Here is a 57,671-nt window from a genome sequence, read left to right on the forward strand (position 1 = left end):
TTAGAGGTGATAGAAGATGAAAGAAAAATTGGTAAAGTTTGTAAAAGAAAATGGATTTTTATTATTTCTCTTTATATGTGTGGGTGTAGTGGCTTTTAGTACAATCTATGTAGTTACTCAAGAGGTAGATCCTAAAGGAGGAGAACTACTTACTAAAGAGCAGATGAAGGATTTGCCAGCAGAATTAAATAAAAAAGAGGCTTCGAAAAACATTCCTAAAAAAGAAGTTCCAAAAGTTGAAACTCCAAAAGTTGAAACTCCAAAAAAGGAAGTTCCTAAAGTAGAAGTTCCTAAAGAAAAACCCAAACAAGAAAATAATCTTAACAAAGAGAAAGAAGAGTCCAAGCCTATACAACAAGTAAAAGAGCAAAAGCCACAAAAGATAGTAAAAGAAGAAGAGGTTAGAGAAACTTTTTCAGAAAATACAATATCAAAAGATGATTTACCAAAAGAAAAAGAGGAGCCACAAAGCACGGGTAAATTTATAATGCCTGTAGGTGGTAAGATAATTACTGAATTTACAAAGGATAATTTAATTTACTCTAAGACTTTAGATGAGTGGAGAGCACATCCGGGTATAGATATTGCAGCTAAAATTGGCGAAAAGGTAAAGGCACCTTTAGATGGAAGAGTAAAGGAAATAAATGAAGATCCACTATGGGGGAAAGTAGTAATACTTGATCATGGAAATGGGCTTCTTACTAAGTTTGCTAATTTAGGAGATACAAATATGATAAAGAAAGACCTAAAGGTAAAAAGGGGAGATTATATAGCAGTAGTTGGAAAAACTGCAGATATAGAGATGTTAATGGAATCCCATTTACATTTCGAAGTGATAAAAAATGGTAATATAGTAGATCCTCGTTCTATTCCTTAAAAAAAGGCATATGTATATATATACCCAAATTTAAGAGGGGGTTATTGTATTGAAGGATTATATAGAGGAAAGGACTTTAGAAATAGCGAAGTACATACTAAATGAAGGGGCTACCGTCAGGCAGGCTGCAGGTGTTTTTGGAGTTAGCAAAAGCACTGTTCATAAAGATGTAACTGAGCGTCTACCAAAGATAAACCCTCTTATAGCATCTATGGTGAAGGAAATATTAGATACTAATAAAGCTGAAAGGCATATTAGAGGTGGGGAAGCCACTAAGAGAAAATATATAGCAACAAATGAATAAACCATATTTCTCAACGCTATATTTAAGAACAAAAGATATAAAAAAGACTAGAACCCGGTTCTAGTCTTTTTTATTTTAATATTTAAGCTTTAAAATAAAAAAAGAAACTATTTGATATCAAATAGTTTCTTTTACCGACTTATTATGGTCGGGGTGAGAGGATTTGAACCCCCGGCCCCATGGTCCCAAACCACGTGCGCTACCAAACTGCGCTACACCCCGTTGTTTTGTTAACGTGTTTCTCTTTTGCCAACTATTATAGTATAAGACATATCCAAAAATAATGCAATACCTTTAATTTAGATTTAATAGTCTTATAAAGATATGAAATAGTATTATAAGCAATATAAGCATGATTATCTAATTAATACTACTTATATCTAATTAATTCAACGTATTTCGTAATTTACATTAAAAAGATTAATGTTTTATTTTCTTTTTTTATTGAATAATAGTTTTAAGGAGGCTATAATAGAATATAGGGAGAGGGGAATTGGACTTTATGATAGAAATACTTGAAGAATTAAAAGTTGAAATAATAGTTATGTTTTTTTCTATGCTTCCTTTGATAGAACTTAGGGGTGCTATACCTCTTGGTATATCTTTAGGACTAAATCCCTGGCAAAGTGCAATTATAAGTATATTAGGCAATATTCTTGTGGTATTTATACTGCTTAATATCCTAAACCCTGTTATGATTCATTTTGAAAGGACAAAGTTTTTTTCTGCCACTCTTGGAAAGATAAAAGAAAGATCTATGAAGAAATCGAGTGTTATTAAAAAATATAGTTTACTTGGACTTTTTATATTTGTATCTTTACCTATTCCTACAACAGGAGCTTGGACAGGTGCACTTATTTCATCAATTTTAAAATTAGATGTAAAAAAAGCATTTGTTTCAATGTCACTAGGAATAGTCGTAGCAGGTATAATAACCCTAACTATAAGTCATAGTATATTTACAATACTTTAAAAATAAGTTTGACTATTATTTTTATCCGTGATAAAATCTATTAGTAAAATTAAATAGTTCCTTATCAAGAGCGATGGAGGGTATGGGCCCTATGAAATCCGGCAACCAGTATTTATACAAGGTGCTAAATCCCACAGGACTTTGGTTCTGAAAGATGAGGTATAAGCTTAAAATGCCTAACCTTTTCTTTGTGGAGAGGTTTTTTTATATTTAAATTTAGGAGGAAGAAAAATGAAAAAGACTTTATTTACTTCTGAGTCAGTAACAGAAGGTCATCCTGACAAGGTATGTGATCAAATATCAGATGCGATATTAGATGCAATCCTTGAACAGGATAAAGAAGCAAGAGTAGCATGTGAAACAGTAGCTACAACGGGAATGGTTCTAGTAGTTGGAGAGATAACCACTTCATGCTATGTAGACATACCTAAGATAGTTAGAAACACTGTAGAGGAAATAGGATACACTAGAGCAAAGTATGGTTTTGATGCTGAGACTTGCTCAGTTTTAACTTCTATAAATGAACAATCACCAGATATTGCTATGGGTGTAAATAAAGATGATGAAGACGGTTTAGATAAAACAGGGGCTGGAGATCAAGGGATGATGTTTGGATATGCTTGTAATGAGACAGATGAGCTTATGCCCCTACCTATATCTCTATCACATAAACTAGCTAAGAGGCTTGCAGATGTAAGGAAAAACGACACTCTAAGCTATTTAAGACCAGATGGTAAAACGCAAGTTACAGTAGAATATCATGATGGAAAACCGGTGAGAATTGAAAACATAGTAGTATCAGCTCAACACAGTTCAGATGTAGAGATCTCTACTATAAAAGAAGATATAATACACCATGTAATAGAAAAGATAGTTCCAAGGGAACTTATAGATAAAGAAACAAAGTACTTTATAAATCCTACTGGAAGATTTGTAGTTGGAGGACCTATGGGAGATTCAGGGCTTACAGGTAGAAAGATTATAGTAGATACCTACGGTGGCTTTGGAAGACATGGAGGAGGAGCTTTTTCTGGGAAAGATCCTACAAAAGTAGATAGATCAGCTTCTTATATGGCTAGATATATTGCTAAAAACATTGTAGCTGCTGGGCTTTGTGATAGATGTGAAGTAGGATTAGCTTATGCTATAGGGGTATCTCGTCCACTATCTATATATGTAGATACATTTAGAACTGGTAATGTTTCTAATGAAGAAATAATAAAACTTATAAATGAAAACTTTGATTTAAGACCTGCTGCAATTATAAGGGATTTAGATTTAAAAAGACCTATATATAAGCAAACAGCTAGCTATGGTCACTTTGGAAGAGAAGATTTAGATCTTCCTTGGGAAAGATTAGACAAGGTAGAAGCTTTAAAAAAATAGAAAAAAGATAGATGAAAAGATTTAAACTAGAAATGGTTTAAATCTTTTTTTAATTTAAATAGTAAATTCTTTCTTAAGAGCTATATATTGAACAAGAAGAGAGGGGGTGAAAAAAATGGCTATAAAAAATGTAAAAGAAAAGACAAATTTAAAACTAGAATTAGACGGAGGGATTGTAGATGAAAAGCAAAAGCTTATCTCTAAAACATATAGTAAGATAAAAACTGATGCTTTAGATGAAGAACTCTATGAAACAGCTTTAGCTCTACAAACACTTCAAAGTAAAGACCTTTTAAATGTAAAGAGGGTTGAAGAGATGTCACTTATATCTCAATAGTGAAAGTGAAATATTAAGTTGGAGGTGAGAAAATGATAAATACAATTTTGGAGCTAGACTTTTTAGATGGAATAAATAAAAAATTTAAGCTATCGGTAGCAGAACCTAAAGAAGACTTAGAGGAGCTTCAGATAGCAAGTGCTATGGATACTATATTAGAAAAAAATATATTTATATCCAATAATACAGATTTAGTAAAATCAGTGGCAGCTAGGATTATAAAGACAACAGTAGAGACTATGGAATTCTAAGGAGGGTATAAAAAATGGAAGAGATATATACTCATATAGCTAATTTAGGTTTTCCAATAGTCATTTCCATATATCTCTTGGTAAGGATAGAAGGAAAACTAAATCAGCTAAGTGAAAGTATAAACGAACTTTCAAATACAATAGCAAAAGTACTCTAAAGATGACTGTTTATCAGTCATCTTTTTGTACATATGCAGTAAACCTATGTTATAATTTACTTATGATAGGAGGGGTTTTTTTGCTAACTATAGAAGGTATAGTAGAGGAGATAATATTTAGAAATGATGTAAATGGATATACTGTTGCAAAACTTAAATCCTCTGATGGGATGGTGACTATAGTAGGTAATGCTGCATTTATAAATTTAGATGAAATGGTGGAAGTAGAAGGTGAATGGATCTATCATGATACCTTTGGAGAGCAACTTAAGTTTGAAACTATTAAAACCACAGTACCATCTACTTTAAAAGGAATAGAAAACTATTTATCTTCAGGTCTTCTTCCATATGTAGGACCTAAGACTGCTAAAAACATAGTAGCTGAATTTGGAGAAGATTCACTAGATATAATTCAATATAATCCTGAAAAGTTAAAGCGCATACCTGGAATTGGACAAAAAAAGCTTGAAAAGATATCTGCTGCTTACGAAGAGCAAAGAGAGATAAAAGATATAATGGTATATCTTCAACAGTTTGATATTACAGTAAATAATGGTATAAAAATATATAAAAAGTATGGTAAAGATACTATAAAATTAATAAATGAAAATCCATATAGATTATCAGAAGACATATATGGAATAGGATTTAAAACTTCAGATGCTTTAGCCCGTAATATGGGAATAGATTTAAGTTCTACATATAGAATAGAGGCAGGGCTTAAGTTTGTAATGATGAGAAGTGCAGGAGATGGACACTGTTACCTTCCTAAGGAAGAACTTATAAATAAGACTAGCGTTCTTCTAGAGGTAGAAAACTCTCTTATAGAAGAGTCTATAAAAGATCTTATATTTAAGAAAAACTTTCATATAGTAAATGGTTTAGAAAGTAGCTTAGTCTACTATGCACCTTTTCATGTAGCAGAAAACAATGTCGCTAGAAAGATAGTAGAACTCTCAAAGCAAGAATTTAAAGAGTTGGAAGTAGATATAGAAAAAGAAATTACAAGCATACAAGATGAAGAAGAGATAGAATTTGGAGAAAAACAACTTTTAGCCATAAGAGAATCAATAGAAAATGGAGTGGTTATAATAACAGGAGGACCTGGAACGGGGAAGACTACCACAATAAATGCTATCATAAAGATATTTGAAGATTTAGAGATGAAAGTAGTCCTCACAGCACCTACAGGAAGAGCTGCCAAGAGGATGACAGAGACAACAGGAAGAGAGAGCAAGACAATCCATAGGCTTTTAGAGTTTTCTTATTTAGAAGAAGATATGGCATTTAATAGAGATGAAGACACTCCTATAGAAGGAGATGTCATCATAATAGATGAATCATCTATGATAGATATACTTCTTATGAACAGTCTTTTAAAAGCTATAAACGAAGGAACAAGAGTTATACTAGTAGGAGATATAGATCAGCTTCCAAGCGTTGGAGCTGGAAATGTACTTCGTGATATTATAAATTCTGAATCTATAAAAGTAGTTATGCTAGATAAGATATTTAGACAAGCAGAAGAAAGTATGATAGTGGTAAATGCCCATAAAATAAATAAGGGAGAATTTCCTGTATTAAATGGAAAGGATAAAGATTTTTATTTTTTATCTAAAAATAACCCTATAACGAGTTTAAAAACTATAATAGAGTTAAATAGTAAAAGACTTCCAAGTTTTTATAATTATGATCCTCTTAAAGATATCCAAGTCTTAACACCTATGAAAAAGGGTGATGTTGGTATAAATTCTCTAAATAAAGAACTTCAAGAGGCTCTAAATCCAGAATCTAGTTTAAAAGCTGAGAAAAAATTTGGAGATGAACTCTTTAGAGTTGGAGATAAGGTAATGCAAATAAAAAATAATTATAATTTGGAGTGGAAAAAAATAAAAGGAGGATTGACTTTAGAAAAGGGAGAAGGAGTTTTTAATGGAGACTTTGGATATATAGAATCTATAGACAATGAAGACAATATATTAAAAGTAATATTTGATGAAGAAAAGATAGTAGAATATAGCTTTAATTCTTTAGATGAACTAAAGCTTGCATATGCAATAACTGTTCACAAATCTCAAGGAAGTGAATTTCCAGTAGTTATAATGCCAGTACACTGGGGGCCACCTATGCTTTTAACTAGAAATTTAATATACACAGGAATAACTCGTGCAAGAGAACTTGTGGTATTAGTTGGTGAAGAAAAGTTCCTTCATATGATGATACAAAACAATAGAATAACTAAGAGATATTCGAGTTTAGATAAAAAGATAAGAGAATATATAGATGTATTTTATAGCTAAGGAGAAAAGATATGGAATATATAAAAAGTGTGTTTGATTTAATCTTCCCTACAAAAAATCTATGTTATTTTTGTAATGAAGATGAATTGAAAATAGAAAACTATATATGTAGATCTTGTAGAAACAATATAGAAATAGTAAATAAAGAAGTCTTTTTAGACTCATCATTTATAAGTGAGTGCTATTATACAACTATATATGATAGATTTATGAAAGATATAATTAGAAGATATAAATTTAATGATAAATCCTTTTTATATAAGCCATTAGGGGAAATACTACTTAAAACTATATATGAAAAAAATCTAGATAAAAAGGTAGATCTTATAGCCTTTGTGCCATCTCATAGAAGAAAAGAAGCTATAAGAGGATATAATCAATCAGAACTCTTAGCCATGTTTGTCTCTAAAGAGCTCCATATTCCTCTTTTAAAAACACTTATAAAAAGCAATCATACTTTGGATCAACATTTTTTAGATAAAGAAGATAGAAAACACAATTTAAAAGATGTTTTCAAAGTGAAAAGAAAAGAAGATGTGGAGGAAAAGAGCATACTTTTAATAGATGATATAATTACAAGTGGTTCAACTATGGAAGAATGTGCTATGGAATTAATAAAAAATGAGGCAAAGGCTATCTTTGCATTAGCCCTTACCTCAAGTAGAAAGATTTAAAACTTGTGAATAATACCTACTAACAAACTTTTATCTATATGAAGTTTATATCCGTAGGTTTTAAAAAAATCCAAAGTAGCATTTATTTCTCCGCCAAGTACTATTATTATACTACTTATATAAAGCCAAATAAAAAGAAGAATAACTCCAACCAAGCTGCCATAGGTTATGGCAAATCTTCCAAAGTTATTTACATAGTATGAGAAAAATACGGAGGTAAGCATCCAACCAAGTGTCGCAAATATAGCGCCCGGAAGAGTACTTGTAAACTCTATTTTATGGAGCTTATTTCTACATGGACTATATTTATAAAGAAGTGCAAATATAAATATCATATAGCAAAGAGGAATTACAATCCTCATATAAGACCAAAGTGTCTTAAAAAAGAAACTAAGACCTAAAAATGTAAATAGCTTATTAGCTAGTACTTCTCCAAATATAAGGGTCATAAACACCAGTACAATAAGAAGTAAAAGAGCTATAGTAAAGACAATAGACATAAGTCTAAGTTTTAAATATGACCTGTTTTCTCCAGAATTATAGGCTTTATTTATTGCCTTTATTACAGCTTTCATCCCTGATGAAGCAGACCATATTCCAAGAACAGCAGCGATAGATAAAAGTTCTTGACTGCTAGAGACTGCAATTTCTTTTACAAATCCGTGAAAAAGTTTTTGAGTTTCAAGAGGAAGATAAAATATTATATCATATAAAATACTCTGCTTTATAAAAGGGGTATAGCTCACAATATTTAAAAGCATTATAATAAATGGAAATATAGAAAGTATCAAAAAAAATGTAAGTTGAGTGCCCGTTGCAAATACCTCATCATCCTTTATTCTAAAGAGGAGTTGATCTAAAAAAATAATAAATCTTATTTTTGTAAGTTTTTGCAAGAAATAATTCATAAGAGCACCCTCCTTAATTTATTTTAAATATTTTTCAAACCAATTTTTTATCTCTACTAATCTTCTAATCCTATGTTTAGGTTTACCAGATCTGCTTAATTCATGGTTTTCTCCTCTAAACATACAAAGTCTTGACTCTACACCATGATATTTTAAAGATGTAAACATTTGAATTCCTTCTGGAAGCCAACATCTATAGTCCTCCTCTGAGTGAATAAAAAGAGTAGGTGTAGTTACTTTATCAGCATATTTCATAGGGGAAGAGTTCCATAATTGGTTAAAATCATTCCAAGGTGTAGCTGCTATCTGGTCATCTACAAAATAATAACCAATATCAGTTGTTCCAAACTTAGATATCCAATTTGAAATACTTCTTTCAGATATAGCAGCCTTAAATCTGCCAGTATGACCTATTATCCAATTGGTCATAAATCCACCATAAGAGCCACCCATAACCCCTAGTCTATCTTTATCTATAAAGTGATATTTTTCTAAAACTAGGTCTGTAAATTCCATAATATCTTCATAATCAATAGTTCCATATTTTCCCCTTATATCAGCAAACTTATTTCCTCTACCATCACTACCTCTAGGATTGCAGAAAAACACTACAAAACCTTCATTTGCTAAATACTGCATCTCATGAAAGAAAACTTCTCCAAAGGCTGTTTTAGGGCCACCGTGAATATTTAAAATAGCTGGATAATCTTTTCCAAGTTTAAAATTGGTAGGTTTCAGAACCCAACCCTCTATAAGAGTTGCATCTTCTGTTCTAAATGTAAGTTTTTCAGGAATGGAAAGAGTTTTATCAATCATAACCCATTGATTGAAATTTGTTAATTGTATTTCTCTTTTATCTTTTAAAAGATATATCTCTTGAAGTCTTAAACTCCTAAGACCTATAAATTCTATATTTCTATTTTTAACATCAAATCCATCAATAGAACCCTTCTTATTTGTCAGCTTTTCCATCTTACCATTTATATCTATCCTATTTATAAAAGAGGAATCTCCTTCAGTTGTTACAAAATATAAAAAACTTTCATCTACTAAGGTTGTAGAATCACTGCCGTATCTAGAATCACTTCCTATAGAATTAGTAGTACTAAAGTCAAATCTATCAGATGATATCTTTTTAACTCTAAATCCATCTAAATCACAACTATAAAAGTGAGGATTTTGATTTAATCCAAAATCCTTCATATCAGAGCCTATAAATATAATTTTATCTTCTAAAAAATTAGCATATGAATAGTCAAAACCTTCAAAAGGTGAAATTTTAAGTAAAAAATCTTTTTCTATATTATATATTTGGAGATCTGTAAAAGTATATTTCTTATCTATAAAAGAGTTTGTTATCATAAGTATATTTTCTTTATCTTTATCTAATTCAAAAGAGTATACATCAGTAAAATCATCTGTGATAGGTAAATAAATTTCTTCTGCTATATTATATAGATATAGTTTTGTTCTCTTTTTATTAGTAAAACCCTCCCCATTTGACCAAAATGGTATTTCATCTAATATTTCATAATCTTTTTCTTCTTTTAAGCTATCTAAAAGTTCATCTTTTCCTTCTGCATCAAGATTTGGAAATTCTGAAAAAGCAGGATCAAAACTAGCTAAAAAAATAAAATTTTCATCATCAATAATTTTTATAGAGGATATATTTAAAGGAATTTCAAATAGTTCTTTTGGGTTTTCATCTTCTATTTTCATTTCACAAATACGAGTAAATGGTTCCCCTTTTTCACGTCGTTTTTTATCTTCTTGAAAGTCTTCACAAAAAATAAAAGTCTCATAATCTTTCCAAACAAGATTGCTTTGATGCTTAGAGTTTTTTAGTTTTTTTATAGTGTTATCATTATTATCTAATAGATTGATCTGTGATTTATAGCTATTATCTTCTAAATCTACTTCATTACATATAAAAGCTGTATGAGAAGCAGTTGGTGAAAATTTAAGGCTTGATAAATATTTATATTTAGTAAAATCTTCTAAAAATAGTTTTTCCATGATATCCTCCTACTTAATTTATAAAATCCTTTAAGTTTATTAAATTTGTTTTACTCCCTAAGTCTTTATCTTGAAGAACATAATTAGTAAGTTTTTTGCCAAGAGTTGTAATCTTTATAAAATTTTCTTCATATATACTATAGTCCATTAAACCTAGCAATTTAAAATATCTTCCATAAGAGAAAAAATGATTTTTACCTTCTAAAGAAAAGTACTTATGAGAATATTTCTTTGATGGATTCATTAAGGCCAATTTATTTAAAAAGTCATTTTTTTCTTTCTTTGAAAAATCTTTTTTAAAGTTTAAAACATTTAATACAAAACCTTTAGTAGAAAGATATTCAAATAAGAGGATATATTTTTCACTATCTTCTAATAATAAATAATCCATTGCCTTTTTATTAAAGTAGAGTTTATTATTATCTATAGTTAAAATTTCTAATTCTAGAGCTAAATGGTAAAAAAAGTTAATATTTATAAAATCTCTTTGATTTGGGGCTTTTGAAATAATTTTTGTTCTGCTTTCTAGATGATTATTTATTTGTAAAAGATCATCTCTTTTAATATATGATTTTTTAAGTGTTAAGTCTAGAGTCTTTCCCTCTATATAGATAAGAAATATATCAAAATCTCTAAGCAATTTTAAAGAATCCGAATTTAACATATCCGATATATAGTAAGAGAGATTTATATCTATATTAAAACTTTTCTCATAAGAATTTATCTTTTTTATATATTTAAATGGAGTTTCACTTATCTTTAATATCTTTTCATATTGTGATTTAAAAGAGTTGTCCTTTTTACTTAAAAATTCAAAATATAGTTTTAAAGTTTTAATGTAAGAGATTAGTTCTCTTTTTACCCCTATAAAACCATCTTCTATCGACCATATAAAAAATCTTTTTAAATTTATATGTGGTAAATCTTCTATGGCTTTATCGTTATCTATAAAATAAGATTCAACTATATTTGATAGATTATTTATATGTTCTAATACTTCATTTTCATTTATCTTTAAATTCAAATAGTTTTCAAATTCATCAAATTCATCGTATTCACTTATCCTATAAAATTCTAAATCACCCTCTTTTTCTATTAAGTTAAAGATAGTTTCATCATATATTTTATATAGATTAAGTCCAAATCTTTTTAAGTAATCTTTCATAGTAAGACCTCTATAATCTCTTCTTGTAAGATTGAAATCTCGGAGAACATCTTTTATAAAATCATGTTTACTAGAAAGGGGTAAATAATTTATATCCCCTATAAAATTATAATTATCTAAACTTTTTCCTATTCTTGAAAATACATATTCTCCCTCTTTAATTATATTTGGAAGTTCTGGCTCAAGGAGTGAAAAATCTTTTTGGGTTAAAACATCTTTTACTCTTACATAATCTTTATCATATTTTATTATTTCAAATAAAGACACATAAGAATCTTTTCTTTCCTCTAAAATTTTCTTTTCTTTTTTACTTAAAGAATTAGACTTTTCTTCTAAAAATTTTTCTGTAAAAGTTTTACCATCTTTATGGATATAATCTAAACTAAGCCATATATTAAAGGCTATATTGTTTTCGGTATCATAAAAGTAAGAATACTCTCCATCAAGTTCTTCCATCACTTTATTTAAATTTACATTGTTATATATATATTTAAAGAGCTTTTTTGTAACATCAAGTTCTATCTTTTTTAATCCTTCATAATTTGCCGTGTTCATATTCTCCCCCTAAAAATTAAATCATTTAATCATTATTATACACTATTATTCTTATAAGTTCTAATAACAAAAAAAACCTTTATAATACAGAAAAGATGAGAATTAGGTAAGTATTCTCATCTTTTCTATTCTATTTTTTTCTATTTTTTCTATTATAAACTTAATATTGTCATATTCTACCATTTCTTCTTCTTCAGGAAATCTTCCAAGCAATCCTATTACAAAACCGCCTATAGAATCAAAATCTTCAGATTCTATAGTTGTACCTATTAAATCATTTAAGAGATCTATCTTCATACTTCCATCCACTATATACTCATCTTCTTTTATGACAACTATTTCTTCATTTCCCTCATCATATTCATCGGTTATCTCTCCTACAATTTCTTCTACTAAATCTTCTGTAGTTATCATACCAGCTGTTCCACCATACTCATCCAATATTATAGCTGTAGGATAGTTATTATCTCTCATCTCTTGAAAAAGTTCTTGAGTTGATTTAAATTCATAGGTAAAAAATGCTGGTCTTAAATAGTCTCTTATATTAAAGTTTTCTCTATCTTCTATAGAAAAGATAAGATCCTTTACATGAAGCACTCCTATGATATCGTCTATATCTTCTTCATATATTGGCAGTCTTGAAAATGTTTCTTCTTTAAATAGTTCTACCAAATCTTTATATGAAGAATCTACACTTAAAGCTACCATATTTGTTCGAGGTGTCATAACATCTTTAGCCTGTGAATCACCAAATTCAAAAACATTGTAGATCATCTTTGTTTCCCCTACTTCAAGAACACCCTCTTCATGGCTTACATTTACTATAGTCTTTAATTCATCTTCAGTTATAAGAGGTTGAGTTTTAGAAATGCTTCCCCCCATAAGTTTTATAAATATATTTGTAATAGATGTAATTACATATATAAGGGGTGACAAAATTATTGTTATAAAATATATGGGTTTTGATACTCTAATTGCTGTCTTTTCTGAATTTTGAGCAGCTAAAGACTTTGGGGTAACTTCCCCAAATATAAGTACTACTAGTGTCATAACTACTGTTGCTACACCTATTCCTTTACTACCCCATATATCAATAGCCATAGAAGTCGCAAGAGATGAGGCGGCAATATTGACTATATTGTTCCCGATTAAAATTGCACCTAGTAATCTGTTTGGTTTATCTACAAGCGTGCTTACAATATTGGCATTTTTAACTCCCTCATCAACCATTTGTCTAAGTCTTATCTTGCTTAAAGAAACTAAAGCAGTTTCTGAAGCGGAGAAAAAACTTGATAGGAGTATTAATATAAAAAGAATTATAAGTTCCAGTGTTAAATTTGAAGGCACTAAATCACTTCCCTATTTTAATATATTTGTTTATATTATACCCAAATATCTCCTTTTAGGAAACAAAAATAGAGTAAATAAACTTATTTCTTTTAAATCCACAAAGTTTAATAAGCTTATCCACATGAAAAAAAGGACAAACACATTAATCCACAAAGTTATTAACATTATCCACAAGTTATTAGATTAATTATTAACAAGCTATAAACAATATTATAAAAATACATGTGATATATTTTTATGATATTGGGTAATATATTATTAAATATATAAGTTTTAAGTTTTACTTATATAGAAAGGGGCTGAATACATGAATATACAATTCGTAGGAAAAAATGTAGAAGTGACAGATGCACTAAGAGAGGTAACTGAAAAAAAATTAAATAAGTTAGAAAAATATTTTGAAGGAGTCCTTGTAGGAAATGTAACTTTTAGCACTCAAAAGAATAATAAAACTATAGAAGTTACAATTGATATTCCAGGAACTATTATAAGAGCTGAAGAAACAAGTGATGATATGTATGCTAGTATTGATAGAGCTATTGATGTATTGGAAAGACAAATAAGAAAATATAAAACAAAGCTTCAAAAGAAATATAAGGAAGGACAAACTATAAGATTTGAAAATGTTATGCCGCTTCAAGAAGAAGATGACGATGATGATAAACCAACTATTGTAAAAACAAAGAGATTTACTATAAAACCTATGAACTATGAAGAAGCAGTACTTCAAATGGAATTACTTCGTCACAACTTTTTCGTATTTAGAAATGGTGACACAGATGATATAAGCGTAATATATAAGAGAAAAGATGGAAATTATGGACTTATAGAACCACAAAATTAAATTTAAAATTACATAAAAAAGTTGTAGCCCTAAGGTTACAACTTTTTTATGTATAATAATTCCATAAAAGTTGAAACTCTTTAGTATAAGTGGTAAAATAAATGATGCGCTTATATTGAAAGGTGGTAAAAATATGGGATTTTTACAAAAACTCTTTGGAGATTATAGTACAAAAGAGCTTAAAAAGATAGAACCAATGGTATTAGAGATACTTAATTTGGAAAGCAAAATGGAAAAACTTACAGATAGTCAATTAAAGGAAAAGACAAAAGAGTTTAGAAATAGATTAGAAAATGGAGAAACTATAGATGATTTAATGGTTGAATCATTTGCAGTTGTAAGAGAAGCTTCATGGCGAGTACTTGGCATGAAGCATTTTAAGGTGCAAATTCAAGGTGGGATTATACTTCATCAAGGAAGAATTGCAGAGATGAAAACTGGTGAAGGTAAAACTCTAGTAGCAACACTTGCAGCTTATTTAAATGGTCTTGCTGGAAAAGGAGTTCATATAGTTACAGTAAACGACTATCTTGCAAATAGAGATAGACAGTGGATGGGTAAACTCTATGAGTTTTTAGGTTTAACTGTGGGATGTATTATCCATGGGATTACAAATGAAGAGAGAAAAGCAGCTTATAGGGCAGATATTACTTATGGTACAAACAATGAATTTGGATTTGACTATCTAAGAGATAATATGGTTATCTATAAAGAAGAAATGACCCAAAGACCACTATCATTTGCAATAGTAGATGAGGTAGATAGTATACTTATAGATGAAGCTAGAACTCCTCTTATAATTTCTGGAGCGGGAGATAAGTCAACCGAACTATATAATTTAGCCGATAGTTTTGCTAGAACTTTAAGTAGTAGGGTGATAACTCAAGATGAAAAGAAGAATGACTTTTTTGATAGAGAAATAAAAGAAGAAACCGTAGACTTCTTAATAGATGAAAAGTCTAAAGCATGTAGTCTTACCGAAAATGGGACTGCAAAGGCAGAAAAATATTTTGGAATAGAAAACTTATCAGATGTTAGCAATATGGAAATAGCCCACCATATAAATCAAGCTTTAAAGGCTAGAAGTATAATGAAAAAAGATATAGATTATGTGGTAAATGATGGAGAAGTTTTAATAGTAGACGAGTTTACAGGTAGACTTATGCAAGGGAGAAGATATAGCAATGGACTTCACCAGGCAATAGAGGCTAAAGAGGGTTTAAATGTTCGTTCAGAGTCAAAGACTCTTGCAACTATTACATTTCAAAACTACTTTAGAATGTACAAAAAACTATCAGGAATGACTGGTACTGCTAAGACAGAAGAAGATGAATTTAGAGAAATATACAATATAGATGTTGTAGAAATTCCTACAAATAAAGATATTCAAAGAGAAGACTTTCCCGATAGTGTATATAAAAATGAAGCGGGTAAGTTTCGAGCAGTTGTAGAAGAAATAAAAGAAAAGCATTCTAAAGGGCAACCTATTTTAGTTGGTACTATAACAATAGAAAAATCGGAACTAATTAGTAAAATGCTTAAAAATGAAAAGATAAAACATGAAGTTTTAAATGCTAAATACCATGAAAGAGAAGCTGAAATAATAGCAGATGCAGGTACTTATGGTTCTGTAACTATAGCTACGAATATGGCTGGTAGGGGAACTGATATAGTTCTTGGAGGAAACCCTGAAAACAAGGCCAAACTTGATCTTAAGAAAAAAGGATATGAAGAGGAAGTTATAAACCTTGTAGATGGATTTTTTGAAACTGATGATGAAAGAGTACTTGAAGCTAGAGAAATATATGAGAGTTTATATAAAAAACATAAAGAAGAGGCAGATATAGAGGCTAGAAAGGTAATGGAAGTTGGTGGACTTCATATAATAGGAACTGAAAGACATGAATCTAGAAGAATTGACAATCAGCTTAGAGGCCGTTCTGGTAGACAGGGAGATGCAGGTAGTTCAAGATTCTTTATTTCTCTTGAAGATGATCTTATGAGACTCTTTGGTGGAGATAGACTTACAAAGCTAGTAGAAACTATGAATATGCCAGATGATGAGCCATTAGAACATGGCCTATTAACTAGAACTATAGAAGGAGCACAAAAGAAAGTTGAAGGCAATAACTTTGCTATAAGAAAACACGTACTTCAATATGATGATGTAATGAATAAGCAAAGAGAAATAATCTATGGCGAAAGAAGAAAGGTTCTAGAAGGTGAGAGTATTAAAGATGATATAGCTAATATGGCTAAAAATCTTATAGAAACCAATATAGAACTATATACAAATGGATCTCAGTACCCTGAAGAATGGGATTTAGAAGGCTTAGAAAACTATCTTATAAAACTATTTGACCTTGAAAAAGGATTCTTAAATAAGAATAATATACAATCCCTTACAAAAAAAGAACTAGTAGAAGATATACTAGAGAAAGCAAAAGCAAAATATTCTCAAAAAGAAGAAGCATTTGGAGAAGAAAAGTTTAGAGAAATAGAAAGAATAATACTTCTTCAAGTAGTAGATAGCAAATGGATGGATCATATAGATGCAATGGATCAGTTAAGACAAGGCATAGGGCTTCGTGCATATGGTCAAGAAGATCCTGTGCGTTCATATCAAATGGAAGGCTTTGATATGTTTGAAGAGATGACTGCTTCCATATGGGAAGAGACAGTAGGGCTTTTATATCATGTTGAAAACCCAGAAAAAATAGAAAGAAAAAGAGTAGCAAAACCTACCTCATCTAATAGAGAGGAAGTAAATAAAACTATAGTAAAGAATAAAAAAATAGGAAGAAATGACCCTTGTCCTTGTGGTAGTGGTAAAAAATACAAAAAATGTTGTGGGAAGTAGGGAAAAAAATGCAAGATATCTATGGAGAAAGATCAAAATTAAATACAATAAAAGATATGATAAAAGAACTAGCGGTGTCTCTTTGACCTAGAATCTCTTAGAGAAAAAATAAAGATAAATGAGGAACTTTCTTTTGAAGTAGATTTTTGGAGTGATGTAGAAAAAGCTCAAGAGATTATGAAAGAGACAAAACAAATGAGTGGTGAAATAAAAACTTACGATGATCTTTTAGCTAAAATAGAAGATTTAGAAGTTTTGATAGAGCTAGTTTTAGAGGAAGAAGACTATAAAAATGATAGTGAAATCTCAAAAGAAATGGAAGAGATAGTAAAAGAGTCAGAAGATTTCAAATTAAAAGCTCTTTTAAGAGGTGAGTTTGATAAAAACAATGCTATTCTTTCTATCCATTCTGGAGCTGGAGGATTAGAAGCTCAAGACTGGGCCGAGATGCTTCTTAGGATGTATAGGAGATGGGCAGATAATAAGGAGTATAATGTAGAAACACTAGATCTTATATCAGATACTGAAGGTGGTATAAAAGCTGTAACACTTCTTATAAAGGGTCACAATGCATATGGGTATCTAAAATGTGAAAAGGGCGTTCATAGGCTAGTTCGTATATCGCCATTTGATAGTGCTGGTAAAAGACATACTTCTTTTGCAAGTGTAGATATATTTCCAGAACTTACTGGAGAAACTGATATAGAGATAAGTGAAAAAGATATAAAAGTAGATACATTTAGAGCATCAGGTGCTGGTGGACAACATGTAAACACTACTGACTCTGCCATAAGAATAACTCACTTGCCAACTGGTATAGTAGTTCAATGTCAATCAGAAAGAAGTCAACATACCAATAGAGAAACGGCTATGAATATGTTAAAATCAAAGCTTATATCTCTTAAGGAAGAAGAAAACAAAGAAAAGATTGAAGATCTACAAGGAAACTATTCTCAAATAGGTTGGGGTTCTCAAATTAGGTCCTATGTTTTTCATCCATATAGTATGGTAAAAGATCATAGAACAAATGCTGAGATAGGTGATGTAGATAAAGTAATGGATGGATCTATCGATTATTTTATAAATGAATGTTTAAAAGACAAAGTCACTACTTAAAGTGGCTTTGTCTTTTCTTGTTAAATTTTTGAATTAAAAATGATTTCGTACTTTAATGTAGTATAATATACGTAAAAGTACATAAAAGGAGAGGTTTATTTGGATATATTAGAAATACTTGTAAAAGAGTTTAAAATAAAACAGAAATTTGTAGAAAACGTTATCGCTTTGTTGGATGAAGGAAATACTGTTCCATTTATTGCAAGATATAGAAAAGAACAGACAGGTGAAATGAAAGATGAAACTATTCGTGATTTAGCCGATAGACTAAATTATCTAAGGAATTTAGAATCTAGAAAAGAAGAAGTTAAAAGACTTATAGGAGAACAAGAAAAGCTTACAAAAGAATTGGAACTTGAAATAGAAAAAGCCCAAACTCTTCAAAGACTAGATGATCTCTATAGGCCATTTAGACAAAAGAGAAGAACTAGGGGGTCTATGGCAAAGGAAAAAGGATTAGAGAGTTTAGCTCATATAATACTTGAGCAGAAAATAGAAGAAGAAAATCTCCAAAACGTTCTAAATACATATATAAATGAAGAAAAAGGTATATCCTCTGCACAAGAGGCAATAGCAGGGGCTGAAGATATAATAGCAGAGATGGTTTCAGATGATCCAGATTATAGAAAAGACACTAAAAAGATCATAGAGCAAAGTGGAATTATAAATTCTAAAGGGGTAGATGAAGAGACTTCTGTCTATAGCATGTACTATGACTATAAAGAACCAATAAAGTCTATTGCAAATCATAGAATCCTTGCTTTAAACAGGGGAGAAAAAGATAAGAAATTAAAGGTAAATATAAATGTAGATGAAAATAGGATATTAGAATTAATAAATATTAAAATTTTAAAAAGAGATTCTACTACGAAAGAGATTATTAAAAGGGCAGTAGAAGATGGATGGAAGAGACTACTTTTTCCATCACTTGAGAGAGAAATTAGAAATGATCTTAAAGAAAGAGCAGAAGAAGATGCTATAAAGGTATTTTCTGAAAATCTAAAACCATTACTCATGCAGCCACCTATAAAGGATAAAAATATATTAGCTCTTGACCCAGGTTTTAGGACAGGGTGTAAGGTAGCAGTAATTGATGGAACAGGTAAATTTTTAGATAATGCAGTAGTTTATCCAACACATTCTGAAAAAATCATAGAAAAAGCTAAAGAAACTCTAAAATCATTTATAGAAAAGTACGATATAGATATAGTGGCAATTGGAAATGGAACAGCTTCTAGAGAAACGGAAAGCTTAGTTGCAGAAATTTTACAGGAATTAAACAAAGAGGTATCCTATATAATAGTAAGTGAGGCGGGAGCATCTATATATTCAGCTTCTAAAATTGGTATAAAAGAATTTCCAGACCTAGATGTAACTATAAGAGGGGCTATCTCTATAGGCAGAAGACTTCAAGACCCATTAGCTGAGCTTGTAAAAATAGAACCAAAACATATCGGGGTAGGACAATATCAGCATGATTTAAATCAAAAAAAGCTAGATGAAAGTTTAAAAGGAGTAGTAGAAGAATGTGTAAATAAAGTAGGAGTAGATTTAAATACTGCTAGTCCTTCACTCCTTAGCTACGTAGCTGGTCTCTCTAATAAAGTAGCCGAAACATTAGTATCAACCAGAGAAGAAAAAGGAAAGTTTAAATCAAGAAAAGAACTTCTAAAAGTAAAAGGGCTTGGTCCTAAAACATTTCAACAATGTGCAGGATTTTTAAGAATTGAGAATCCTAAAAATCCCTTAGATAATACTGGAGTTCATCCAGAAAGTTATGATATAGCCTTAAAGCTTTTAGAAATTGAATATAAAGATAAAGATATAGAAGCTCTTTCTAAAGACCTAAATGTTGGAAAACCTACATTGATAGATATAATAGAAGAATTAGAAAAACCAGGTAGAGATCCAAGAGATGAGATGATAAAGCCTCTTTTAAGACAAGATGTTTTAAACTTAGATGACTTAAAGATAGATATGATTTTAAAAGGAACTGTAAGAAATGTAGTTGACTTTGGTGCTTTTGTAGATATAGGTGTTAAGGAAGATGGTCTAGTTCATATATCACAACTTTCAAATAAGTTTATAAAACATCCAAAAGATATAGTAACAGTTGGTGATATTGTAGAGGTAAAGATAATAGATATAGATAAAGGGAAAGGAAGAATATCTCTAACTATGAAAGAGGTCTAAGGAGTGTGAAAGTAGTGGGGAATCGGCAAATAAAAGATACCAGGGATATGATGCCAGAAGAATACTTAAAGATTCTAGTAAATTTATCTGAAGGTATATTTCATGATTTCAAAAATACTTTAGCTATTATATCAGGATTATCTCAACTCTCAGCATCAAAGGTTGATTCTAAAGAAGTAAAGGATAATTTAAAGATCATAAATGAATCCACATTTGAATGTAGGGATGCTATTGACAGATTTTATGGATTTATAAATGGTTATAGTGTAAAAGATAAAAAGGCAAATTCGCTAAGGCATATTTTATTTACTATATTAGATATGGTAAAATATGAACTAAACTCAGTTAATACTAAGGGACATTATATAGAAACAAATCTTACTGTAAGTACAGTTGGACAAATATATGGAAATGAATATGAATTAAAACAAGGAATTTTAAATATCGTATTAAATGCTATACAATCCATGGAGAATACTGGAGGAACTCTAGATATAAGGTTATATGAAAAAGAAGATCATATTATTTTAGAAATTGAAGATACGGGTACTGGGATCGCAGAAGAAAATATTGGAAAAATATTTGAACCAAAGTTTACTACTAAGGGTGATAAGGGAACAGGGCTTGGACTTATAATATCTAAAAATATAATGGAGGAAAATGATGGCGAGATTTCGTTTAAAAGCGAACTAGGTAAGGGAACTAAATTTACTATAAAGTTTCCTATTGTTGAATAATTTTAAATAAGCTGATAGAGGTAAAAGTATTATTCACAGTAAACTTTCAGGGGTCGTGTCACCAATGTTTGACTTCTCTATAATGGAAAATTTGTAATTTATATTTTTTGATTAAAGTTTAACTAAAAATGTACGATAATGATAGATAATAGAATAAATTATAGAAAAGGGTGACAAAAATTATGAATATCAATACTAGGGACTGTGCAAAAATTGATTTTTTAACAAAATTATATAGCAGATCATATTCTTTAGAATGTATAAAGATGCTTATTGAAGATAATAAAGAGTTTTCTATTTTTTATATTGATTTAAATAAATTTAAGACAGTAAATGATGTATATGGACATGACATAGGAGATATAGTGCTTAGAGAAGTAGGGAAGAGATTTAAATCCCTAGAAAAGGAGGACTTCTTATTTGCCCGCTTCGGTGGAGATGAATTTATTGGAGTGTATCAAAGTGTAGATGAGGATAAAATAAATCAGCTAGGGCAAAGTATAGATAAAGTATTGAAAAACCATATAGTAGTAAGCGAAAGTGAATTTACTATATCAGCAAGTATAGGAGTTGCTAGATATCCTTTAGATTGTGATAATGTAGATGACTTATTAAAGCTTTCAGATATGGCTATGTATAACGCTAAAAAGTATGGCTCTAATAAATACTTAATTCGTGATGAACTAAGTAAGAAATTAGCATTTAGAAGAAAGATAGAAAAGCTTTTTAAAACAATCGATTTTGAAAAAGATTTATTTTTAGAATACCAACCTATTTTTAACTTGGAAACAGGAAATCTAACTTCTATAGAAGCTTTAGTTAGATGGAATCACAAAACAGAAGGTATAATTTATCCCAATGATTTTATCTATATTGCAGAAGAAATAGATAAAATAAAAGATATAACTAAATGGGTTTTTATAAATAGTTTAAAGCAGATAGGAGAATGGAATAAAAAATATGGTACAAACTATAAAATATCCCTAAATGTAGCAGATGCTTGTATACACAATAAGATATTTTTTAATAATGTTAAATATATGTTAGAAAAATTTAAAGTGAAAGCAGAATGGGTAACTATAGAGTTGACAGAGCTTAGTCTATCCGTATCACCTGAATATATGAAGAAACTTTTATGCTCTATAAATGAAATTGGAATTGATATACACATTGATAATTTTGGGACATACCCTATAATTATTTCTGATTTAAAAGAATTTAAGATAAATGGAGTTAAGATAGCTAAGAAATTTATAGATAAATTAGATAATGAAGATGGCGTTTCTATAGTAAATGCTATGATACTACTATCTAAAGGACTAGGAATAGAAACAATAGCCAAGGGAGTAGAAAAGAATGAAGAATATAAAGTTTTGAAGGATTTATCTTGTGATAAAATTCAAGGCTTCTATCTAGAAAAACCTATGTCAAAAGAAGCTTTGGAAGAGAAATATATGATAAATGCAATCAAATAAACAAATAATTAAATGCTGATAAAATATAAGATGAAAAGAAATAAAGGATAATTTACAACTAATTTAATAGTTATTGAATAATTTAAAATAATCACTCTTGACAGGGCAAAGAAAAAAATATATAATTAAATTAAATAAATATATATCTTCAGGGCGAGGCGTAAATCCTCACCGGCGGTAAAGCCCGCGAGCCTATTTATAGGTTGACTTGGTTAAATTCCAAGGCCGACAGTTATAGTCTGGATAAGAGAAGATGTATTAGACGCGTGTTTAACATGTCTAATTTAGCCCCGAAGTATCATCTTCGGGGCTTTTTTTCAATCCCGAAGAAAAACTAAATTGGAGGGATTTATTATGTATACTTTAACAAGAGACACTTTTAACACAAAGAATATGGTCAAGATTTCAGTACTTGGTGTAATATCTATGGTACTAATGTTTTTTGATCTATCAGTATGGTTTGCACCACCTTTTTTAAAATTAGATATATCTGATTTACCTTCTTTAATTGGCGCATTTGCCATGGGACCTATGGCAGGAGTTATAACTCAACTTTTAAAAAATATACTTCATCTTTTAGTGCAGGGTTCAAGTACAGGAGGAGTAGGAGAAATTTCAAACTTTTTCGTAGGAAGCGTACTTGCCTATACTGCAGGAGTTATATACTATAAACAAAAGACTTTTAAAAGGGCTGTAGTAGGTTTAGCTATAGGAGTTATATTGATGAGTATATTTGCAAGTCTTAGCAATTACTTTGTGATATTTCCTCTATATTCAAAGATACTACCATTAGATCAAATAATAGCTATGGCAAGTAAATTAAATAAATATGTAGTAGACTATAAAACTTTAATACTTTTTGCAATAGTTCCATTTAATCTTTTAAAAGGAACAGTAGTTTCAATAATTACACTTCTTATATATAAGAGAGTATCACCAGTTCTTCATAGATAAAAATAGAAGATTTTAGTAAAGATAATTCTAAACAAGATAGCAAAAAATAAAATACGGAAAGAACAATATATCGTAGAAAGATGGAAAATATATGAAAAAAATGATTTTAGGTATATCTATGTTTGTAACTGGCTTTATTGGGTTTGCAATTCTTTGTGGTGCAACTATGGCAAGTAACTATACTCTTAACGGCTCAACTTACTATATGGAAATGTGGCGATTATTTGGCATTACGCCTATTGTCATAGGGTTTCTAATATTAGGGGTTGTTGGTATTATCATTACGATTATTGGGTTATTTCAAAAGTCAGAATAAAAAAGTGGTGTCTATCAGAGGATAGACACCACTTTTTATCTGTTTATCGGGTCTTAATTTGTAGGCCAAAGTATCCGTTGCGTGGGGCTCTTTGAGCATAGCAATAATCGTATTCATATTTATAAAAGATTCTATTACTGCTGACTAAAACTTATATTGTTATAATTAAATTTAATTTTAAATTTGACATTTCTTCATGTAATTATTTTGCTAGTGGAAAAATCAACCTATTCCTCTTGACAATGATGCTATTAATAATTATAATAATAGCACAGATGTCAAAAATGAGGTGAGATGATGACAGGAGTAAATAGGTTAAAGAAAATTATAAAAAAGCATGGTGGAATCATAACTACAAGTTTAGTTGAAGAAAATAATATTCACCGTGAATATTTAAACATTCTAGTTAAAGAAGGTGAATTAGAGCGAGTTAGCCATGGTATTTATATAACTCCTGATATCTGGGAAGACCGACTTTTAATCAATCAATTGAAAAGAACTAGAATGATTTACTCCCATGGAACAGCACTATATCTCCATGATTTAACAGATAGAGATCCTTTACAATATGTTGTTACAGTACCCCAAGGTTATAATCCCTCTAGGCTTAAAGAGGAAGGTTTAATTGTTCATACCATAAAAAAAGAATGGTTTGAACTAGGCGTATGTACTAAAAAAACTGCCTTTGGAAATGAAGTAAAGACTTATAATATGGAGAGAACTATTTGCGATATTTTACGAGATAGAAATAATCAAGATTCTGCTATCGTAAATGATTCTCTTAAAAGATATTTTTGTAGGAAAGAAAAGGATTTAAATAAATTGATGAAATACGCTAAAGAATTGAGAATTGAATCTATTCTTCGTACTTACTTGGAGGTGTTACTGTGAAAACATCAACACAATTAAAAGCTTTAATTAGAAATTTATCTAGAGATAAAAGAATTAATGCTGAAATTCTTCTAAGAAACTTTATGCTTGAAAGGTTACTAGAAAGAATATCGTTATCTGAATATAGGGATCAGTTCATATTAAAAGGTGGTATGCTTATTGCTGCAATTGTTGGTATTGATGCTAGATCAACTATGGATATGGATGCTACTATAAGAGGTTTTGAATTAACGGAAGATAAACTTAAAGATATTTTTAATGAAATTCTATCTATACCTATTGATGATGGTGTACTTATGAAATTATCTAAAGTTGAAAGTATTAGAGATGAAGCTGAATATCCGGGAATTAGAATATCAATTGAATCTATTTTAGATAAAACTAGGCAAACTATGAAAGTAGATATTACAACAGGTGATAAAATAACTCCAAGGGCTATTGAATATAAATTTCAATTATTATTAGAAGATAGAACCATATCTGTTCTTGCTTATAATCTAGAGACTATATTTGCTGAAAAACTTGAAACTATTCTATCAAGAGGAACTACAACTACAAGAATGCGTGATTATTATGATATTTATATATTAATGGAATTACATGAATTTAATCTCAATGATGAGTTGTTGAAGGAAGCATTTATAAAAACTTCTATAAATAGAGGCACATTTGAAAATATCAAAAATCATAGTTCCGAGTATATTCAGATGATAGAGTCATCAGAAATCCTATTGAACTTATGGGAAAGATATAGGGCTAATAATGAATACGCATCAGATATAATATGGAAGGATGCACTTAATAGTATGGAAAGAGCGTTCAGCAAAATCAATTTGTCTTGACAATCATGCAATAATTAAATATAAATATAGCATCAAAGTCAAATATGTCAAAATTATTTCACATGGCTTAGTAGAGGGAAGCAATTCTATGTTTATAATTATCATAACATTTAGAATTTGAACTAATTTTTGACTTAGAATAATAGCTAATATATGATTAAAATGAATCAAATAGGCAACAACGTGTGACTATTAAGCGTAGAAGTGGGATGTTGTTCCAAGTCACAGTGTTCTATGGACCTTCCGAGGGGTTATATGTAGTAGACTATAAAACTTTAATCTTTTAAAAGGAACAGTAGTTTCAATAATTACACTTCTTATATAAGAGAGTATCTCCAGTACTTCATAGATAAAAATAGAAGATTTTAGTAAAGATAATTCTGAACAAAATTGCAAAAAATAAAACAGGGATGGTTCTTTTTACACTTATTCTAAGGTTTTTATAGATTAAAGCTAGATTTATGATATAATTAAATATTGATTACTTTAGTGATGAATGATTTCAAAAGTTGCAAACTTTAATTTTATTAAAATTTCAAATAGATATGATGGATAAATATGGATACTAATAATATTAGTACTATTGAAATAAAAACTGAAAAGAGGTACAAAACATGAAAATTAATTTTACAAAAAAACAGTTTAGAATATTATTAGACTTATTGTTTGCAGGAGAATACGTTATAAATGGTCACAGGGTACCTGATGAAATCATAAAAGAATATGAAGATATCAAACAATATGTTTATTCCTTTGCAAAACAGTTTGGATATGAGGATTTAATTGAATTTGATAAAGAATTTAATATGTTTTTTGAAACCCGTAAACATGATGAGAGTAAAATTAATGAATTAATATCAGAATATGATAATGAGGTTTTCTGGGATGAATTATCATCAAATTTGGCAAAAAGAGATATTTCTAAAGAATATATTGGAGAAAAAAAGGATATAAATCACGAAGAGCTAATGAGAAAGATATGGAGTAGAGAAGAAGAATATAATGAAGAATTTTATGAAAATGGACTTGATAATGTAACAGTAGACTTATAAATTAAGATAATTAGAATAGTTTATTTAAATATAGGGGAGTTAAAAAGTGGAAAAACTTATCATGAAATCAAAAGATTTAATAAAAGAAAATATAAAAAGCATAGGAAAACTTTTTCCCAATGTTATCACAGAAACGAAAGATGTAAGTGGAAACATAAAATATGCTATAGATTTTGAATTATTAAAACAAGAATTAAGTGATGAAATAATAGAGGGAAATAAAGAAAGATATACCATAAATTGGCCTGGTAAGAAAGAAGCTATATTGCAAAGTAATACTCCTATAGATAAAACTTTAAGACCAGTAAAAGAAGAAAGTTCAAACTGGGAAAATACGAAAAATATATATATTGAAGGAGATAATCTAGAAGTATTAAAGCTACTACAAGAATCTTATCTAAACAAAGTAAAGTGTATATACATAGACCCTCCCTACAATACAGGAAAAGATTTTGTTTATAGAGATAATTTTACTCAAGATAAAGATGAATATGGAGAAGAATCAGGACAAGTGGATGAAGAAGGTAATAAATTATTTCAAAATACAGAATACCACGGGAGATATCATAGTAATTGGTTAACTATGATGTATTCAAGACTAAAATTATCTAAAAATTTACTTAGTGAAGATGGAATAATATTTATATCTATAGATGATAATGAGGTACATAATTTGAGGAAGATATGTGATGAGCTATTTGGAGAAAGAAATTTTGTTGGAGGAATTACTTGGCAAACAGCAACTGATAACAATCCTTCCCAGATATCCATAGAACATGAGTATATAGTTTGTTATGCTAAAAACATGATTTATCAAGAACCTTGGTTAATTAAATCTGAAAAAGCAAAGTACATCACTAAGAAATATGATGAATTAAGAGAAGAACATGGCAATAATTTAGGAATAGTACAGAAAGAATTAAAAAGATGGATTAAAGATACAATTAGATTAAATAAAATAGACTTAGCAGGTATTTCTCATTATTCATATGTAGATAATAAAGGGGTTTACTATCCAGGAAATTCTGCAAATACAAGACCTGGAGGGTATGATTTTAATATTATACACCCCATTACTGGAAAGATATGTAAAAAACCTTCAAATGGATATAGATGGCCCAAAAATACATTCGACATCGCTGATAGTATGGGAGATATAGAGTGGGGCGAAGATGAAACGACAATTCCTAAAATAAAAAAAAGAATCGAAACGGCCACTGAGTTACTTAAAAGCTATTATTATGAAGATAATAGAAAATCGAGTAGCTATTTTAATAATCTTATGGGAGGTAAAATTTTTGATAATCCTAAATCTTTAGAATTAATGAAAAGATTATTAAAATTTACATCACTTAAAGATTCCGTAATCCTAGACTTCTTTTCAGGTTCTGGCACTACAGCCCATGCAGTAATGCAACTTAATGCTGAAGATGGCGGAAATAGAAGATATATTATGGTACAACTCCCAGAGAAAACAGATGAGAAATCAGAAGCATTTAAAGCAGGATATAAAAATATAGCTGAAATAGGTAAAGAGAGAATTCGTAGAGCGGCTAAAAAGATTAAAGAAGAGACAAATGCACATATAGATTATGGGTTTAGAGTATATAAAGTAGATTCCAGCAATATGAAGGATGTTTATTATTTACCGGATGAATTAGAACAAAAGTTTTTAGATGACTTAGAATCTAATATAAAAGAAGATAGAACCGGATTAGACTTACTAACTCAAGTGATATTGGAATCAGGTCTAGAACTATCTCTTTCTACTTATACTAAAATCATAAAAGAAAAAGAAGTATACTTTGTAGATGAGAATTCTCTTATAGCTTGTTTTGAAGAAAAAATTGATGAAGAATTAATCAAAGAGATAGCTAAAAGACGTCCATCAACTGCTATATTTAGAGATAATAGCTTTAAAAATAGTGCTAATAGAATAAATCTAGAAGAAATATTTAAAAGTTTGTCACCTAATACAAAAATTAAGGTATTATAGGGGTGAGTACATATGAAGATTAAATTTAAAGAACAACAATTTCAGATAGATGCGGTAAATTCTGTAATAGAATGTTTTAAGGGTCAAATAAATGATATGTCTAATTTTACTATTGATATGGGTAAAAGAAAGAATAATTTAAGTGGTCAAAAAGAATTTATAGAAGAAAAGGGATTTAAAAATAATGACATAAGATTAACAGAAGAAATAATATTAAAAAACATTAAAAAAATTCAACTAAAAAATAGTATTCCTTTATCAGATAAGCTAGAAGGAAAATATAATTTAACAATTGAAATGGAAACAGGGGAACGTGTCATAATAGTGACAGGGTGCATAAATGCTTTAGTATCAAGGGTTTCAGGAACTTTTATTAAAAATAATTCATGCATTGCTTAGAGTAATTAGGTATAATTGTTGTAAGCAGTGCATGAGAAGGAAGGATTTAGTGGAGTGGTTATATTGGATACTAAAAAATTAGAAAAGGAGAGGCTTTTCAATGGATGATGCAAATATTGATAGAATAAAAATTGATGATGAAGTTTATTTGAACATTTACAATGACAAAATTTCAATTAATATAAAAGGAACTAGCAAATTAGCATTTGTAAATTATACAGATGAATTGTTGGCAATAATAAAGAATGCTAGGTTTCGTGTCCCAAAAACTGAAAAGGCGATTAAAGAGTACGAATATCCATATTCAAATGAGTATAAAAAAACACTTCATCAAATTGTGATTGATTACTATTTTGGAGAAGATTTTAGAAGGAAACTTTATGAATTCGATTATATAATAGAGCACTTAGATAATGATGGATTTAATTGTGAGATTTCAAATTTATACTTTTTAAAGAAAATAAAAAATACTTATAAAGGATGGCATTTTGATAAAGAAGTAGTGAAATCTATACCAATTATGGCTTTGAAAATGTATCATATTATAGAAAATGAAACATTTCAAATAACTATTGTTTTTAATCAATCTTTTGTTAATAAAACTTCAGGAAAAGTATTAGATACTATAAAATTACTATATGAATATAATTATGATATTGTATTACAAGATGCAGAACAAATTTTAGAAACTGTTGTTAATTCAAACTATATAAACCTTAGTGAGTGGAAAAAACTATATAGGTATAATGATATTGAAATTAACTATGCTCCAGAAATTCAACTTACAGAAGAAGAAAAACAACAAGGTTACGGAACAATAATCTATAGAGAAGGGAAAGCCCATATTTTACTGGGGCAGGATGAAAACTCTGTAGGGTTAATGAATTCAGTTCCATATAAATCGAACTGGGAATTAAAATAAAAAAATCATAGAATAAAAATCTTAGCGGTTCAGACGTAAAAATCTGGGCCGCTTTTTTTATTTCCCCTAGAAAGGAGGTTGCCTAGATGGTAAATGATGATGTAAATAACAAGGCTATAAACATTGAAATTAAGGTTGCACAGTATTCTGCAAAAGCTATCTTAAAAGCAATGAAAAAGATTATGGAAGATGCTGCTGAAAAAAGCCAGCCACTTGCAGACTATCTTAGTGAAAAAAGAAAAACTAATTCAAGAAAGCTTAAGGATATGGTAAAGAAGGGCCAACTAGAAAATATTGATTTACAGAAAGGTGAAGTCAAGGAACTAAAGAGGCAGCTTAATAGGTATGGTGTCAATTTTTCTGTTATGAAGAATAAGGAGTCAGGACTATACTCTGTATTTTTCCAAGCCAAGGATACTAAGGCTATGGACTTAGCCTTTAAAAAAGCTATAGAAAGATCAGAAAAGAAAGAAAATAAAAGAGATTCTACAAAAGAAATACTAAATAAATTTAAGGAGAGGGTGAAAAATGTGGCAGTTAAAGACAAAGTTAAAGAAAAACGTCATGAACAAGAGAGATAAAAGGACCAGGCATTTAAGATAAATCTTAGGTGTCTTTTTTATTGTGAAGAGGTGATGCAATGGATTTTGATTATTTTTATGGAAGAGATTCTGAAAGTTTTAGATTTATCCGTTTACCTGTAGTTCTTATAGAAGATGAGATATATAAGGACTTATCAATAGAGGCCAAAGTGCTCTACTCCATGTATTTATCAAGAAGCACTTTATCTTATAAGAACAACTGGATAGATGAAAGTAGAAGAGTATATATATATTTTACCGTAGAAGAAACAGCTAGACAATTGGGGTGTGGGGTTAAAAAGGCAGTAAAACTTATAAAAGATCTTGAAGAGATCGGTCTTATAAAAAAGAAAAGAACAGGACAGGGTAACCCCACTAAAATCTATGTTAAAGATTTTATGAGTATTTTTAGAAATGAAAATCCTAGACCTGTCAAAAAGGAAAATCAAGACTTGTCAAAAGGACAATTCAAGAATGGTGATTTTGACAATTCAAGAATGGTGAAAAAGAAAAGTCTAGACTTATCAAAAAGACAACCTAACTATATAGAGAATAATAAGATTGATAAGAGTTATATTGATTTTAGTAAAGAAGACAGAAAAGGAACCTTCCTAAATGTAACTTTATCTGATGAAGAAGAAAGGCTATTAGAAGAAAAGATACCTAACTTAAATGATTATATAGAAAGATTATCAGCCTATATGCAAAGTACAGGAAAGATATATAAAGACCATGCTTCAACTATTATGAGCTGGTACTTAAAAGATAAAAAAGAAGGAAAGCTTAAGGGTGAAAAAGCTTATACAGGAGATCCTTCAGATTATGAAAGCGAGTGGAACTTAAATAATTAAGAGAGGTAGAGAAAATGGAAGATAAAATAAAAACTATAGAAATTGATGGAGTAGAGTTTCCTTTTAATCTAGATAAGGCATTTGAGAAAGATGGTCATGTTTACTGTAGAGAATGTGAAGAGAGGATAGACTCAGATCCACTTAATTACTTAGGAAATAAAAAGATACTATTTCGTAGGCAATGTAAATGCGATAGGGAAGAGGAAAGCTTAAGGAAGGTAAAAGAAGAAGCGGACCATATTAGAAGATTTAAAGAAGAGTGCTTTCTAACAAGTAGAAATCTTAATAGTTGCACTTTTGATAAGCTTATAGCTCCTGATAGACAGGAAGTAATTATAGCAAGGAATTTTGTTAAGAACTTTAAAGAGCTATCCAAGGAAAATAATGGACTTATATTTCATGGAAATGTAGGAACAGGAAAGACCTACCTAGCAGCTTGTATAGCAAACAAAATTATAGAGGACTACCAAATAAGAGTTAAGATGAGAAATATTCCACAGATAATAAATGATATTGAGAAGGGTGGATTTGATATTGACAAGAATGATTATTACAGAAAATTATCAAGCGTATCCCTTCTTATTCTCGATGATTTTGGGATTGAAAGAAATACAGAATATGTAAATGAAATGGTCTACCAGATAATAAATACTAGGTATGAATCAAAGAAACCAACTATTATCTCAACTAATATTCCCCTTGATGTGATTATGAATGGAAGTAATGACATTGATAAAGAGAGGATTTATTCAAGGATTAGAGAGATGTGTATTCCAGTTAAAATTGTAGGAAAAGACATTAGAACAGAACTAGGAAGAAAAAAATTAAGAAAAACTAGAGACCTACTTTTAGGAGATAGATGAGGTGAAATAAATGTATAAAATAAAGGTGTTTGAAAATAGAGAGTTTGGACAAATAAGGATAATGTTAATTGACGATGAGCCTTGGTTTGTTGGTAAAGATATAGCAGAAGCTCTAGGGTATAAAAGACCGAGTGATGCTATAGCAAGCCATGTTTATGAAGGGGATAAGCTGAAACGGTGTTTTACAGTATCAGGTCAGGGAAGAAATATGCTAGTAATAAATGAATCTGGAATGTATGCACTTATCTTTGGAAGTAAACTGGAAAGTGCCATAAGATTTAAGAACTGGGTAACAAGTGAGGTCCTTCCTTCAATTAGGAAATATGGAGGTTATTTTACTGGCCAAGAAGAGATGAATGATCAAGAACTTTTAGCAAGAGGATATCTTGTAGCCCTAAGACAAATAGAAGCAAGGACAGGAGAATTAGAAGGTCTTATACCTAAAGGAGAATTCTTTGATAAGTTTATAGATCTAGGTGACTGTATATGCCTTAGGGATACTGCAAAAGAATTAGGAGTTTCTCAAAATAGGTTTATAAATATACTTATAGACAGGGGTTATCTCTATAGGAATCAAAAAGGGAAATTAAGATTTTACTCAACTGCAGCTGATTACTTTAAATTAAAAGATTATATCAATAAATATAATGGTGAGCCTGGAGTTTATACAGTAGTAAGACCTGAAGGAAGAGCATATTTTTTCTCCCTACTTAAAGAAATGGGAGAAATTTAAAGGAATAGGAGATGGTTTTGATGTTAATGTTAAATGAAAAAAGTTCTATTGACTGTGATGAGCTTGAATTTGAGAAACATAGTGAAGAAATAGAAGAGCTAATGGAAAAGCTAATAAAACTAGAAGATTATAATTGTGTAGTCCTTCATAAGTATATAGATTTGGCTCATAAGGATAAAGAAATGAAGGTTATAGACTCAAATTTATGGGACATTTACGAGTTAGTTGAATATGCAGATTTTAAAAATGGTGTAGACATTCTTATTGATGATGAAGGATTCTTAAATCTATCAGTTCATGGTCAGACCTATAGAATGGATGGAAATGATTATTTTATCAATTCTATTTTTAAGATTATTCCACGAGATAAAGACTGGAACTTTCTTGATATATCTGATTTTTTACTGGAAGGAAATGAAGTGAAACTTTCAGAAAAGCAGTTAGATAGAAAAAAGAAATCAACCATTGAATTTCTGAATGAATATAAGGGAAAGTTAGATAAAATTAATCCTATAAAAAAGGAAAAAGAGAAAAGAGGTATGGGTGAGGAAAGATAAGAAACTCCAAGCTAAGGAGGTGGTACTTTGAGTGTAATAGAAAAAATAAAAAAAGATATAAAAGAATTATTTCAAGTGCAAGATAAGAAGATTTTTCTTAAGAAGAATATACCTTATCTTGCATTTTTCTATGTAGGAGATATTTTTTCCCACCATGTAAGTTCATATGTAGGAGGTGATGCAATAGACCGTATATTTCAAGCGGTCCTGGAAATAGAAATAATGAGCTATCTTCCTAGCTTTGATCCAAGAGATTTACTTATAGGATTTATTTTAGCAGCAATAGTGAAACTTATTCTTTATAGTAAGGGTAAAAACGCTAAAAAATTTAGAAAAGGTGAGGAATATGGTTCAGCAAGATGGGGAAATTCAAAGGATATTGCTCCATACATGGATGATGATTTTAGGAATAATCTTCTCCTTACTCAAACTGAAAGAATTACTATGAATAGTCGACCTAAAAATCCCAAGTATGCAAGGAATAAAAATGTTCTTGTAATTGGTGGTTCTGGTTCAGGGAAGACAAGATTCTTTGTAAAACCTAATCTTATGCAACTTCATTCAAGCTATGTAGTAACTGATCCTAAAGGAAGTTTGCTTCATGAGTGTGGCAAGATGTTAGAAATGAATGGATATGAGATAAAAACTCTAAATACAATTAACTTTAAAAAAAGCATGAAATATAATCCCTTTGCCTACCTTAGAAGTGAAAAAGATATTCTAAAATTGGTTCAGACTATTATAGCTAACACTAAAGGAGAGGGAGAAAAGGCAGGAGAAGATTTTTGGGTAAAGGCTGAAAGGCTTTATTATACAGCCCTTATAGGATACATCTTTTATGAAACACCAAAAGAGGAACAAAATTTTACTACTCTACTAGCAATGATAGATGCTAGTGAAGTTAGAGAGGAAGATGAAAACTTTAAAAACGCAGTAGATTATATGTTTGATGCCTTAGAAGAAAAGGATCCAGACCATTTTGCTCTTAAGCAATATCGCAAATATAAGTTGGCAGCTGGAAAAACTGCAAAATCTATTTTAATATCCTGTGGTGCAAGGTTAGCCCCTTTTGACATTAAAGAACTTAGGGATTTAATGAGTGAAGATGAAATGGAACTAGATACCCTAGGAGATAGAAAGACTGCCCTATTCGTTATAATTTCAGATACAGATGATACCTTTAACTTTGTTGTATCACTCATGTATTCCCAGATGTTTAACTTGCTCTGCGATAAGGCTGATGATGTATATGGGGGAAGGTTACCAATTCATGTTAGATGTCTTCTAGATGAGTTTGCAAATATAGGCTTGATTCCTAAATTTGAAAAACTTATAGCTACAATACGTTCAAGAGAAATAAGTGCCTGTATTGTATTACAGGCACAATCACAACTAAAGACAATTTACAAGGATAATGCAGATACCATAATAGGAAACTGTGATACAACCTTATTCTTAGGAGGAAAGGAGAATGGTACTTTAAAAGAGATTTCAGAAACATTAGGCAAGGAAACTATAGACCTATTTAACACATCAGAAACAAGGAGTAATCAGAAGTCCTTTGGGCTTAACTATCAGAAGACTGGTAAGGAGCTTATGACCAAGGATGAGCTTTTTGTAATGGATGGAAGCAAGTGCATTATGCAACTAAGAGGTGTAAGACCTTTCCTATCAGAAAAATTTGATATTACAAAACATAAAAATTATAAGTTCCTAGAAGATTATGATGATAGGAACTTCTTTGATGTTGAAGAATATATGAAAAGGCAGGGTAAGGCAAAGCTCAATAAGGAGTCAATAATAACAAGATTGTAGGTGAGAATATGGAAGTTAAGGTGAGAAGTCCTTCAATAAAAGAAGGCAATCAAGTTAATAAATTTAATTTATAGCGATTGGATAAGAAACAAGTCCAGTCGCTTTTTTTATTTCAAAAAAGAAAAGAGGAGGCTAGAATTAGAATATGGCAAATTTTAAAGAAAGAGATATGAAAAATGTAACAGCTAATCTAGTAGGAGAGGTAAAATCAGCTTCTTTTGACTGGGATGGTGAAACTATCAATGTAACAAATTTCTCCCTTGTAGAAAAGAAGAATGGGAAAAGGCACTATACAAACTGTGCAGCTTATGGTGAATGGTCAGAAGTAGCAAAGGAACTAAAGGCTGGAGATCTTGTCCATGTCTTTGGTTATATTAGGGAAAGAAGAAATAATGACAAGCTATATAAGAATTTTATAGTAAAACATATGAATAAAATTGAAAAAGAAAATAAGGAGGAAAAATAATATGGCATTTTTTACAGAAGGAATAGCAGTTTTAAAAACTTTAGTTACTGCAATTGGTGCAGGTTTAGGGGCATGGGGAGTAATTAACCTTATGGAGGGATATGGAAATGACAATCCTGGAGCAAAGTCACAAGGAATCAAGCAGCTAATGGCAGGCGGAGGTATTGTTCTTATTGGAATGAAACTTATACCTTTACTTGCAAATACACTTAATTAAGAAAGAGGTAGATAAAATATGTTTGGACTTTTCGACAAAATAACTGAGTTTTTCCAGGAGATTTTCATCGGAATTATCCAAGCAAACCTTGAAGCAATGTTCTTAGATATAAATGAAAATGTAAGTCTTGTAGCTACGGAAGTCGGGAAAACACCAAGTAGCTGGAATGCAGAAGTGTTCAGCTTTGTAAAGAATATTAACGATACTGTAGTTATCCCTATAGCGGGAATTATCATAACCGCCGTCTTGTGCATAGAACTCATAAACATGGTCATGGAGAAAAATAATATGCACTCTGATACAGATACATTTGATTTCTTTAAATACATTATCAAGATGTGGATAGCAGTATGGTTTGTAAGTAATGCTTTCACTTTCTCGATGGCAGTATTTGATGTATCACAGACACTAGTAACTAAGGCGGCGGGCGTGATAAATACAAATGCATCCCTTGATGCTATGGATGTGGCCGCAATGATAGATCATCTAAAAGATGAAAGCTTATGGAATCTGATACTGATAGCAATGGATACTTCACTGGTGAAGCTTTCAATCCAGGTTGTATCAATCATAATTACCGTAATAACTTATGGAAGAATGATTGAAATTTGCTTGTATAGCTCAGTATCAGCAATTCCATTTGCAACTATGGGAAATAAAGAATGGGGTCAGATTGGAACAAATTATATCAAAGGATTATTTGCACTTGGGCTTCAGGGATTGTTTCTTATGATATGCCTTGGAATATATGCGGTTCTTGTAAAGACGATTCATGTAACCACAGATATTCATGCTAGCATATTCGGAGTTCTTGGATATACGGTACTTCTTGGAATTATGATGTTAAAGAGTGGAACAATTGCAAAGAGCATAATGAATGCTCATTAAAAACATGGAGGAGGAATAGATTTGGAAATAAAAAAGGAAAAATTAATAATAGGCTTGGCACTTACAGGAGCAGGTCTTCTAGCTTCTGAAATTATAAATAGAAAGAAGTTGGGTGTGCTTACCAAAAGACTTAATAATACAGAAGACTTTTTAGATGACCTTGAAGAAAAAACATGGAGTTCAAATAGGTCTATGAAGGAAATTGCTAAGGCTCATAATAGCTTAATAAAAATGAGAATAGATGATTATGAAGGCTTTGATGAAAGATTTTACGAAATTGAAGATGAAATTGCTACTATCTATAGCCACCTTGCAGAACTTGATAGACTTAAGAAAAATAAAAAAGGTGTAGGTGAAAGTTCAAAAATATTAAATATCAACCCTGATGAATTGGAAGAAAGCATAGATGAGATTGAAGAAGAATAGAAAAGCTAATGGAATAGTGAGGTGATAGAGATTGGCTTATGTTCAGATACCTAAAGATTTAAGTAATGTTAAAACAAAAGTAGCTTTTAATCTTACTAAAAGGCAGCTCATAGGGTTTGGGGTGGCAGGTATTATTGGTATTCCAACATATCTAAAAACAAGAAATATTCTTGGTAATGACCTAGCTGTCTTTTTAATGATTATACTAACTATACCTATTTTCTTTGTGGTCTTTTATGAGAAGGATGGGCTTTCAAGTGAGAAATATCTTAAATATATATATCTTCATGAAAGACACCAACCTAAAGTTAGGGTTAGTAAGGAGAGATTTATAGAGATGAGGAAGGAGGAGCAAAACATAAATGGGAAAAAAACAGATTCAGCAAAGAAATTTAGAAAAAAGAAAAAGGCAGGAAGAAAAACTGCAAAGAAAGGAAAAAGAGCTAAAAAAAGTAGTTAAGGAAACAAAAAATCTTAAGTCTAACCAAAAGAAAAGCTCTTCATTCCTTGAACTCTTAAAGAAGGAAAAGAAAAGATATACCATAGAAGATACCATTCCCTATAAGAAGATGTATAGGAATGGTATATGTTATATCGGTGAGGGAAAGTACAATAAAGTTATAAAATATGAGGATATAAACTATCAGCTTGCACTTGAGGAAGATAGAGATCTTATCTTTAATCAATTTGCAGGCTTTTTAAATTCCTTTGATTCAACAACAGAGCTTCAACTAAGCTTTGTTAATCAGGTAGGAAGAATTAAGGAAATGGAAAATGCAATTACTATACCAGGTAAGGGGGATGGTTTTGATGAGATAAGAAAAGAATTTAGGGGAATGCTTAAGGACCAGCTTTCAAAGGGTAATAATGGTCTTAGAAAATCAAAGTATATCGTTGTTAATACAAAGTCAGAAAGCTATGACCAAGCCAAACCTGTTCTTGAGAGGATAGAGATAGATGTCCTATCAAATTTAAAAAGTATGGGGGTAAGGGCTGAAACCTTAGTAGGTCTTGAAAGACTTAAACTACTTCACGATATGCTAAATCCTGATAATAGCTTTGATTATGATGGACAAGGACTTGAAAATAGGGACACAAGAAAACTTATAATGCCTAGTACATTCAAGTTCATAAATCCTAAATATATGCAGATGGGGAATTACATTTGTGCCTTAAGTCATTTTCAGATCTTAGCAAGTGAGCTTTCAGATAGGTTTTTATCGGAAATTCTTTCTATTGAAGATAATATGTATGTAAGCCTTCATATTCATGCCATAGATCAGGTAGATGCTATTAAGATGGTAAAGAGAAAGAATACAGACCTTCAAAAGATGATGATAGAAGAACAAAAAAAGGCTGTAAGAGCTGGCTATGATATGGATATTATACCATCAGACCTTAATGTATATGGAAGTGATATAAAAAATCTTTTGACTGACCTTCAATCTAGGGATGAGAGAATGTTCCATGTAACCTTTACCATTATGAATTTAAGCAAAAGTAAGGAAAAGCTAGATAATACTATAGCCCAGATTTCTTCCATATGTAACCGTAATAACTGTGCCTTAAAAAGACTAGACCATCAGCAAGAGCAAGGTTATATGTCAGTTCTTCCTTTAGGAGTAAATGAGGTTGAAATAAAAAGACAATTAACATCTTCATCAACTGCTGTATTTATGCCTTTTACAACAGAAGAACTTTTTATGGGTTCAAATACAAGCTTATATTATGGGCTTAATTCTCTGTCTCATAATCTTATAATGGCAGATAGGAAGAAACTAAAAAATCCAAATGGACTTATTCTAGGAACACCAGGGTCTGGAAAATCCTTTGCAGCCAAAAGGGAAATGGCAAATGCGATTTTGGTTACAGATGATGATGTGATTATTACAGATCCAGAGGGTGAGTATGGAAGTCTTGTAAAACAATTTAAGGGTGAAGTTATTAAAATTTCAGCTAAGTCTAAAGACTATCTAAACCCTCTTGATATTAATATGAACTATGGAGATGGAGACGCACCATTAAAGGATAAGGCAAATTTTATAATGAGTATGCTTGAACTTGTAGTAGGTGGCAGTGGTCTAACTGCAGCTGAAAAGTCTGTAATAGATAGGTGTCTACCTAAGATATACAAGGATTATTTTGCAGACCCTAAACCTGAAAATATGCCTATACTAAGTGACCTTTATAATCTTCTCCAAGAACAAGAAGAAAGTGTAGGAAGAAAGCTGGCTACAGAAATGGAAATCTATGTTACTGGTTCTTTAAACGTATTTAATAACAGAAGTAATGTAGACCTTAATAAAAAGCTTATATGCTTTGATATAAAGGAACTGGGAAATCAACTGAAGAAAATAGGAATGTTAGTTATACAGGACCAGGTATGGAATAAAGTTTCCTCAAATAGGGGGGCTAATAGGGCAACAAGATACTATATTGACGAGTTTCACTTGCTTTTAAAAGATCAGCAAACTGCCCAATACTCAGTTGAAATATGGAAAAGATTTAGAAAGTGGGGTGGAGTTCCAACAGGTATAACACAAAACGTAAAAGACCTTTTAGGAAGTGCAGAAATTGAAAATATCTTTGATAATACAGACTTTGTCCTCATGCTTAACCAAGCTTCTGGAGATAGGGAAATCTTAGCCAAAAAACTTAAAATTTCTCCTTTTCAATTAAACTATGTTACAAATTCCAATGCAGGAGAGGGACTTTTATTCTTTGGGAATACTATTGTTCCCTTTGTTGACAAGTTCCCTAAAGATACAATCTTGTATCAGAAGATGACAACAAAACCTGAGGAAGTAGATTAAAATGAAAGATAAGAAGAAAATAAAAAGGAGAACATATCTAGATATAGGTAAACGTGAAAAAGCAAAGGATTACAAGGATAAAAGAACTAAGGATGGTGAAAGATTTCAAGAAAACATTGTAGAAAAGAAGTCTAAGTTAAATAATTTTGAGAGAGAAATTAAGTCCACTGATAAAAAAGGTGGACTTTCTTTATCTCAAAAACAAATAGAAAAACATAGGGCTAAGGAAGAAAGGACTGGTGATTCAAACAATTTAGAAAAGATTACTACTGAAAGTAGGCAAGTAAAGGAAGTCATAATAGAAGAAAAAAATCTTGATATAGGTGCAAGGGTAAAGACCAGTAACTATCTTGGTAAAAGGGTTCATGAGAAGGATAGATTTGATGAATCTATTATGAAAAAGAAAACAAAGTTAAAGCATGAAAAAACTAAGGTTACTAGCAAGAAGAGTGATGAATACAAGGATAGAAAGGGATATGATAAGGGTTCTTTAGATAATTTACAAGATAAATCAATAAATGTAGAAAAAGTAAAAAAACAGAAACAGATAAATAATTTAAAGCAAAAGATTGAAGATCCAAAACATGAAGATTTAGATAAGGAAATAGAAAGCAATACCCTATTTAAAGATGATGCCAACAATCTCATTATTCCTAATAAGGAAGACGATGAGGTAAGGGTAGAAGATTTTGAGGAAAGAGCCAGTGGCGTAGATAGTTTCAAAAATAATAGTAAGAAGAAAGATTATTATAAGAGGAAGCTTGTATATGATCATCAGAAAAAAATAAACAAAAAAGATGGTAAATTAACTACAGATGATGTTAAAGACCTTAAAGCTGGCATGGCTAATAAGACAGGTGAAAAAGTTCCAAGTCAAACTATAGCCCTTGAAGGGAAGGTAGAAAAACAATATAGAAAAAGCGAAAGCAAACTAATTCAAAAAAGGAAAAAGGCAAGTAAACTTTATCACAAGCCTAAATATGATAAGACAGGAAAATTTGCAGGAGGAATTTCAGGGGCAAGCTATCTGGCCGCTGAATATATTAGGGCTGGAAGTGATGAAAATGTAGCCATTGATGCAAGTGAAAAAGGTTTATACCTAAATGCAAGTATGACAAGACATGCCCAAAACAAGCTTCAAAGGCAAAGAAGAAGTCCCATAAAGCTTGAAAGAAAATTAAATTTAAAGCATCAGAAAAATTTGGCAAGAGCTGAATATAAGACTGAAATCAAGGGTTTGAAAAATGAAAAAGATTTTCAAAAAAAGACTACCTATAAGAAATTGATTAAAAGAAGGCAGATGAAAAAGAAAATCTATGAAGAGCATAATATTGCAATTGGTTTCAAAGACAGGCTAAAAAAAGGAATGGAAAATATTTTAAAAGGAAGTTCCCAACTAATAAGAAGAAATATAAGAAAGATCCTTATTCTTCTTGCTATAGCCATTATAGGTTTTATGACCCTGAGCCAAGTTGCAACATTCTTTCTAGCTGGAATATCATCAGTAACTAGCCAAGTTATGAGTACCACCTACTTGTCAGGGGAAGATACTCTTGCAGATATAAATAGTGAGTTTACCAAGCTAGAGTATGAACTAGGAGATGAACTTGCCAATATAGAAAGTTATTATCCAGGCTATGACGAGTACCATGTAGGAGGAAATACTGATATAGGTCATGACATTCATGAACTTTTAAGCTTTATAACTGCCAAATATGGACAAGTAACCGATGTATCAAGCCTTAGTGGAGAATTAAAAAAACTATTTAATAAGATGTATAAGGTTGATTATGAAACCATAGTTGAAACCAGATATAGGCAGGTATGCTATGGAAGTGGTGAAGATAGATACTGTGTAATGGAGCCTTATGACTGGTATGTTTTGAAGGTTACAGTCACGAAAAAAGAAATGGATACTGTTGCAAGAGAGGAATTTGATGGATACGAGGAAAACCTTGCTCACTATGAAGCCCTTCTTGAAACAGGTGGTAACATGGAGGAGTATTTTGGTGGAAGTGGTATAACTCCTGTTATTCCAGATAGCACCATAATAGGGGAATTAGTAAACAACCCTAATCTTTCAGATAAGGAAAAAGCTCTTGTATTAGCAGCATATAGAACACCTACAGCTGGTGGTGGTTACTGTGCTGCATGGGTAAGCAATGTTTATGTAAATGCAGGTTATCCAAGACCTGGAGGCAACGCAAATGATCAGTATTATTGGTACTGTAATAGCAATGACCTTTCAGAACTTAGACCTGGAATGATGGTAGCAGTACCTACTCATAATCATACTCAGGCTGGGAAGAAATATGGTCATGTTGGTATTTATGTTGGCAATGGAGTCATAAGAGAAAATATTGGTATTGTAAAGGATACCAAGCTTTCAGATTGGATTGCCTACTATGGAAGTAGTGCAAAATGGGGATTTCCCTATTAAAAGAAGGAGGTTTTAATGAATGGATAAAAAAATGGAAAATAGATATAAGAAAATAAAAAGAGACCAGAAAAAGCTAAAAGATCAAATTAAAAAAAGCGAAGATGAATTGGAACTTTTAAGGTTGGAAGAAGAGGAAATAGCAGGTCAAGAGATTATGGCTATATGTTATGAGCAAGAAATTAATCTTTTGGAAGCAGTGAAGATTTTTACTGAAACAGAAAAAACAAGAAAAAATGAAAATAAAATATGTAAAGAATTTGAAAAGGAGAATCTGACCTATGGAAAAGAACAATAACATGAGAAAAGTTATAATGATATTACTAGCACTGGTTATAGTAAGTGCAATTGGAACAAGCTATGCATCTAAAGTCTTTGCATCTGACTCTAGTCGAGAACTTGAAAGAGAATTTGTAATAGATGTTAATAGTCCTGAAAATGCTAAAAATAAGGAAGATAACATTACTGTTGATGTTAATAAGCCTTCACTAAATCCAGCAGAAACAGGCAATGGTTTTCTAATAGATGTAAATAAGCCAAAGGAAGAATCAACTATACCAAAGGAAAATCCCTATGAGCCTACAGATCCTAGCCAGGCAAGGGGAACTATTACAGAGTCTGTTGGGGCTGATAATAGGGAATATCCAAGAAAAAGTGAGATTACAGATGCTATAGATGGACCTAATGGTGGTCAAATGAAGGAAAGACCAAAGGCTGATGCAAGAGAATTTCTTACTTTTCAAACAAAGAGTGGCAAGGTATTTCATCTTATTATTAACCATGACGAGCCTGATTCTAATGTTCAACTCTTAACTGAGGTATCAGAACAAGACCTACTAAATATGATTGAGCAAGATGAGGAAAGAAATGGAACGAATAAGATTAAGGAAGAACCTAAAAAAGAAGTATTGAAAAAAGAAGAAGCTGAACCAGAAGAACCCAAGAAAGAAGATTCTAAGGGTTCTTTTTTAATGGTCCTATTTATAGTAGCTGCAGTAGTAGGAGCTGGATATTACTTTAAGGTTGTTAAGTCTAATGATGATGGATTTGGAGATTTTGAAGATGATGAAATTCCAAATGATGATTTTTTTAGACCTAGTGATAAAGAAGACAATGAGGAAGAGGATAATGAAACTGAATACACAAAGGAGGATTTGATGTAATGGGTAAAAAAACAGGATTATTTAAAAAAATGTTAGCAGGGATACTTAGTCTTACTGTAATGTGTGGACTAGTAACCCCTGTACTTGCAAGTGATAAAAATGATAGATTTTCTTATGAAGTTGACATGGTTATTGTAGTTGATATTTCAGGATCAATGAATGGAACTAAAATGACAAAGGCTAAGAAGTCAGCTAAGGATATGGCTGAGGCCATATGGAAAGAGCAAGAGGCTCATAATATAAACACCAATATAGCACTTATTAGCTTTGCATCTGATGTGATCCATTATAAAAATGATGGAACAGTTTTTTTGCAGAAAAAAGATAAGAGTAAGCTATTTAATGTTATTGATGGGCTTGTTGCAAAGGATATGACCTTTACACAAGGGGGAATTCATGAAGCAAGGATGATATTTAAAAAATCAACTGGAGATAAGAAAATTATAGTTCTTCTTTCAGATGGAGAAGCAAATCGTATTTATGAACCGAAAATTAACCTTGATGATTATATGAATAACAATAAAAAGGTTCTTGAAGGAAGTTTTTATTATGATAAGGCAGGACAAGACACAACCACTAGCAAGGGTAAGTTTTGTGCCTTAGCAGAAGCTAATCTTGCAAAAAGTGACAATATAGATGTCCTTGATATTTATACAGTAGCTGTTGACTGTAATGAACAAGCAAAAGAATTTTTAAAGGAAGTAGCAAGTGGAGATGATAAGTTTAAAGATTCAGATACAGACGACCTAGAAGATGTTTTTCAAGACTTAACTGATGAAATAAAAGATAAGATAGAAAAAGAAAAATTAGAAAAAGAGCTTGAAGACCTTAATAATAGGATTGATGAATTAGATAAGGAAAAAGCAGAGCTTGAGAAAGAGTTTGCCAAGGAGAAAGAGCAAGCAGCCAAAGATAAGGAAGAACTTAACAAGGAAATAAATGACTTGAAGGATAAAACTGATGAACTTGAAAAAGCCAAGGATAGGTTAGAACAAGAATTAGCTGATGAGAAGGAAAAATCAGAAGAAGATAAGAAGGCTCTTGAAAAAGAGATAGATGCTCTAAAGAAAAAAACTGATGATCTAAATGAAGCTAAAGAAAATCTAGAAAAAGAGCTAGAAGATACAATAGATAAGATGGAAGAGGATAAAAAAGAACTTGAAAAGGATATTGCAGATTTAGATAAGAATCTTGAAGATTTAAGAAAGGAAAAGGCCTTAGTAGAAGAAGAACTTAATAATAAAATCAAAGATCTTGAAGATAGGCTTAATCAGGAAAAGGCTGAGTATGAGAAAGATAAAAAAGAGCTTGATAATAAGATTTCTGACCTTAACGACAAGCTAGACAAATTAGACAATGAAAAAACAGAAATTGAAGGACAACTTGAAAAAGAAAGAGAAGAATCTAAGGCAGAAAGAGATGAGTTAAGAGAAAGTATTGACAATTTAGATAAGAAAATTGAAGAAATGAATAAAGAAAAGGCAGAACTTGAAAAAGAACTGGCTGATGAAAAAAATAAGACCAAGGAGGAAAGAGAAAAACTTAAGGGTGAGATTGACGAGTTAAATAAGGATTTAGATTTAATAAATAAGGAAAAAGAAAGGCTAGAGGATAAACTAAATCAGGCTATAGAAGTCTTTGATAAAAAGGTAGAAAAACTAGAAGATAAAATTGAACAATTATCTAAAGATAAGGACTTACTTGAAGCAGATTTAAGAAAAGAACTAGATAAGATGAATAAAGAAATAGAAGCCTTGAAAAAGGCAAAAGAAGAGATGGAAAAAGAGCTAGAAAACCAAAAAAATCAGTCAAGTAAGGACAAGGAAAAACTAAATAATGAGATAAATAAGCTTGACGATAAAATCTCAAACCTTAGTAAAGAGAAGGAAAAGCTTGAAAAGGACAATGAGAAATACAAGGGGAAATTTGAAAATCTTGAGGATGATGTAAGGGATTTGAGAGAAAGCATTGAAAAAGAAAAGGATAAAAACAATTTAAAGGATATGAACCTTCCAGAGGGTGTCAAGGTTAATCAATGGTATCCTGAAAAACTAGTAAGCTTACCTGATAAAAAGACCTATGATGATGGTGAAAGCATAGATATGACTGGAATGAAAATGAGATTTGCTCGTGTAATAAAAAGTAATGGAAAATATATAAGGGAAACAGAAGATCTTGACTATAAAGATTTTAAGAGTAATTATAGGGGATGGGAGTTTAATTTAAAGACTAAAACTGCAAAATATGAGGAAACCACAAATGGAAAGATGAAAATAGTATTTACATTTTCCCTTAAAGATCCAAATAAATCCTGGTAAAAATAAGTAAATAGAGAAATAGTAGCGGCTTAGATAAGTAATTATATCTAGGCTGCTATTTTTTTGTCCAAAAATGAAATGGAGGAGATAATTTGAAATTAGTAATAGCAGAAAAACCAAGTGTAGCAATTAGTATAGCCAAGGTAATAGGTGCAAATTCAAGAAAAGATGGATATATTGAGGGAAATAATTATATTGTAAGTTGGTGTGTAGGGCATCTAATTAGGATGAGCAATCCTGAAAGTTACGATGAAAAATATAGAAAATGGGATATAGTTGATCTTCCAATTTTTCCTGATAATTATAAATATGAAATTTCAAAATATACTAAGAAACAATATTGTATTTTAAAGAAATTGCTAACAGATAAAAAAGTTACCCAGGTTATAAATGCTTGTGATGCAGCAAGGGAAGGGGAACTTATATTTAGACTGGTTTATAATCAGGCAGGATGTAAAAAACCTATCAAAAGACTTTGGATCTCATCAATGGAAGATAAGGCAATAAAAGAAGGTTTTAATAGTCTTAAAGATGGGAGAGAATATGAAAATTTATTTAGATCTGCACTAGCAAGGGGACAGGCTGATTGGTTAGTGGGAATGAATCTTTCTAGATATTATTCTTGCCTTCATAATAATAACTATTCAGTAGGTAGGGTGCAAACACCAACACTTGCAATGGTTGTAGATAGGGATAAGTCCATAAGAAATTTTGTAAAAAAGAAGTATTTTACAGTTCAGATAAAAGCACAAGATATTGATTTAGAGACATCAAGAATCGACGAAAAGGAAAAAGTAGAAAGGTTACTTTTATCTATACCTGAACTTGTTGAAGTAAAGGAAATAGAGAAGAAAAGAAAAATTACTAGACCTGATAGACTTTTTGATTTAACAACACTTCAAAGAGAGTGTAATAAGTATTTTGGCTATAGTGCAAAGCAGACCTTAGACTATGCACAAAGTTTATATGAAAAGAAACTTATAACTTATCCAAGGACAGACAGTAGGTTTCTTACCGACGATATGATTGATATTGTTAAAACTTATGTAGATTCCTTTGGGAATGACTTTGATGAAGAGAATTTTAAAAGTATTTTTAACTCTAAGAAGGTAGAAGATCATCATGCCATAATTCCAACAAGTGGTTCTCTTGACTTTGATACTAGAAGTTTACAAGGTTCAGAAGAAAAGATATTTGAGCTTATAAAGGCAAAGCTTCTAGCAGCAAGATCAGGAAATCTAATTACTGAAAACACTAAGGTTATATGTGATGTAGAGGGCTATGAATTTACAAGTAGAGGAACAGTAGTAATAGATGAAGGATTTACTAAATACCTTACTTCATATACTAGAAAAAAAGAAGATAAGGTTCTTCCAAGGCTAAATAAAGGTGATAGGCTTAAGGTTGAGGATAAGAAAATAAATGAAAAATATACAAATCCACCTAAAGCCTATACAGAGGATACCTTGCTTAAGGATATGGAGCTTGCAGGTAAAGATGCAAAACAAGATTTAGATATAGAAACTAAAGGCTTAGGTACACCAGCAACTAGGGCTGGAACAATTGAAAACCTTATACAAAAAGAACTTATAAAAAGAGATGAGAGGAAACTTATTTCAACATATAAAGGAGAGCAGTTATTATCTCTTGTGGCAGACTTTCTTAGAAATCCAAATACAACAGTAGATTGGGAAGTAAAACTGTATGAAATTGCAGAGGGAAAAGCTAATTTAAAGGATTTTATAGGAGATGTAGAAAAAAGAATAAGGGAAGTTATTTCACAAGTATGAATATTGTAGAGCTTTTTGGTGGTATAGGTGCAATAAGGAAGGCTTATATCAATAGTAAAATTCCCTTTGAGATTGTAGATTATGTTGAAATAGATAAGAATTGTGTAAAAAGCTATAATGCACTCTTTAATGAAAATTATGAGCCACGAAGTGTATGTAATTATAGTCTTCCAGATACAAAAGTTGATTTAGTAATTCATGGTAGTCCCTGTCAAGATTTTTCTAGGATAGGTGAAAAACTTGGAGGAAGGAAAGGAAGTGGAACAAGGAGCAGTCTTCTTTTTGAAACTATAAGGATAATAGAAGAAAAACAGGATAAACCCAGATGGATAATATGGGAAAATGTTAAGGGAGTTCTCGATAAAAATATGAGAGCTTCCTTTTTTTATTACCTTAAAGAAATGGAAAGACTAGGTTATGAAACCAAGTATGAAATCCTTAATTCAATAAACTTTGGAATAGCACAAAAGAGGGAAAGGATTTTTGCCATTAGTTATTTAGGTGAAAATCCTTTTGAGTTTAGCAATCTAAAACATCAAGAAGCCAAGCATTTATCAGACTTTCTTGAAGAAAATGTAATGGAGAGGTATGGAGATATATTTTTAGTTAAGCAACCTTCAATGCTTAGAATACTCTATGATCCATCCTATAAGCCACAATTTCAAGGAAGGCTTCAAGTAATAGAAGACTTTTGTTATACCATATCCACCAAACAAGTAAGAGTTCCTAATTCAGGAATACTTACCATAGGCAATAATAGCTATAGGTATCTTACTGAAAGAGAATGCTTTAGGTTAATGGGATTTGATGATAGTGATTTTGATAAGCTTATAGAAATATTTCCAAGAAGAAAGGATTGTATGTCTAGTATTCTCTATAAACAAGCTGGTAATAGCATAGTGGTTAATGTTTTAGAAGAAATAATACAGGAAATTCATAATTGTAGCTTATAGCTTATATTTTATTATGGAAGAAGGAGGAAAACATGAGGATAAATGATTTTGAGCATTTTATACAAGAAATCAAGTCAAGGGTTCTCTCTAATAGTGATGAGTATATTTCACTTATGAGAACTATTGGAAATAATTATAAATATGATTTTACTAGCCAACTTAGCATCTATGATAAGAATGCTAGTGCAAGAGCCTGTGGAGAATTTGATTTTTGGAGAAAGAAATTTAATAGAACTGTAAAGCGTGGAGAAAAAGGAATTCCTATATATAAGAGTTATAGAGAGTATGGTAAAGTAACCTACATCTTTGACCTTAACCAAACAGTATCAATGTCAAGAGCCACAAATCAAGTTGAGTTATGGGAATTAAGCAATGGAGAGGTTAGCTTAAGGGAAACTTTAGGGTTTGATGGTGCTTTTAATGAAGATGAAATAAAGGATATGACAATAGATGAAACCCTTGAAAATATTGCATATACAGAAGTAATAAATAGGGGTAATTATATTTTAAATGAACTTAAGGTAGCTCCGAGCCATAGGAAGGTATTTAATGATTTTCTTACAGAGTCTATAAAAATAGGGTATGCTAGCAGACTTGATATAAATTATGAAGTAGATAGAAATAAGATTAATAGTGTTCTTGGAAGTCTTGATGAAATTTCCTTAACAATAGTAGGAAATGAGTTAAATTCAATGGTTGAAAGTATCCTTGAAAGAACAATTACTATAGATAAAGAAATTGATAAAAATAAGGTGCTGACAAAAAGACTAGCAGAGCGGTACAATGAAAATATAGAAGATAGAGGTAATGAAGAAAATATAGGAGGGATAGACGATGGATTTCGAGGAGAGACTGGAAGCATACCAGAAGGAAGAGAAGATAGAGAACGAATATCAGATGATTTTTGGACAATGCGAAACACAGGAAGGGATAATCCTGAAGATGAAGGAAGTATCGGAAGAAGTTCTGATGAAAGATCAGACCTACCAGACCCACAGATTCGCCAAGGTCAGACTGAACTTCATGGCAGAGGAGAAGGAGGATTTATTCCAGGAGATGTTCCTAGAGAAGAGCCTAATGAAACACCTACTAGAGGTAGAAGAGACAGCCAGGAACTTTATAGAGATGGAGAAACCAAGGATGATGGAGAGCTTTGGGCTGACAGAGAAATTAAAGGAAGAGGATCAGATGAAGTGGGTAGGACTGATGGAGAATCTCAATCATCAGCTGAGGGAACTAGCAATGAAGGAGTACGTTTACAATTAGATGAAGAAATAAGTAAAGATAGGGACCAGGAGGTAGACGATAAATCTACTTCCTTTTTTATTCCTCAATATTATTCAAAGGTTAATCCTAGAGAACTTATGAATGATGAAATTTTAGAAAAAGTTCCTAGATTAGGAGAAACAGGAGAGATATCTGTAGGAGATAAAGCAGTCCATGCAGCTTATATTATTCCTTTTAAAATTAACTGGACCTGGTATTTAACAGAGTATGACCCTGAAACAGAAGATGCCTTTGGTCTTGTAATAGGTATGGAGCCAGAATGGGGTTATTTTAATCTTAGGGAGCTTAGGGAAGTAGGAGCAGAAAGACTTATTCTTGAAGATTTTCCTAAGACATTTAAAGAACTAAGAGACAGTGAACTTAAAAAACAGTTAAGTGAAGAAGAAATTCATAGGGTATTTTTTGGAGAACTTGATGACTTTACAAGAGATGAAGCTTCACAGGAGGTAGATCCAGAAATTCTTTTTATGCAAGGGGAAGATCAGATAGGGGAGGAGCTTATTGCAGCAAAAGTAGGTACAGAATTTATTATAATTCCAAAAAGCTATCTTAGTCATATAGAGCTTGATGAGGATGAAAGACCGATTTTTCTTGAGGGGATAGAGTATCAACTTTACAAGGGAAAAACATTTGAAGATTCAAGAAAAATAGAGCTTTTTATGGATGAAGAAGCTTATAAGACCTATAAAATAAATGATTATCTTATAGATATAAAAGACCAACAATTAAATAGAGAGCCTATTGCTAGGGATAGTGTTATAAAAATGTGGGATAATCCCTTTATTGTAAAAAGCATAAAAGAGGAACTTCTATCTATTGAAATCCTTCCCTATGAACTTAAAGATGGGTATATTCTTGACGTAAGACAGGTTAGAAGACTTCAATTTGAGGATATAGATGAATTAAATGAATTTCTTTATACTGCAGAGCTTTATGATTTTGATGAAGAAAAATCTAAAGAAGTAGAGCAACTGACTTTTTCTCTTGACAACTTTGAGGATGATAGGGATAGGCAAGAAAAAATCATAGAAGAGGCAAGGGGCAAAAACTTTGTAATTACTGATGAAATACTAGCTGAAAGTCTTCCACCACAAGAAAGATTAGAGAATAATATCAATGCTATAAGGGTTCTTAAAATATTAGAAGAAGAGGATAGAGAGGCTAGTAAAGAGGAACAAGAAACCTTAGCTAAGTATGTAGGCTGGGGTGGTTTATCGGATGTATTTGATGAAAGCAAAACTGGCCAATGGGAAAGAGCTAGAAATTTCCTTAAAGATAACCTAAGTCTAAGTGAATATGAAGCTTGTGAAGAATCAACACTTACGGCCTTTTATACTCCTAAAGTAGTAATGGATGGGATTTATCAAGCACTGGAAAACATGGGATTTGAAAAGGGAAATATACTTGAGCCTTCATGTGGAGTTGGTAGCTTTATGGGTAGCCTTCCTGAAAGTATGAAGGGGTCAAAGATTTATGGTGTAGAACTTGACAGTATATCAGGGAATATAGCAAAAAAATTATATCCAGAAAATAAGGTCCAGGTAAAAGGATTTGAAGAAACTTCATTTTCTAATAACTTCTTTGATGTAGCAATAGGTAATGTTCCTTTTGGTGAATTTAAGGTAAACGATAGAATATATGACAAAAACAATTTTTTAGTACATGATTATTTTTTCGCTAAATCAATAGATAAGGTTAGAAGTGGGGGTGTTATTGCCTTTATTACTTCAAGTGGGACAATGGATAAAAAAGATGATTCTGTTCGTAGATATATAGGTGCTAGATGTGATTTTCTAGGAGCAATAAGGCTGCCTAACAATACCTTTAAAGGTATGGCGGGAACAGAAGTAACCAGTGATATTATCTTCCTACAAAAGAAAGATTCAGTAATAGAAAAAGAAGAGCCTTGGTATGAGCTAGAAAGGGATGAATATGGTCTTAGCTACAATAGCTATTTTGTGGAAAATCCTGAAATGATACTAGGAGAAATGCTAGAGGTACCAGGAAGATTTGGTAATACTATAACTTGTAAAGCAAATGATTATCACGATTTAAGGGCTAAACTCTTTGAAGCAATTAAGAATATTAAAGGGAAAATAGAACCTATAAAGATAGAAAGAGAGGATGGGGATAGAGAGCCTGAAATTATTCCAGCTGATGATAATGTAAAGAATTTCTCCTTTACTGAAAAAGATGGAAAGATCTATATGAGAGAAGATTCCATAATGAGGGAGGTTAATAGGAACGATAAGGACCTGGATAAGATTAGAGATTATATTGCCCTTGGAAATGCCCTGAGAGATGTGATTGATTCACAATTGGAAGATAGAAGTGAAGCAGAAATTAAGGAAACTCAAGAACATCTAAATAAGATCTATGATGCCTTTAGCAAAGAGCATGGTTATATCAATGGAAGAATGAATACTAGACTCCTATCTGAAGACAGCAACTTTGCACTTATTTCAAGTATTGAAAAGTTAGAAGAAGGAAAGTTTCAGGAAAAGGGAGATATATTTACAAAACGTACTATTAAAAAAGCTATTCCTGTAAGCCATGTAGATACACCAGATGAAGCACTTATTCTTTCTATAGCGGAAAAAGGAAGAGTAGACCTTGACTATATGGGAGAGCTTACAGATATTGATGAAAAAACCTTGGTAGATAGCTTAAAAGGAAAAATCTTTCTTGATATTAAGGAATTTGATAGAGAAAATAATGCCCTACCCTTTACTGAAAAAGAAAAGCATAATCCTATGGCTTTTAATTATGTAAGTGTTGATGAATATTTAAGTGGGAACATAAGGGATAAAATAAATGTCTTAGATGAATATATTGAAACAATTGAAAGAAACCTACGTTTTATAGATGATAATGATGGCACTAATCTAAGAGAAACAGAAAATAATTTATTGAATTTAAAAACACAAAGAGCAAGTCTTAAAGAGGTAATGCCAAAGGAACTTACAGCATCAGAGATTACAGTAAGACTTGGGGCTACCTGGGTACCAGCCAAAGATGTGGAAGAATTTATGTTTGAAACCCTTAAGACACCAGGATTTGCAAGATGGGATATTAATGTTAGATACTCACCCTTTACTGCTGAGTGGAGGATAGAAGGAAAAAGTAAAGATGGAGGAAATGACCTAGCAAACATGACCTATGGGACTAGTAGGGTAAATGCCTATAAAATCATAGAGGATGCTTTAAACCTCAAGGAAACCAAGGTATGGGATAGAGTTACTAATCCAGATGGTAGTACATCTTCCTCACTGAATAAAAAAGAAACTATGCTAGCTAGTCAAAAGCAGGAACTTTTAAAAGAAGAGTTTAAAAACTGGATATTTAATGAGCCAGATAGAAGACATCGTCTAGAAAAAATATATAATGAAAAATTCAATTCAGTACGCAATAGAGAGTATGACGGTTCTAATCTTCATTTTGAGGGAATGAACACAGGTATTATTCTAAAAGATCATCAAAAAAATGCAGTAGCTAGAACCCTTTATGGTGGCAACTCTCTTCTTGCTCATACTGTGGGAGCAGGCAAGACCTTTGAAATGATAGCCTCAGCAATGGAATCTAAAAGACTTGGAATGAGCAGTAAAGACTTATTTGTAGTTCCTAATCATTTAACTGAACAAATAGGTAGAGATTTTATGGAACTCTATCCTGGAGCTAATATTATGGTTGCTACAAAGAAAGATTTTCAGCCTAATAACAGAAAAAGGTTTATAGGAAAAATTGCAACAGGGGAGTATGATGCAGTTATTATAGGTCATTCACAGTTTGAAAAGATTCCTATGAGTAAAGAATATCAAGAGAACCATATAAGAAGAGAAATAGAAGGGATACTTGATTATATAGAAGAGTATAAGTATGACAGAAGTCAAAATTTCACAGTAAAGCAACTTCAAAACACTAAGAAAAAACTTGAAGGTAGACTAAAGAAATTAAATGATGATTTTAAAAAGGATGATGTAGTAACCTTTGAAGAACTTGGTGTTGATAAGCTTTATGTAGACGAAGCCCATAACTACAAAAACCTATTTCTTTATACAAAGATGAGAAATGTGGCAGGAATAGGGCAGAGTGAAGCACTTAAATCTTCTGATATGTTTATGAAATGTAGATATTTAGATGAAATGACAGGTGGAAGAGGGGTTGTATTTGCTACTGGAACTCCAATATCCAACAGTATGACGGAACTTTATACTATGCAAAGATACTTACAATTTAATGAACTTGAAAAGAATAACTTACAACATTTTGATTCTTGGGCTAGTACCTTTGGTGAAACCGTAACAGCAGTAGAACTTTCTCCTGAAGGAGATAAGTATAGGGCTAAAACAAGATTTAGCAAATTTTATAACCTTCCTGAACTTATGGGCATGTTTAAAGAAGTAGCAGATATTAAAACAGCAGATATGCTCGATTTAAAGGTTCCTGAAGCTGAATATGAAACAATAGTGACAATGCCTACAGATGAACAGAAAGAAGTCTTAAAAGGCATTTCAGAGCGTGCTGATAGGGTAAGAGATAGAAGGGTTGAGCCAGAAGAGGACAATATGTTGAAAATTACTAATGATGGTAAAAAGTTAGCATTGGATCAAAGGCTTATCAATTCCCTACTACCAGATGATCCAGATAGCAAGGTCAATGTATGTGTTAAAAATATTTATTCCATATGGGATAAAACAAGGGATAATCGTTCAACGCAACTGGTATTTTCAGATATGTCAACACCTAAAAACGATGGTAGCTTTAATGTATATGATGATATAAAGAAAAAACTTTTAGATATGGGAGTTTCTGAAAAAGAGATAGCCTTTATCCATGATGCCAATACAGAAAAACAGAAAGATGAATTATTTTCAAAAGTAAGAAAAGGTAATGTTAGAATTCTTTTAGGTTCTACTCAAAAAATGGGAACAGGTACAAATGTGCAAGAAAGACTTATAGCTATCCATGATCTTGATGTACCCTGGAGACCAGCTGATTTAGAGCAAAGGGCGGGTCGTATAGTAAGACGTGGCAATAGAAATGACAAGGTAAAAATATTTAGGTATGTTACTGAAAATACATTTGATAGCTACCTCTGGGTGCGACATGAAGTCGCCTAATTAATTGTCTGGCACTTTGACTAGACCAACTTTTCCGTAAGTTGAGCCTAATATCAACTGCATTACTGGTAACGGTAGTGTGGTAAGCTGATATGAAAATGTAGCCCTATTTAGAGGTGAAGCCGTGAGGCAGAACCGAAACTGTTAGCACAATACGGTTAGGGAGCAGGCTCGATGGCATGGTTAACGTAAGTGAACTACTGATAAACGTCGTTAAGGTGAACAGGCTAAAGTTGCTGATAAGCCTGAACCAAAATGGTACGCAGTCGGATAACCCTTTCCATAGTGGGGTTACACGGACATAAGACTGCCGGCGAAGAGGTAGAACCTAAACCATCATTTATTAATTAGGCGGAACATGGTAAGCCCGTATTGTTGCTTTTAGCAAAGCAGACCGCAAGGAATGCCGATAGCAATGCGGGTAAAGGAAAATGGAAAAAGCGAAGGCCATGCGGTAATAGCATGGATAGGAGTTTAAATGTTACTCCACACGAAAGTGGGCAGACTTCCATTCGGTTTTTAATCACAAGAGAATTTTTAGAACTTTTGAAAGGAGAGAAGGCAAATGAACGCAAAAGCGTGTGCTACTTCTGACAGAGCGAGGAATTGGGAAAGTATTGACTGGAACAAGGCTCTAAGCGATGTTAAAAAGCTACAAATGCGTATTGTGAAAGCTCAAAAGGAGGGCAAATATAATAAAGTAAATTCTTTACAATATTTGCTTACTAATTCATTTTATGCAAAGGCATTAGCAGTAAAAAGGGTAACTGAAAACCAAGGAAAGAAAACACCTGGTGTTGATGGAGAATTATGGTTAACATCAGAAGCTAAATTCAAAGCAATATCGAGAATGAAACGTAGAGGGTATAAACCAATGCCCTTAAAAAGGATTTATATTCCAAAAAGCAATGGTAAAAAAAGACCTTTAAGCATACCAACTATGCTAGATAGAGCTATGCAAACACTCTATAAATTTTCATTAGAGCCAATTGCAGAAACAGTTGCAGACCCGAATTCTTATGGGTTTAGACCCAAAAGACGTACACAAGATGCAATTGAACAATGCTTTACTAGTTTGAATAAAGGTAAATCTCCTAAATGGGTACTTGAAGGCGATATTAAAGGGTGTTTTGATAACATCAGTCACAGATGGATGATGAATAATATTCCAATGGATAAAGAAATACTTAGGAAATGGTTAAAAAGTGGATACATCGAAACACAAAAACTTTTTCCAACTGAAAAAGGAAGTCCACAGGGTTCACCAATTTCACCAGTAATTAGTAACATGGTTTTAGATGGTCTAGAGATAGTTCTCAAAGAAAGATTTTCTAAGAAAAAAGTGAATGGAAAGTATCATTTTCCAAAAGTTAACTTTATTCGTTATGCTGATGACTTTATTGTAACAGGAGAATCTAGGGAATTGTTAGAGTATGAAGTTAAACCATTAATTAAAGAATTTCTAAGAGTCCGTGGGTTGGAACTTTCGGAGGAAAAGACATTTATTACACATCTCCATGACGGATTTGATTTTCTAGGTGTTAATATAAGAATGTATGATGGAAAGCTCTTAACAAAACCTTCTAAGAAAAATTATGAGGCAATTATTAAGAAGATTAGGAATATAATCAAAGATAATCCTTCAATGAAACAGGAGCTACTGATTAGAAAACTCAATCCTATTATTAGAGGTTGGGTTAACTTTCAAAAGTTTAATGTTTCTGCAAAAGCGTTTGAAAAACTCGATTATGAAATTTGGCAAAGTTTATGGAGTTGGTGTAAACGAAGACATCCAAAGAAAGGCAGAAGATGGGTTGCAAAAAAGTATTTTCATACAATCGGTAATAGGACATGGAGTTTCAGTGTCCCTACTAGAGATAAAATGGAAAACGGTGAAGATTTCTTTATCAGGTTAATTTATGCAACAAATACTGATATAAAAAGATTCACTAAAATCAAAGCAGCGGCCAATGCTTTTGACCAAGAATGGGAAGATTATTTCGTTGAAAGAGAAGAAAAATTGATGAGAAATGAAATCAAAGGGAGAAGAATCATTAGCAAATTGTGGAATGACCAAAAAGGACATTGTACACATTGCAACGGGAAAATCACCCTTGAAACTGATTTTAGAATTTATCAGTTTGGTCTTGATAATAAGGTAAAACAATTGGTTCACCCTGATTGCTACGAAAAGCTAAAAACACAAAAGAATGAAAAAGAGTTGGCCCTTTAATTAGGGCTTATAGAAACTTGAGCCGTGTGAGGGGGAAACTCTCATGCACGGTTCTTAGAGGGGAAGGCAGTAGAGATATTGCTGACCCACTCGACCAAACCATAGAGAATAAGCAAAAATTTATTTCTCAAATTATGACCTCTAAAACACCTGCTAGAGTGGCAGAAGATGTTGATGAGAACACCTTATCCTATGCTGAAATTAAAGCCCTTGCAACAGGCAACCCCTTAATAAAAGAAAAGATGGACCTAGATATTGAGGTTACAAAATTAAAGATGTTAGAAGGAAATTATAAGAGCAATCTATATA

At 31.3% G+C, this 57,671-nt stretch carries 47 protein-coding genes, 1 tRNA gene, 1 pseudogene and 2 riboswitches (1 of these 51 only partly in view); of the genes and pseudogenes, 44 read left to right on the forward strand and 5 right to left on the reverse strand.

Annotated elements, in window-relative coordinates; translation table 11 throughout:
- The first annotated feature begins 16 nt into the window (after positions 1 to 16).
- Both TICRE_RS12985 and spoIIID read left to right on the forward strand, forming a co-directional pair.
- Positions 17 to 877: a M23 family metallopeptidase gene (locus tag TICRE_RS12985; RefSeq protein ID WP_084191942.1), complete on the forward strand. Its 861-nt coding sequence runs from the start codon at positions 17 to 19 to the stop codon at positions 875 to 877.
- A gap of 49 nt (positions 878 to 926) precedes the next feature.
- The gene (gene spoIIID, locus TICRE_RS10945) at positions 927 to 1,181 is read left to right on the forward strand and encodes a sporulation transcriptional regulator SpoIIID (RefSeq protein WP_075728020.1); all 255 of its coding nucleotides are present in this window, start codon (positions 927 to 929) and stop codon (positions 1,179 to 1,181) included.
- A gap of 145 nt (positions 1,182 to 1,326) precedes the next feature.
- Here spoIIID and TICRE_RS10950 read toward each other — a convergent pair.
- Positions 1,327 to 1,403 (reverse strand) — tRNA-Pro (locus TICRE_RS10950).
- Between the two features lie 280 nt (positions 1,404 to 1,683).
- On the opposite strand from TICRE_RS10950, the gene TICRE_RS10955 reads away from it, so the two are divergent.
- The 7 genes from TICRE_RS10955 (at position 1,684) to TICRE_RS10985 (ending at position 7,260) form a co-directional block, all read left to right on the forward strand.
- Positions 1,684 to 2,154 carry a COG2426 family protein gene (locus tag TICRE_RS10955; protein ID WP_075728022.1) on the forward strand — a complete coding sequence of 157 codons (471 nt, stop codon included), beginning with the start codon at positions 1,684 to 1,686 and terminating at the stop codon, positions 2,152 to 2,154.
- Between the two features lie 58 nt (positions 2,155 to 2,212).
- A riboswitch (SAM riboswitch) is annotated at positions 2,213 to 2,315 on the forward strand.
- Positions 2,316 to 2,385: 70 nt separating this feature from the next.
- The gene (metK, locus tag TICRE_RS10960; RefSeq protein WP_075728024.1) at positions 2,386 to 3,540 is read left to right on the forward strand and encodes a methionine adenosyltransferase; all 1,155 of its coding nucleotides are present in this window, start codon (positions 2,386 to 2,388) and stop codon (positions 3,538 to 3,540) included.
- Positions 3,541 to 3,655: 115 nt separating this feature from the next.
- A complete protein-coding gene (locus TICRE_RS10965) occupies positions 3,656 to 3,877 on the forward strand; it encodes a DUF1659 domain-containing protein (protein WP_075728026.1) in 222 nt (73 codons plus the stop codon).
- A 32-nt stretch (positions 3,878 to 3,909) separates the two neighbouring features.
- Positions 3,910 to 4,128: a DUF2922 domain-containing protein gene (locus TICRE_RS10970; RefSeq protein WP_075728028.1), complete on the forward strand. Its 219-nt coding sequence runs from the start codon at positions 3,910 to 3,912 to the stop codon at positions 4,126 to 4,128.
- 14 nt (positions 4,129 to 4,142) lie between these two features.
- The gene (locus tag TICRE_RS10975; RefSeq protein WP_075728030.1) at positions 4,143 to 4,286 is read left to right on the forward strand and encodes a YvrJ family protein; all 144 of its coding nucleotides are present in this window, start codon (positions 4,143 to 4,145) and stop codon (positions 4,284 to 4,286) included.
- A gap of 80 nt (positions 4,287 to 4,366) precedes the next feature.
- Positions 4,367 to 6,586, forward strand: a complete 2,220-nt coding sequence (gene recD2 / locus TICRE_RS10980; RefSeq protein WP_075728032.1) for an SF1B family DNA helicase RecD2 — start codon at positions 4,367 to 4,369, stop codon at positions 6,584 to 6,586.
- 11 nt (positions 6,587 to 6,597) lie between these two features.
- Complete coding sequence (locus tag TICRE_RS10985) at positions 6,598 to 7,260, forward strand: ComF family protein (protein WP_075728034.1); 663 nt, start codon at positions 6,598 to 6,600, stop codon at positions 7,258 to 7,260.
- On the opposite strand, the gene TICRE_RS10990 is transcribed toward TICRE_RS10985, so the two are convergent.
- From TICRE_RS10990 to TICRE_RS11005, 4 genes are all read right to left on the reverse strand, one after another.
- Positions 7,257 to 8,168: a YihY/virulence factor BrkB family protein gene (locus tag TICRE_RS10990; protein WP_084191943.1), complete on the reverse strand. Its 912-nt coding sequence runs from the start codon at positions 8,166 to 8,168 to the stop codon at positions 7,257 to 7,259. The genes TICRE_RS10985 and TICRE_RS10990 overlap by 4 nt on opposite strands.
- 18 nt (positions 8,169 to 8,186) lie before the next feature.
- On the reverse strand, positions 8,187 to 10,184 hold the full coding sequence (locus TICRE_RS10995) for an alpha/beta hydrolase family protein (protein WP_075728036.1): 1,998 nt from the start codon (positions 10,182 to 10,184) through the stop codon (positions 8,187 to 8,189).
- A 13-nt stretch (positions 10,185 to 10,197) separates the two neighbouring features.
- Complete coding sequence (locus TICRE_RS11000) at positions 10,198 to 11,904, reverse strand: hypothetical protein (protein WP_075728038.1); 1,707 nt, start codon at positions 11,902 to 11,904, stop codon at positions 10,198 to 10,200.
- Between the two features lie 102 nt (positions 11,905 to 12,006).
- On the reverse strand, positions 12,007 to 13,251 hold the full coding sequence (locus TICRE_RS11005) for an HlyC/CorC family transporter (protein ID WP_075728040.1): 1,245 nt from the start codon (positions 13,249 to 13,251) through the stop codon (positions 12,007 to 12,009).
- Between the two features lie 310 nt (positions 13,252 to 13,561).
- Between TICRE_RS11005 and hpf the strand changes: the two genes are divergently transcribed.
- The 35 genes and pseudogenes from hpf to TICRE_RS13895 all read left to right on the forward strand — a co-directional run.
- Complete coding sequence (gene hpf, locus TICRE_RS11010; protein ID WP_075728042.1) at positions 13,562 to 14,098, forward strand: ribosome hibernation-promoting factor, HPF/YfiA family; 537 nt, start codon at positions 13,562 to 13,564, stop codon at positions 14,096 to 14,098.
- A 133-nt stretch (positions 14,099 to 14,231) separates the two neighbouring features.
- A complete protein-coding gene (gene secA, locus TICRE_RS11015; RefSeq protein ID WP_075728044.1) occupies positions 14,232 to 16,958 on the forward strand; it encodes a preprotein translocase subunit SecA in 2,727 nt (908 codons plus the stop codon).
- An 8-nt stretch (positions 16,959 to 16,966) separates the two neighbouring features.
- Positions 16,967 to 18,074, forward strand: a protein-coding gene (gene prfB / locus TICRE_RS11020) for a peptide chain release factor 2 (protein ID WP_143583165.1) whose coding sequence is annotated in 2 segments (ribosomal slippage) — positions 16,967 to 17,041 and positions 17,043 to 18,074 — 1,107 coding nt in all. Because the reading frame shifts where the segments join, the coding sequence is not laid out codon by codon here.
- Between the two features lie 99 nt (positions 18,075 to 18,173).
- The gene (locus tag TICRE_RS11025) at positions 18,174 to 20,267 is read left to right on the forward strand and encodes a Tex family protein (RefSeq protein ID WP_075728048.1); all 2,094 of its coding nucleotides are present in this window, start codon (positions 18,174 to 18,176) and stop codon (positions 20,265 to 20,267) included.
- A 5-nt stretch (positions 20,268 to 20,272) separates the two neighbouring features.
- Complete coding sequence (locus tag TICRE_RS11030) at positions 20,273 to 21,004, forward strand: sensor histidine kinase (protein ID WP_075728050.1); 732 nt, start codon at positions 20,273 to 20,275, stop codon at positions 21,002 to 21,004.
- Between the two features lie 182 nt (positions 21,005 to 21,186).
- A complete protein-coding gene (locus TICRE_RS11035; RefSeq protein WP_075728052.1) occupies positions 21,187 to 22,479 on the forward strand; it encodes a putative bifunctional diguanylate cyclase/phosphodiesterase in 1,293 nt (430 codons plus the stop codon).
- 140 nt (positions 22,480 to 22,619) lie between these two features.
- Positions 22,620 to 22,738, forward strand: a riboswitch (FMN riboswitch).
- Between the two features lie 95 nt (positions 22,739 to 22,833).
- Positions 22,834 to 23,433, forward strand: coding sequence for an ECF transporter S component (locus tag TICRE_RS11040; RefSeq protein WP_075728054.1), 600 nt, complete (start codon positions 22,834 to 22,836; stop codon positions 23,431 to 23,433).
- A gap of 91 nt (positions 23,434 to 23,524) precedes the next feature.
- Positions 23,525 to 23,749, forward strand: a complete 225-nt coding sequence (locus tag TICRE_RS11045) for a hypothetical protein (protein WP_075728056.1) — start codon at positions 23,525 to 23,527, stop codon at positions 23,747 to 23,749.
- A 297-nt stretch (positions 23,750 to 24,046) separates the two neighbouring features.
- Positions 24,047 to 24,640, forward strand: a complete 594-nt coding sequence (locus tag TICRE_RS11050; RefSeq protein ID WP_075728058.1) for a type IV toxin-antitoxin system AbiEi family antitoxin domain-containing protein — start codon at positions 24,047 to 24,049, stop codon at positions 24,638 to 24,640.
- The gene (locus tag TICRE_RS11055) at positions 24,637 to 25,482 is read left to right on the forward strand and encodes a nucleotidyl transferase AbiEii/AbiGii toxin family protein (RefSeq protein WP_075728060.1); all 846 of its coding nucleotides are present in this window, start codon (positions 24,637 to 24,639) and stop codon (positions 25,480 to 25,482) included. The genes TICRE_RS11050 and TICRE_RS11055 overlap by 4 nt, the downstream gene beginning before the upstream one ends.
- 614 nt (positions 25,483 to 26,096) lie before the next feature.
- Positions 26,097 to 26,534, forward strand: a complete 438-nt coding sequence (locus tag TICRE_RS11060; RefSeq protein WP_075728062.1) for a hypothetical protein — start codon at positions 26,097 to 26,099, stop codon at positions 26,532 to 26,534.
- A gap of 46 nt (positions 26,535 to 26,580) precedes the next feature.
- Positions 26,581 to 28,530 carry a site-specific DNA-methyltransferase gene (locus tag TICRE_RS11065; protein WP_075728064.1) on the forward strand — a complete coding sequence of 650 codons (1,950 nt, stop codon included), beginning with the start codon at positions 26,581 to 26,583 and terminating at the stop codon, positions 28,528 to 28,530.
- 12 nt (positions 28,531 to 28,542) lie between these two features.
- Positions 28,543 to 28,929, forward strand: coding sequence for a hypothetical protein (locus TICRE_RS11070; RefSeq protein WP_075728066.1), 387 nt, complete (start codon positions 28,543 to 28,545; stop codon positions 28,927 to 28,929).
- Positions 28,930 to 29,029: 100 nt separating this feature from the next.
- Positions 29,030 to 29,851 carry a hypothetical protein gene (locus TICRE_RS11075; RefSeq protein ID WP_075728068.1) on the forward strand — a complete coding sequence of 274 codons (822 nt, stop codon included), beginning with the start codon at positions 29,030 to 29,032 and terminating at the stop codon, positions 29,849 to 29,851.
- Between the two features lie 86 nt (positions 29,852 to 29,937).
- Complete coding sequence (locus TICRE_RS11080; protein ID WP_075728070.1) at positions 29,938 to 30,432, forward strand: PcfB family protein; 495 nt, start codon at positions 29,938 to 29,940, stop codon at positions 30,430 to 30,432.
- A gap of 59 nt (positions 30,433 to 30,491) precedes the next feature.
- Positions 30,492 to 31,283 (forward strand): replication initiator protein A, encoded by a 792-nt coding sequence (locus tag TICRE_RS11085; protein WP_075728072.1) that lies wholly within the window; start codon positions 30,492 to 30,494, stop codon positions 31,281 to 31,283.
- 14 nt (positions 31,284 to 31,297) lie between these two features.
- On the forward strand, positions 31,298 to 32,146 hold the full coding sequence (locus TICRE_RS11090) for an ATP-binding protein (protein ID WP_075728074.1): 849 nt from the start codon (positions 31,298 to 31,300) through the stop codon (positions 32,144 to 32,146).
- A gap of 10 nt (positions 32,147 to 32,156) precedes the next feature.
- The gene (locus TICRE_RS11095) at positions 32,157 to 32,879 is read left to right on the forward strand and encodes a phage antirepressor KilAC domain-containing protein (RefSeq protein WP_075728076.1); all 723 of its coding nucleotides are present in this window, start codon (positions 32,157 to 32,159) and stop codon (positions 32,877 to 32,879) included.
- A gap of 20 nt (positions 32,880 to 32,899) precedes the next feature.
- Complete coding sequence (locus tag TICRE_RS11100; protein WP_075728078.1) at positions 32,900 to 33,436, forward strand: hypothetical protein; 537 nt, start codon at positions 32,900 to 32,902, stop codon at positions 33,434 to 33,436.
- Positions 33,437 to 33,463: 27 nt separating this feature from the next.
- Positions 33,464 to 35,251 carry a VirD4-like conjugal transfer protein, CD1115 family gene (locus tag TICRE_RS11105; protein WP_075728080.1) on the forward strand — a complete coding sequence of 596 codons (1,788 nt, stop codon included), beginning with the start codon at positions 33,464 to 33,466 and terminating at the stop codon, positions 35,249 to 35,251.
- Positions 35,252 to 35,396: 145 nt separating this feature from the next.
- The gene (locus tag TICRE_RS11110) at positions 35,397 to 35,717 is read left to right on the forward strand and encodes a single-stranded DNA-binding protein (protein WP_075728082.1); all 321 of its coding nucleotides are present in this window, start codon (positions 35,397 to 35,399) and stop codon (positions 35,715 to 35,717) included.
- Position 35,718: 1 nt separating this feature from the next.
- Positions 35,719 to 35,934, forward strand: coding sequence for a Maff2 family mobile element protein (locus tag TICRE_RS11115; RefSeq protein ID WP_018579567.1), 216 nt, complete (start codon positions 35,719 to 35,721; stop codon positions 35,932 to 35,934).
- A gap of 18 nt (positions 35,935 to 35,952) precedes the next feature.
- Positions 35,953 to 36,822 carry a VirB6/TrbL-like conjugal transfer protein, CD1112 family gene (locus TICRE_RS11120; protein ID WP_025642403.1) on the forward strand — a complete coding sequence of 290 codons (870 nt, stop codon included), beginning with the start codon at positions 35,953 to 35,955 and terminating at the stop codon, positions 36,820 to 36,822.
- Between the two features lie 21 nt (positions 36,823 to 36,843).
- A complete protein-coding gene (locus TICRE_RS11125; protein ID WP_075728084.1) occupies positions 36,844 to 37,248 on the forward strand; it encodes a hypothetical protein in 405 nt (134 codons plus the stop codon).
- A 31-nt stretch (positions 37,249 to 37,279) separates the two neighbouring features.
- Positions 37,280 to 37,708 carry a PrgI family protein gene (locus TICRE_RS11130; RefSeq protein ID WP_075728086.1) on the forward strand — a complete coding sequence of 143 codons (429 nt, stop codon included), beginning with the start codon at positions 37,280 to 37,282 and terminating at the stop codon, positions 37,706 to 37,708.
- Positions 37,611 to 40,061: a VirB4-like conjugal transfer ATPase, CD1110 family gene (locus TICRE_RS11135; protein ID WP_075728088.1), complete on the forward strand. Its 2,451-nt coding sequence runs from the start codon at positions 37,611 to 37,613 to the stop codon at positions 40,059 to 40,061. The genes TICRE_RS11130 and TICRE_RS11135 overlap by 98 nt, the downstream gene beginning before the upstream one ends.
- Before the next feature lies 1 nt (position 40,062).
- A complete protein-coding gene (locus TICRE_RS11140; RefSeq protein ID WP_075728090.1) occupies positions 40,063 to 42,501 on the forward strand; it encodes a CD1108 family mobile element protein in 2,439 nt (812 codons plus the stop codon).
- Positions 42,502 to 42,520: 19 nt separating this feature from the next.
- Entirely contained in the window at positions 42,521 to 42,796 is a 276-nt protein-coding gene (locus TICRE_RS11145; RefSeq protein ID WP_075728092.1) for a hypothetical protein, read from the forward strand.
- Positions 42,780 to 43,661: a CD1107 family mobile element protein gene (locus tag TICRE_RS11150; protein ID WP_075728094.1), complete on the forward strand. Its 882-nt coding sequence runs from the start codon at positions 42,780 to 42,782 to the stop codon at positions 43,659 to 43,661. The genes TICRE_RS11145 and TICRE_RS11150 overlap by 17 nt, the downstream gene beginning before the upstream one ends.
- Positions 43,661 to 45,979 (forward strand): VWA domain-containing protein, encoded by a 2,319-nt coding sequence (locus TICRE_RS11155; RefSeq protein ID WP_075728096.1) that lies wholly within the window; start codon positions 43,661 to 43,663, stop codon positions 45,977 to 45,979. Before TICRE_RS11150 ends, TICRE_RS11155 begins: the two co-directional genes overlap by 1 nt.
- 92 nt (positions 45,980 to 46,071) lie before the next feature.
- On the forward strand, positions 46,072 to 47,769 hold the full coding sequence (locus TICRE_RS11160; protein WP_075728098.1) for a DNA topoisomerase 3: 1,698 nt from the start codon (positions 46,072 to 46,074) through the stop codon (positions 47,767 to 47,769).
- The gene (locus TICRE_RS11165) at positions 47,766 to 48,722 is read left to right on the forward strand and encodes a DNA cytosine methyltransferase (RefSeq protein ID WP_075728100.1); all 957 of its coding nucleotides are present in this window, start codon (positions 47,766 to 47,768) and stop codon (positions 48,720 to 48,722) included. Before TICRE_RS11160 ends, TICRE_RS11165 begins: the two co-directional genes overlap by 4 nt.
- Before the next feature lie 32 nt (positions 48,723 to 48,754).
- The gene (locus TICRE_RS12990) at positions 48,755 to 55,129 is read left to right on the forward strand and encodes a helicase-related protein (protein ID WP_233120202.1); all 6,375 of its coding nucleotides are present in this window, start codon (positions 48,755 to 48,757) and stop codon (positions 55,127 to 55,129) included.
- Between the two features lie 565 nt (positions 55,130 to 55,694).
- On the forward strand, positions 55,695 to 57,362 hold the full coding sequence (ltrA, locus tag TICRE_RS11180; RefSeq protein WP_075728102.1) for a group II intron reverse transcriptase/maturase: 1,668 nt from the start codon (positions 55,695 to 55,697) through the stop codon (positions 57,360 to 57,362).
- A gap of 95 nt (positions 57,363 to 57,457) precedes the next feature.
- Positions 57,458 to 57,671 (forward strand): annotated as a pseudogene (locus TICRE_RS13895) (helicase) (its annotated part continues 266 nt past the right edge of the window); the annotation flags it as partial.

The organism is Tissierella creatinophila DSM 6911, assembly GCF_001940565.1.
Lineage (GTDB): Bacteria > Bacillota > Clostridia > Tissierellales > Tissierellaceae > Tissierella_A > Tissierella_A creatinophila.

Coding starts and splice junctions, on each gene's coding strand:
- TICRE_RS12985 (WP_084191942.1), top strand. CDS start 17: ATGAAAGAAAAATTGGTAAAGTTTGTAAAAGAAAATGGATTTTTATTA.
- TICRE_RS10955 (WP_075728022.1), top strand. CDS start 1,684: ATGATAGAAATACTTGAAGAATTAAAAGTTGAAATAATAGTTATGTTT.
- metK (WP_075728024.1), top strand. CDS start 2,386: ATGAAAAAGACTTTATTTACTTCTGAGTCAGTAACAGAAGGTCATCCT.
- TICRE_RS10965 (WP_075728026.1), top strand. CDS start 3,656: ATGGCTATAAAAAATGTAAAAGAAAAGACAAATTTAAAACTAGAATTA.
- TICRE_RS10970 (WP_075728028.1), top strand. CDS start 3,910: ATGATAAATACAATTTTGGAGCTAGACTTTTTAGATGGAATAAATAAA.
- TICRE_RS10975 (WP_075728030.1), top strand. CDS start 4,143: ATGGAAGAGATATATACTCATATAGCTAATTTAGGTTTTCCAATAGTC.
- TICRE_RS10985 (WP_075728034.1), top strand. CDS start 6,598: ATGGAATATATAAAAAGTGTGTTTGATTTAATCTTCCCTACAAAAAAT.
- TICRE_RS10990 (WP_084191943.1), bottom strand. CDS start 8,168: ATGAATTATTTCTTGCAAAAACTTACAAAAATAAGATTTATTATTTTT.
- TICRE_RS10995 (WP_075728036.1), bottom strand. CDS start 10,184: ATGGAAAAACTATTTTTAGAAGATTTTACTAAATATAAATATTTATCA.
- TICRE_RS11000 (WP_075728038.1), bottom strand. CDS start 11,904: ATGAACACGGCAAATTATGAAGGATTAAAAAAGATAGAACTTGATGTT.
- hpf (WP_075728042.1), top strand. CDS start 13,562: ATGAATATACAATTCGTAGGAAAAAATGTAGAAGTGACAGATGCACTA.
- secA (WP_075728044.1), top strand. CDS start 14,232: ATGGGATTTTTACAAAAACTCTTTGGAGATTATAGTACAAAAGAGCTT.
- TICRE_RS11035 (WP_075728052.1), top strand. CDS start 21,187: ATGAATATCAATACTAGGGACTGTGCAAAAATTGATTTTTTAACAAAA.
- TICRE_RS11040 (WP_075728054.1), top strand. CDS start 22,834: ATGTATACTTTAACAAGAGACACTTTTAACACAAAGAATATGGTCAAG.
- TICRE_RS11045 (WP_075728056.1), top strand. CDS start 23,525: ATGAAAAAAATGATTTTAGGTATATCTATGTTTGTAACTGGCTTTATT.
- TICRE_RS11050 (WP_075728058.1), top strand. CDS start 24,047: ATGACAGGAGTAAATAGGTTAAAGAAAATTATAAAAAAGCATGGTGGA.
- TICRE_RS11060 (WP_075728062.1), top strand. CDS start 26,097: ATGAAAATTAATTTTACAAAAAAACAGTTTAGAATATTATTAGACTTA.
- TICRE_RS11070 (WP_075728066.1), top strand. CDS start 28,543: ATGAAGATTAAATTTAAAGAACAACAATTTCAGATAGATGCGGTAAAT.
- TICRE_RS11075 (WP_075728068.1), top strand. CDS start 29,030: ATGGATGATGCAAATATTGATAGAATAAAAATTGATGATGAAGTTTAT.
- TICRE_RS11080 (WP_075728070.1), top strand. CDS start 29,938: ATGGTAAATGATGATGTAAATAACAAGGCTATAAACATTGAAATTAAG.
- TICRE_RS11085 (WP_075728072.1), top strand. CDS start 30,492: ATGGATTTTGATTATTTTTATGGAAGAGATTCTGAAAGTTTTAGATTT.
- TICRE_RS11090 (WP_075728074.1), top strand. CDS start 31,298: ATGGAAGATAAAATAAAAACTATAGAAATTGATGGAGTAGAGTTTCCT.
- TICRE_RS11095 (WP_075728076.1), top strand. CDS start 32,157: ATGTATAAAATAAAGGTGTTTGAAAATAGAGAGTTTGGACAAATAAGG.
- TICRE_RS11100 (WP_075728078.1), top strand. CDS start 32,900: ATGTTAATGTTAAATGAAAAAAGTTCTATTGACTGTGATGAGCTTGAA.
- TICRE_RS11110 (WP_075728082.1), top strand. CDS start 35,397: ATGGCAAATTTTAAAGAAAGAGATATGAAAAATGTAACAGCTAATCTA.
- TICRE_RS11115 (WP_018579567.1), top strand. CDS start 35,719: ATGGCATTTTTTACAGAAGGAATAGCAGTTTTAAAAACTTTAGTTACT.
- TICRE_RS11120 (WP_025642403.1), top strand. CDS start 35,953: ATGTTTGGACTTTTCGACAAAATAACTGAGTTTTTCCAGGAGATTTTC.
- TICRE_RS11135 (WP_075728088.1), top strand. CDS start 37,611: ATGGGAAAAAAACAGATTCAGCAAAGAAATTTAGAAAAAAGAAAAAGG.
- TICRE_RS11140 (WP_075728090.1), top strand. CDS start 40,063: ATGAAAGATAAGAAGAAAATAAAAAGGAGAACATATCTAGATATAGGT.
- TICRE_RS11145 (WP_075728092.1), top strand. CDS start 42,521: ATGGATAAAAAAATGGAAAATAGATATAAGAAAATAAAAAGAGACCAG.
- TICRE_RS11150 (WP_075728094.1), top strand. CDS start 42,780: ATGGAAAAGAACAATAACATGAGAAAAGTTATAATGATATTACTAGCA.
- TICRE_RS11155 (WP_075728096.1), top strand. CDS start 43,661: ATGGGTAAAAAAACAGGATTATTTAAAAAAATGTTAGCAGGGATACTT.
- TICRE_RS11165 (WP_075728100.1), top strand. CDS start 47,766: ATGAATATTGTAGAGCTTTTTGGTGGTATAGGTGCAATAAGGAAGGCT.
- TICRE_RS12990 (WP_233120202.1), top strand. CDS start 48,755: ATGAGGATAAATGATTTTGAGCATTTTATACAAGAAATCAAGTCAAGG.
- ltrA (WP_075728102.1), top strand. CDS start 55,695: ATGAACGCAAAAGCGTGTGCTACTTCTGACAGAGCGAGGAATTGGGAA.